The following is a 57,671-nucleotide window of genomic DNA, read 5'->3' as shown; positions in this document are numbered from 1 at the left end:
GGTCATGTCGATATTCTTCAAAAGAATATAAGATTTGTGGCCTCCCTGACTCAAACTGTTCCCCCACCGTGGGAAGCCTTCGTATGCGTCTGCAAATACCGTGCTCACCCTGGCATTTCGAAGCGTAATTAGTTCTGAGCCGGTCAGCGGACCCACGCCATTGGCGCCTTTGTCTGTGTAGGTAGCCAATAAATTATACACACCACGTCTATCGTCTTTCTTGTGTTTATTCAGGGCCACTTTGCCTTCCGCCGGCAGCGTAGTAGCCGTTGACGGGTTGGCCAGCGATAGGATATAATTGACAATCTCTTTGGCGTCGTCCATGGGAATCTGCGGGTGGGCTGCCATCACGTGCACGTCACCCCAGTTGCCGCCGCCGCCCTGGATAATCTTCGTGGCCAATGTATTGACTGCCGAAGGGTCTCCCTTGTATCTTTCTGCCACTTTCAGGTAGGCGGGCCCGACAGAAATGTCTTTTACAGTATGGCAAGCCTTACAATCGCTGGCCTCAATAAGCGATTTGCCAAGAGAGTTATCCCCCAGCACTGCCTGGTGACCAACTGCTTCCGCTGCTGCCATACTTGGCGTGGGATTGTAGTCAAACAATACAGTCACTGCTGAAGAGGGTATCGCCCCTTCTTCCCTATCGTTTACCCTCACCTTGTAAGAGAACGACGGATTATTGTCCCAGAAAAACGACTTGTTGCCAGCCGTTTCAACTGCTACCTGTGGCCGCTCATTGCCCACTCGCACCAGCACTGTATCCAAGCCTACCGCACCAGCTTTGTCGATTACCCGCAGCACTGCGTTATACAGTCCTGGTGTCTCGTAGGTATAGCTTGCGCTGCGTTCGGTAGCTCCTAAAGTCTTGCCATCAAACAACCACTGGAAGCTCATTTCATCATCATCATCATAATCGGTTGTGCCAGCGCTACTGAACTTCACGGACAGCGGTGCCACACCGGCTATTTCCGAAGGCCCCTTGTATCGTGACTCTGAGGTCACAAAAGCCCTGGATCTCATCTCCTCCATCGCTACAGAGTCGACAATGCTTGCATTGGCAATTGGTGCCCGGTTGCCGGTATTGTATTCTACCCTGACCAACCTCGCATCGTCATTGTCTGCGCCGTACACCGACCCGTACTCCAGCATATACATCACACCTTCGTTGCTGAACACCATATCGATAGGTCTTCGGAAGTCGCCATTGTTGGTCATAAAGGGCTCGTTGCGCACATAGTTCTCGTTTTCATCGAACCGCAGCACCATGACCCAGTTTCTCATCCAATCGAACACGAACAAGCTGCCGTCGAAATACTCGGGAAACCCATTTGGAGACTTCTGCGAAGCATTATATGTGTAAAAAGACCCCGCCATGGCACTTCTTCCTCCTTTGCCCAGCTCAGGAAAGTCGGGTGATGCAGCGTAAGGGTACCAAATCATTGCCGGAGTCGCAGGAGGCAGGTTAGTAAGGCCCGTATTGTTCGGCGAGTTGTTCACCGGTGCTGCCGGGTCATATTTCGGCCCAGCGGTGTTTGTGGCAAAGTCCCACTCAGCGTAGGCGTAGTTGTCGCCAACAAAGTAAGGCCAGCCGAAGTAGCCTGCCTTTTTTGCCTGGTTAAACTCATCGTATCCTCTTGGGCCTTGAATGCTGTCCTCACCAGCATCCGGCCCTATCTCACCCCAATAGATCGTTCCTGTTTTAGGATTGATGGCTATCCGGTACGGGTTGCGGCAGCCCATCGCATAAATTTCAGGCAAAGTCTTCTCTGTGCCTGGTGCAAACAAGTTTCCTTCAGGTATTGTGTAGGTTCCATCTTCCTGCGGACGAATTCGCAAAATCTTTCCTTTTAAATCGTTGGTGTTGGCAGCCGACCGTTGGGCATCCATTGGGAAGTACTCCGGCTCAGGCCTTTCGTCGATGGGTGCATAGCCATTCGAAGGAAATGGTGTGGTGCCATCCCCGGTCGATAGAATCAAGTTGCCATCCTTGTCGAAGGCCAGTGAGCCACCATGGTGTGCCCCGCTGTTGATCTGCACAGGCACTTTCAAGAGCACTTTTTCCGAATTCAGGTCTAGTGTGTTGTCGGCAGTTACCACAAATCGGGACAAATGGAAGAAAAATGGCTCTCCCTCCATCGGCGGTGAGTGATACAGATAAATATATCCGTTGCTGGCAAAGTCCGGGTCAAGCGTCACTCCTATCAGTCCAGTGCCTCCTTTGTTCATCACATCGAGCTGATGCACCAGCTTATTCTCCCCGCTCTTTGTGTCGAACATCCATAGCTTTCCGTTGAACATTTCGGTGTAAAAAAGCCGCCCGTCGTCAGCAATGGCCATTTCCATCGGCACGTCAAGGTCATTCACCAGGATCGTTTTCACGAAACGGTTTTCTTCAGGCGCTTCCACCGCATATGCCTTAGAGTAATCCAGGATCACATTTTCGCCCATGGCATATTGAATACCGCCATAAAGATGCTGTAGAAACAAAGGATCACTGAAGCTGTCTTCCACATGACCGCCGCCGGTGTAGAAGGCTCGACCACCGTCAAACTCATGGTACCACGCAATGGGGTGGTTGGCTCCATTGGTGCCGCCATTGTACGTGCTTTCATCCAGATAGGCTAGTACATTCAGCTCTGAGTAAAATCCTTTGTAGCTATACCACTCGTCTGTCCTTTCCCATTCGGTGGGAAGGCCCTTGGTAGAAACATGGGTAGTATCGGTGACCAAAACTGTTCCCTTCTGAATATTAGAATTACTGGGATGGCTGGAAAAGTGGGCCCCCATGAGTTTGTCGTACCACGGCCAGTCATACTCAGTGTCAGCAGCAGAATGAATGCCCACATAGCCACCACCTGCCTGGATATAGCGTTCGAAGGCAGCCTGCTGTTTGGCGTTCAACACATTGCCGGTCGTGCAATTGAATACTACTGCTTTATACTTCTTTAGGTTATCGTCGGTAAATACCTCGGAGTTACGGGTGGTGTCCACGGCAAACCCGTGCTCTTTGCCCATCTTTTGAATAGCAGCCATACCATATGGAATGGAGCCGTGCTTGTAGCCCCTGGTTTCAGAAAAAACCAGCACCCTTGGGCCGCCTGAGCCATTGTCGCACGATTCAAGGGTCAGCAATGAGAGTAAAAGAACACAGCCAGAAAAGACGTGCCTGGAGTAAAGAAGTAGTTTCATAGGTTGTAGCTTAAGCAATTAAATGTAAGGCTATTCTTGCTGCTTTCTGATTCGAGAGTTTATGAATGGAAAATTTGAAGGATGAAAGCTTTTGATGCCCTCCGTAAATTGTCACAAAAAAACACTTTTTCCCAGCCTATTTCTTTGTTCGAGCCACATTACTTCCTCATTTTTGCGCAACGGTTCTATCGATTTTTTATTCACCCTTTATGGCAAAGAAAATTTACTTTACCCCAGGCCCTTCCGACATCTATTTCACTGTGGAGGAGCATTTAAAAAACGCCCTCAAAGAGCAAATACCTGCTATTTCTCATAGAAGTAAGCGCTTTCAGGAAATTTATGCCGAGGCCGAAAGCAATCTCCGCACCTTGTTTGGCCTGCCCAACGATTTTCACCTGGCTTTTACCGCTTCCGCCACCGAGGTGTGGGAGCGCCTGATTCAAAACTGTGTAGAGAAAGAACCCTTCCACTTTGTCAATGGGTCGTTTTCTCAAAGGTTTTATGAAATAGCCGGAGAGCTTGGCCGGACAGCTAAAATGGCAAAGGCCGATTACGGCAGCTACACCCCCATCAGCGATGTCGCCATTCCAGGTTCTGCAGAGCTTATTTCGGTGACGCAAAATGAAACCAGTACCGGCGTTGCCTTCCCGCAAAATGAGATAGAACAGCTTAAAGCCGCCTATCCTAATGCGCTGATTGCTGTAGACTTTGTTAGCTCAGCGCCAGTTTCCAATATTGATTTTAGCAAAATCGACACTGCCTACCTTTCAGTGCAGAAATGCTTCGGCTTGCCGGCCGGGTTGGGTGTTTGGTTTTACAACGATCGCTGCCTCGAAAGAGCAAAAGCCTTGCAGGCAAAAGGTCAGGTCATTGGCTCCTACCACAGCCTGCTCAAGCTGCACGAAGGTGGCCTCAAAAAGCAGACGCCGGAAACCCCAAACGTTTTGTTCATCTACCTACTTGGCAAAGTCGCCGGTGATATGCTGTCCAAAGGCCTGGACAGAATCCGAATTGAAGCGGAATATAAAGCGACGGTGCTATACACCTATTTCGAAAATCACCCACTGTTTGCTCCTTTTGTAAAAAACGCAGACGCCAGATCCAAAACAGTGATCGTGGCAGAAACAGGGCAGCACACGGCGGCATTGATCGATTTTTTGAAAACTAAAGGCATTGTAGTGGGTAGTGGCTATGGCCCGTTCAAAGATTCGCATATCCGGATTGCCAACTTTCCAACACACTCAAAAGAAAGTATCGAGCTGCTGGTCGACACGATTGACACCTTCAAGCAATAATTTATGCCCATTTAACTGCTAATGGCTAAAAAAATACCGTACAAATACTTCTTAGGTGGAGTTGTTTCAAGAATAAATTAGTTTTAGTAGAGTAACTTTGTGTTGACAAAACCTTAATGAAGTAGATGCATAATTTTCATAAAATTCTGGTAGGACTCGACTTGACTGATATTGATGAGCAGTTGATCAAAGCAGCGTCATTCATCACCACTGCGTTTAAGTCCAAAGAGATTTACTTCTATAATGTGATCAGGGACTTCAGTGTGCCTGAAGAGCTTATCAAGGAATTCCCAACTGTTGTGGAACAACTCATTGTCGACAGAAAGCAAGAGATGGAAAACAAAGTCAATCAATACTACAGTTTTCCGGACGGAATAAAGGTCAACTTCCTTGTGAAGCAGGGACAGCCTACCAAAAAGATCATGAAGTTTGCCGATGAGAAAAAGATAGACTTGATCATGGTGGGGAGGAAACCAAAGCCCAAAAGCGGTGGCATTATTATCAACCGCCTTGCGAGGCGTGCAGGATGTTCCTTGCTCATCGTACCCAAAGAGTATGACCATGCGCTCGAGAAGCTGTTTGTACCTATCGACTTTTCTGACTACTCTCTTGACGCCATGCAACAGGCGGTGGCAATTGCCAGATCCAATGCTAAACCGGTAAAAATTATAGCGCAAAACGTCTACAACGTGCCTCAGGGCTACCATTACACGGGCAAATCCTTCAAGGAATTTGCTGCCATAATGAAAGCCAACGCAGAAAAAAATTATGAGAAGTTCATCAAGCAGATAGATACTGAGGGCATTGATATTGAGCCGATTTATTCGCTCGACAAGAGCGACGACGTAATGGGGACTATTTTTGCCGTCGCTAAAAAGAGCCTTGCCGATATCATCATCATTGGTGCCAAAGGGCGTTCGGCAACAGCCGCCCTGTTCATAGGTACAAATGCAGAGAAACTGGTTCAAATTGACTCAAAAATCCCCATCCTGGTAGTAAGACCTACGGGACGAACGGAAGGTTTGCTGGAGTACCTGAAAGAACTGTAACTATTTTAAAACATTCTTGCCGCAATGTGATTTTATAATAAGCCCTCTTATCATAACTTGCTGGCATGGAATTCCAATTTTCGGCGTCGTCTCATTTCAATCAATTCAAATCGCTCTCAACCCAGCGCTTTGATGTCATCGTTATTGGCGGTGGTATTACCGGAGCCGGCATTGCTGTCGATGCTGCGAAAAGAGGACTCAAAGTAGTGTTGTTTGAAAAGGGCGACTTTGCTTCCGGCACCAGCAGCCGGTCGACCAAACTCATACACGGCGGCCTGCGCTACCTGAAACAGCTAGAGATTGGTCTTGTGAGAGAAGTAGGCATGGAACGCTCCATTGTGCATAAAATGGCCCCGCACATGGTTATTCCCGAAAAAATGCTCCTCCCCCTCGTAGAAGACGGCACATTTGGAAAGTGGGCTACCTCACTTGGCTTATGGGTGTACGATGTGCTGGCCGGAGTAGATGGAGACGACCGCCGGGAAATGCTCAACCAGGAGGAAACATTGGCAAAAGAACCTCTGCTGAACCCGGAGAAGCTTATCGGTAGTGGCTACTATGCAGAGTACAGAACCGATGACGCCCGACTCACCATCGAGAACATGAAGAAGGCAGCCCAGCTCGGTGCCATGCCGTTCAACTATTGTCATGTAAAGGAATTCATCTACAAAAAGTCAAAGGCTGTTGGTGTAAAGGTGTTTAATGAAATTACAGGTGAGGAGATAGAAGTAAAATCCAACTATATCATCAATGCCGCCGGCCCGTGGGTAGACACGCTAAGGGATCAGGATCATTCTCTGGAAGGCAAGCGGCTTCATCTCACCAAGGGAGTACATATAGTTGTGCCTCACGCCAAGTTTCCACTTAAGCAAGCAGTGTATTTCGACGTACCCGATGGCAGAATGATATTTGCTATCCCTCGTGGTAAGATTACATATATCGGCACCACTGACACCGATTATAAGGACAACAAAGACCTTGTGCTTACCAAAAAGGAGGATGCAGACTACCTGCTCTCGGCGGTGATGAATACCTTCCCTTCGGTACATCTTACCATCAAAGATGTATGCTCTTCCTGGGCGGGCCTGCGTCCTCTGATTCATGAAGATGGCAAGTCGGCGTCTGAACTTTCAAGAAAGGACGAGATATTCGAGTCGGAAAGCGGGCTGCTTTCCATTGCTGGCGGCAAGCTGACTGGCTATAGAAAGATGGCTGAACGCATTGTGGATGTGGTGATGGAGCGCATGTATGAGAAGAATGAACACAAGTTTGTAAAATGCAGTACCGACAGCCTCACATTGCCCGGAGGCGATTTCAAAAACTACAAAGAGGTTGAAAAATACACTTCAGCAATTGGAAAAGCACTGAAAAAGCTTGGAGCAGCTCCTTATGAATCATGGTATCTGGTGTCTACGTATGGGAAGCAGACTGACACCATTCTAAGCATGCTGCCTGATTACCAGCAGGTGAATGACATCAGGGAGAGGCTGCTAATGGCCGAACTGGACTTCTCGTTTGAAAATGAAATGATTTGCAGGCCGGTCGATTATCTGGTGCAGCGTTCGGGGAGGCTTTACTTTGACATTGAGAGTATTCATGAATTCTCCGGTATCACCCTCAAGTTTTTCGCACAAAAGTTCGGATGGGATCAGGGCAGAATAGCTTTGGAAACACAAGCCATTGATGAAGCGCTGAAAAGGGTAACATCCTTTGTCTGAGGCAATCCGATCTTAGCTAAACAGAGCGGAATTTATCCAGCAAATCATTTAACTGAACAGCTTCTTCCTCTGTCAGGTTGCAGATTTTCTTTTCGTAAACTTCCATTTCGTTATCCATTTCACTCAAAAGCTTCAGTCCTTTGTCGGAAATCAATACGTCGACGGCACGACGGTCGTTAGGGCACTGTTTTCTTATCACCAGTTCCTTGCTTTCAAGTTTATCCACTATCCGGGAGGCATTCGACATCCGGTCAATCATGCGGTCAATGATCAGGTTCACAGTGGATGGCTGCGGATACTGCCCCCTTAGGATACGGAGTACATTGAATTGTGCTGCTGTGATGCCATAGCCTTTAAAAAAAGTATGGTGTTTTTCCCCAACCCAACTAGCCGTATAAAAAAGGTTAATCGTCGCCTTCTGAAACTCGTTTTTAAATTTCGGTTGTTTGATGTCTTCAGCTATTCCCATTTTACTAAATTATATTCCAGGTGCTCTAAATTACTATATAACTCCTTTGCCGACACCTATTTGTAAGAAAACAACGAAAAATATTACGGGATAGTTGTAGGTACATGTATTTTTTATGAAAATAAACCGCTCCCCTCTTTAAACCTTCCATTCGTATCTTTATCTAATAGTTAAAATCTGGTTTTGCAGGAGAAAGACATTCTTGAGAAAATAAGGGATCCATCGTCGAAGCAATTTGGCTTCTCTCTGCTTGTACGCCACTATCAGAAGCCAATGTACGCTGTTGTTAGACGGATGGTGATAGACCATGATGACGCAGACGACGTGCTTCAGGAGGTCTTTTTAAAGGTTTGGAAAGGAATTGATAACTTTAGGGAAGAAGCCAGGCTTTTCACCTGGGTTTATCGGATAGCCAGTAATGAGTGTTTGCAGTTTCTGGCAAAAAAGAAGAGAAGGTTTTTCCTCCCTATTCATGACATAAGCGGAGAATTGTTTGCAAAAGCAGAGCAGTCGCCAGGATTATCTGGTAACGAGATTGAGCTGAAACTGCAAAAGGCTATTTTGAAACTACCGGACAAGCAGCGTCTCGTTTTTAACATGAGGTACTACGACGAGTTGAAGTTTGAGGAGATAGCCAGCATAACCGGCACAAGCGTTGGTGCACTCAAGGCGAGTTATCACCTGGCAGCCAAAAAAATTGAGGAATATGTTACTGCTGATTAAACCTTTAGCTAAGAATAGAATCAAAGTATCAATCGACTTCAGATGAAAAAGTTTAATCTAGACGATATAGAAAAGAAAGAGCCGTTTGAGGCTCCCGAAAAGTACTTCGATGAGTTTCCATTGAAGATGCAGAAAAGGATAGAAGCAAAAACTGCTGGCTCACCAGTGTGGCAGCCCTTGCTTTCTCCCAAATGGTCTTTGTCGGCGCTTGCCATGGTGCTTACGCTGGGTGTTGGACTATTTGTTTGGAACAACAATAAGGCAACGGAGTTAGATTTAAACCCTCTCGATGCCGTAGCCACAGCCGACCTTATCTACTATCTGGAAATCGAATCGGTCAGTGCCGATGAGCTCGTGCAATTGATGGATCATGCTGAAGCAGAAGATTCAATTTGGAATGACGGTGAGCTAAATTTGTTGCCGGAAGGAGAAATGACCGATGAAGAGCTGCTGCAGCTCTATGATCAGTTAAGTACACAGGATGACATCCTTTAATTGAATGATTATGAAACGTTTTACATATATAACCCTAATGATCTTGCTATCGGCCACTTATTTACGGGCGCAGGATCCGGAGGCGATGAAAAAGGTAGAAGCTGCCAAAATTGGAGTGATAACTGAGCGGCTGGGCCTAACACCCGAACAGGCAGAGCAATTCTGGCCTATTTACCGGGAGTTTAGCGAAAAGAGAAGAAGTATTTTGGGAGAGATGAGAAATGCCCGGAGAGATTTCAACCCGCAAACTGCTACTGAAGAAGAAAACAGGGCTATGATGGACCTGAACTTTCAGGTGAAAGAAAGAGAGCTTAATCTGGAAAGAGAATATTCCGAAAAACTGCTCCGGGTGATTAGCACCCGACAGCTGGTTTCGCTGCGGCAGGCTGAAGACGATTTCCGACGCATGGTGCTGGAACAGCTCGAAAGAAGAGCCAGGCAACAAAACATGCGGGAGAATCTTAGGGAAAGAAACCAGGACAGGATTAACGGTAGAAGAGGGAACTGAATTTAGACAATACTGCGTATCATAAGGGGGAGAATACACATTGTCCGTTTGGCATGGGCAAAGCTTGCGTTGGTTGCAGGCTTTGCCTTTTTGAGTTTCAACTCAGCGGCCCAGGAGGACACCACTGCAGTTTATAACCTATCCTATGAAGATTCATTGTCCATTTTTGACGACATGGACTCGCTGTCAATCTTTAGGTTGATCGACAGCGTGCTTTCTGCTACTCAAAAGTCGTCAACATTGAATGTCAGGGTTTCCTACACCAGCAGGGTCACTTCAGCTGGCAGAGATTTTAGCGTGAAACAGTACGGGCTAACGCCGGGTGTTTCCTTTTATCATCACAGCGGTGCATTTGCTGATGTTTCAGGCTACTGGAACAGTCAGTTTGAGCCCAACTATAGCCTGACAGTATTAAGTGTGGGCTATCTTGGGCTTCCTACCAAATGGCTCTCCTATAATATCGCCTTCGAAAGGTCTTTTTATGCACAGACAGTCTCCGATTCTGTCATTACTGCCCCACCCAATGGGCTCAATGGCACCCTATTTTTCGACGCCGACTGGTTGTATGCCACCATCGACTACACGTACCTTTTTGGAAATAACGATGCACACCGCCTTTCCGGCGCTCTGTCTGGGAACATCGTGTTTCGAAAAGTATGGTTCCTCGATAAAATTACGTTGTTTCCCTCTGCCAACTTTCTATTTGGCAACGAGGAGCTAGTCTCCTACCGTTTCAATGTAGACCTTACAGACCCAAGAATCCAGCGTTTGATCAGGCGCTTTCCCAGGTTGCGAAGAAGAGTGCTGACACCCGACACCAGGGATGTGTTTGGCTTGATGAACGTAAGCTTTTCTACCCCCATCTCCCTCAGGTACAAACAGTTTAGCTTGCTTCTCTCCTACACCTACAACATACCCGTTGAGTTGCCCGGGGAGTCGCTGGCTGACACCAAACCCAATAGCTATTTCAGCACAAGCCTGGGTTATATGATTCCACTCCGCCAAAAGAAGTAAGATTCTTTATATTTGGGTTTTCTTGTTCACATGCAGACTGTAACCCTTTCAGAGTTGGCCTTTACTATCAAGGATGCTATTTCCGGCAACCTCGCTCCCTCCTATTGGGTAACAGCCGAAATTGGTGACATGAAGGTGAATGCCAAGGGGCATTGCTACCTTGAACTGCTTGAAAAAGAACAACAGCAGGTGAAAGCCAAACTTCGGGCGGCCATCTGGGCCTACGACTTCAGGAACATCAATCAATGGTTTGAAAAAATAACGGGGAATTCGCTCAGGCAGGGCATTAAGATCCTGGCCAATGCGCAGGTGAGTTTTCACGAAGTATATGGCCTTAACCTGACCATCAAAGATATAGACCCCAACTTCACCATTGGAGAAAGGGAGAGAAAAAAGCAGGAGGTCATATCACGGTTAACTGAAGAGCTCCTTATCGATCGCAACAAAGGTTTGGTGCTTCCGGTTGTTCCACAACGAATTGCCGTCATAAGCTCTTCCACCGCTGCCGGTTATGGCGACTTTTTGCACCAACTGGAAAATAACAAAAAGCACTATGCGGTGTCGACGAAGCTCTTTCCTGTGACTTTGCAGGGGGATGAAGCTGAGCGTGCCATCCTCGGTGCCATCGATGATATTTCCAAAGAAAAAGATGACTTCGATGCTATTGTTGTCATCCGTGGTGGGGGTGCACAGCTCGATTTGGACGTTTTCAACGAATACAATGTTTGTGCGGCCATAGCCAATGCTCCCCTGCCGGTGCTCACAGGCATAGGCCACGAACGGGACGAAACCATTGCCGATATGGTGGCTCACACCCGGCTCAAGACCCCCACCGCTGTGGCCGATTTTATCCTTGAGGGTTTCGAGGCGTTCACCGAGTCTATACAGTGGATGGCAAGCAGGCTTTTGCGGCAGGTTGATGAAGAAATGAGAGGTCAGAAGCACCTGCTGGGGCAACTTTCAAAAGACCTCAACTACCTGGCCAGGCAGCAAATGGCGCAGGGCCTCACCTATATCAACGGTGTTAAAAGAGATATAGCGCAGTCGGCAAAATGGAAGATAGAACGGGAACGAAGCCGCCTTCGAGAAGTTTCCGCTACTACTATTCACACAGTGAACGAGCAGTTGAAGGCCGCAAAAAATCAACTTGTTATGGCGGAGAAGTCGGTTGAAGCAAGCGACCCAAAGAAAGTGTTGGCACGGGGATACAGCATTACCACCCTGGAGGGGAAACTTTTGAAGAACAGTAACTTAAAGAATGGGGATTCCATCGTGACTCACTACAGCCATGGGGTCTTAACGTCTCAAATAAAAAGCCTTAATGACCATGAGTAATATAAAATTGTCTTATTCCGAAGCGTTAGAGGAGCTAAAGGGTATTGTGGAGAAGATAGAAAGTGCCGAATTGGATGTGGATGAAATAACAAAAATGGTTCAGCGGGCGACCGATTTGATCCTCTACTGCAAGGAAAGGCTTACTCACACAGAAGCTCAGCTGACCGAGGCTATGAAAAAATTGGAAGAATGATGCATTTGACGGCTTATTTGTAGAAATTTAGGTGCCTTAATTTGCCATCATGACCAAGGAAGAAGCCAGAGAAGAAATAGCAAGGCTTAGCCAGGAGCTAAACTACCACAACCGCCTTTACTACCAGGAGCACAGGACTGAAATCTCCGATTTTGATTTTGACACATTATTAAAAAAGCTCCAGGAGTTGGAAGCTGCATTTCCTGAGTTTGTGGACGAAAATTCTCCCACACTTCGGGTTGGTGGCACTGTCACCAAAGATTTTGAAACCGTTGAGCATAAGTATCCCATGCTTTCGCTGGGAAACACCTATTCTGAGCAGGAACTCCGTGATTTTGATCAGCGGGTATCCAAAGCATTGGAGGGTGCGCCTTACGAGTATTTCTGCGAAATGAAGTTTGATGGTGTTGCACTCAGCCTTACCTACGAAAACGGTCGTCTTTCCCGGGCCGTGACCAGGGGCGACGGAACAAAGGGCGATGATGTGACCAACAATGCCAGAACCATCCACAGTATCCCGCTGCGACTTGGCAAAGACGGAGACTATCCATCAGCGTTTGAAGTGCGGGGCGAAGTTTTCCTGCCCCGGAAAATGTTCGACAAGATCAATGCTGAAAAGGAAGACATAGGCGAGCCTCTTTTGGCTAATCCAAGAAATACTGCATCAGGCACGCTAAAACAGCAGGATTCAGCAGCAGTGGCCAAGCGCCGCCTCGACTGTTACGTTTACTCACTGCTTGGCGTAGAAAGCCTTATACAAACACACGAGGAAGCAGTGCATTTACTGGAAAAGTGGGGATTCAACGTGTCCCCTACCTACGGAAAATGCGCTACTATAGACGATGTGCTGAAGTACATTGCTGAGTGGGAAACAAAAAGACTTGACTTACCGCTCGATACCGACGGCGTTGTGATTAAAGTGAATGCAATCACTCAGCAGCGGCTGCTAGGCTTTACAGCCAAAAGTCCCCGCTGGGCCATTGCCTACAAATACAAAACACAAAGTGCTATCACCGAGTTGCTCGACATCACCTATCAGGTCGGGAGGACCGGCGCAGTAACTCCGGTGGCAGAATTAAAACCCGTGCTGCTGGCTGGCACCACTGTGAAGCGGGCCTCGTTACACAATGCCAATGAAATTGCCCGACTCGACCTGCGTGTTGGCGACATGGTGTTCGTTGAAAAGGGAGGCGAGATTATCCCCAAAGTAACGGGTGTTGACACGGCACAAAGGAAACCAGGCAGCCAGGCAGTAGTTTATCTTGATAAGTGCCCCGAGTGTGGAACGCCGCTGGTGAGAACCGAGGGTGAGGCAGTGCACTATTGCCCCAACACCGACGGTTGCCCACCGCAGATACAAGGCCGCATCGAGCATTTCATTCAGCGCAATGCCATGAATATCGAAAGCATGGGGCCTGAAACTATTGCTGGCCTGCTCAGTCACAGCCTGATCAAAGACCCAGCGGATATCTATTTCTTGACCTTTGAACAACTTAATGGCCTGGAGTTTTCCAGCTATTCGGAGAAAAAAGGCGATACTGTTACCAGAAGCCTGAGGGAGAAATCTGCCCGCAACATTATCGATGCTATTGAAAAGTCGAAGGAACAGCCTTTCGAAAATGTCCTTTTCGGCATGGGCATCAGGTATGTGGGAAGAACAGTAGCTGAAAAACTGGCGACGCATTTTGGAGGCATCGAGGAAATCAGCAAGGCCAGCTATGAACAGCTGCTGGAGGCACCGGAAATTGGCGAAAGAATTGCTCAGTCGGTGATTGACTTTTTTGGCTCAGGGAAAAATGCCGACTTCATTGACAAACTTTCTGCAGCCGGGTTGAAACTGAAAACGGAAGGTGGGGCATTCGTTGCTGCCAGCGACAAACTGGCCGGACAAACTTTTGTCATTAGCGGCGTGTTCAAAGGTTTTGAACGTGACGATTTGAAGAACATCATTAAACAAAATGGTGGCAAGGTCGTATCCTCAGTCTCGGCCAAGCTCAACTTTCTGGTGGCTGGTGACAATATGGGGCCTGCAAAGCTTGAGAAGGCCAACGAGCTTGGTGTGAAAATTATTTCAGAAGACGACTTCCTAAAAATGATCAACTAATGCTGGGCAAACTATTACTACCGGTTCATACGAAGAATGCAATTAGAAAAAGTACACTGCAAGTGTCACCTGGTTATTCTGATGCAGATCAAATAGGGATCATTTTCAAGTATTTGAACGACGAACACTATGAAAAGGTACTTAGCTTCATTCGCCAAATTCAAATAGATAAAAAAGAAGTGACCACATTGGCTTTCTTCCCAAAAAAGGAAGCCACCTCCCAGTATAGAATTCCACGCTACTCTACTGACAACTTATCTGTGTGGGGTAAGCTAACTTCTGAAGAAATAGACCTATTTTTGACTCGCAACTTTGACTTCCTTATCAATTTAGATACTGAATCTCATGAGTTCGTTGACAACATCTTATCCAGAGCGAATGCAAAGTGTAAGATTGGACACTTTATGGTAGAAAGGAAAGACTTCTACCAACTGATGATACACATTGACCCTTCTACTGACTTCGAGGTATTCCTCGACAAGATTTACTTCTATATCAAAAAACTAAGGGCAAATGCATGATTGGTTAAGTGGGACTGGGGTAGCCCTGATTACTCCTTTTAATGAACAGCTGGAGATAGATTTCGACGCTTTAAAAAAAGTGCTTGATCACGTAAGCGAAGGCGGGGTTGACTACCTGGTGGTGCTGGGCACAACAGGCGAGTCTGTTACTCTTTCTATAGAGGAAAAACACAAAATACTTTCATTCGTTTTCAAGAACAACAGCAAGAACCTGCCCGTTGTGTTTGGCCTTGGTGGCTACGATACCAAAGAGCTTGTAGACTTCATGCCCCAATTGGAGCAATATCCATTAAAGGCCCTGCTCTCCGTAACACCTTATTATAACAAACCCAACCAGGCAGGTTTACTACAGCATTTCACCTACCTGGCTGACCATAGCAAGCTGCCCATCATTCTATACAACGTACCAGGAAGGACTGGCTGCAACATTAAAGCGTCAACTACACTGGAGCTGGCAAAGCATCCCAATATCATCGCTATCAAAGAAGCCTCAGGCGATTTGGTGCAGTGCATAGAAGTTGCCCGGTCAATGCCTGAGGGCTTTCAGCTGATATCGGGAGATGACGTGTTAACTGTACCCATACTTTCGATTGGAGGTAGCGGTGTGATATCGGTCATAGCCAATGCATTCCCAGCTGAGTTCAGTGGGATGGTTCGTCATTCGCTGGCCGGAGAGGCGGCAAAGGCGAGCGCAGCTTTACACAAATTGTATGAAGTAATTCAGCTAACTACTGAAGAAGGAAACCCTACGGGCATCAAGGCCATCGTAAGCGCTCTTGGCATTGGCAACGATCGGGTGAGAATGCCTTTGGTTTCAGCGAGTAGCACACTGAAAGCCAGGATCAGGTCTGCTATCAGCAGTATCTGAAAACCCCACTTATTGTTGGCACAAAAAAAGGCCTTCGGAAAACTTCCGAAGGCCATAGATTCCTTTATAAGTAAGCAGGTTATATAACTAATTAACCGTTTTTCTTGTTCTGAACCTCAATTCTAATTTCTTGAGCTAAGTTCTTCAGCTCTTGCATGCCTTTACGTACTCTCGTACCGGCAGCTTGGTTTTCTTTGTCATAAAATTTCACGAAGTCTCCTTCAAGTGACATAACTAAATCTCTGATTTGGTCAAATCTTTTCATATGTAAGAATTTTAGGTTATTGATGAATTAAAAAGGTTGAGCAATATAAATAAATTGTTTAAAAATGCATATCCCGAGTGCTAATTTGTGGAAAACTATCCAACTGTAGCACCTTTTGACCCTGCTTTTGCATAGATTCCTTCATCTAATTTGCCTTTAACTTTTTCAAAGGCGGCAATGGTCACCTTAACGTCTTCCAGGGAATGCACAGCAGTTGGGATAATGCGGAGCATAATCACTCCTTTGGGAACCACTGGATAAACAATCATTGAGCAGAAAATTCCATGATTAGTTCGCAGGTCTCTTACAAGGTTTGCGGCCTCATAAAGATCACCCTTTAGCAATACCGGCGTTACCGGTGAAGTGGTAGTTCCAATGTTAAATCCTTTGGCCCGAAAGCCGTCTTGCACAGCATGAACAATCTTCCAAAGGTTATCCTTGTGTTGAGGTTGAGTCCTTAGTATTTCCAATCTCTTAAGGCCACCAATGATCAAAGGCATTGGGATAGACTTGGCATAAATTTGAGACCTGGTATTGTAACGAAGGAAGTCGATAATTTCTGCTTCACCAGCCACAAAAGCACCGATGCTCGCCATAGACTTGGCGAAGGTAGAAAAGTAAAGGTCGATTTGATCCTGAACTCCCTGCTCCTCTCCTGTGCCAGCACCCGTTTTGCCCATTGTACCAAAACCATGTGCATCATCCACAAGAAGCTTGAAGTTGTATTTGCTCTTGAGTGCTGCAATACCTTTCAGGTTACCCTGGTTGCCACTCATTCCGAATACACCTTCTGTAATGACAAGGATACCACCACCAGATTCTTCGGTAAGCTTCGTAGCTCTTTGCAGTTGCTTCTCAAGACTGACCATGTCGTTGTGTGGATACACAAAACGCTTACCAATATGCAAACGAAGGCCATCTATGATACAGGCATGCGATTCTGCATCGTATACGATAACATCTTTTCTATCAACAAGAGCATCTATTACAGACATGATTCCCTGATAACCGTAGTTCAGCAGCATCACATCATCCTTCTCTTCAAACTTGGCTAACTCTTTCTCAAGTTGCTCATGGTAGTTTGAATTACCAGTCATCATTCTCGCACCCATTGGATAACCAAGTCCCCAGTTGGCAGCTGCCTCGGCATCTACTTTTCTCACCTCCGGGTGGTTAGCCAAACCAAGGTAGTTGTTGAGACTCCAGGTAAGTACCTCCTGGCCTTTGAACATCATTCTTGGAGCGATTTCCCCTTCAAGTTTGGGGAACATGTAGTAATTATCATCGATGAACTTATGACGACCTAGTGGTCCCTTGTCCTGAAGAAGTTTCTCAAAAAGATCCATTTATTAGTTTAGCGTTATCTGTGCGAGTTTTTCAAAAAACACACAAATCTAATAGGAATAATTCGGCATATCAAACCAACTTTAAATAATACATGGGGAGTTTAGAATTTATAATTGAAATAAGTAGCATTGTGCTCACTGACTGTCAAAACAACATCAATGCCCAACATTAAGAAGATATTAATTGCCAACAGAGGCGAAATAGCCCTGCGAGTGATGCGGACAGCCCGGGAAATGGGGATAAAGACTGTTGCGATATACAGCGAAGCTGATCGGAAGGCCTTGCATGTTCGCTATGCCGATGAAGCATTCTGCGTTGGGCCACCTCCATCCAAAGAATCCTACCTTCGGATGGACGCCATCATTGACGTGGCAGAACAAGCTGGGGCTGACGCCATTCACCCCGGATATGGTTTTCTCTCCGAGAACGCTGCCTTTGCTGCGAAAGTAGCGAAGGCCGGACTTATCTTCATTGGCCCCTCTCCTGCTTCCATTGAGGTGATGGGCAGCAAGCTGGCGGCCAAGGAGGCTGTTTCTCATTACAACATACCCATGGTGCCGGGTATCCAGACTGCGATCACAGATATACCTAAAGCCAAAAAGCAGGCTGCCGAAGTGGGCTACCCAATACTCATCAAGGCAAGCGCCGGTGGTGGTGGCAAGGGAATGAGGATTGTGAACGAGGAGAGTGAATTTGAAGAACAAATGCAACGGGCCATCAGCGAAGCAGAATCAGCTTTTGGAGACGGTGCAGTTTTTATTGAAAAATACATCACCTCGCCACGACACATAGAGGTACAGGTGCTGGGCGACCAGCATGGCAATGCCATCCATCTTTTTGAAAGAGAATGCAGTATTCAGCGGCGACATCAAAAGGTCATTGAGGAAGCACCTTCTTCAGTTTATGGTGAAGAGAAAAGAAAGGCTATCGGCGAGGCAGCCGTGAGAGTGGCCAAAGCATGCGACTATTATGGCGCTGGAACCGTCGAATTCATAGTAGATGAAAATCTGGATTTCTTCTTTCTTGAAATGAACACCCGCTTGCAGGTAGAGCATCCGGTCACCGAGCAGATTACAGGAATAGACCTTGTTCGACAGCAAATATTGGTTGCGGAAGGCAAGCCGTTGGAAATTAAACAAGAGGACTTAAAAATACACGGCCACTCACTGGAAGTGAGGGTATACGCAGAAGACCCTGCCAATAGCTTCTTGCCCGACATCGGAAAGCTGGTTACCTATGTGCGCCCCCAGGGGCTTGGTGTACGGGTAGACGATGGCTTTGAAGAAGGCATGGACATACCTATTTACTATGACCCCATGATTGCCAAGCTGACCGTGCATGCCGAAACAAGAGAACTTGCCATCGGAAGAATGCTCAGGGCCATACACGAGTACAAAATATCAGGCATAAAAACGACGCTGCCATTCTGCAGTTTTGTTCTTCAACATGAGGCCTTTGCATCGGGAAATTTCGATACCCGGTTTGTTGAGAAATATTTCACTCCGGCGTCGCTGGATCTCGGCCTAACAGACGAGGAAGCGCAGATAGCAGCCCTCCTGGGGGTAAAGCAAATAGCTGTCTATCAAAACGATTCGATGAAAAATGCATCCAGTTCCCCGTCGGATGCAAAGGTGAGCCGGTGGAAACAAAGAGCAAAACTGTAGCAGAAAGGAATGGCAGAGATAAGACCCTTTAAAGCCTGGAGATACAATTACAAGCTGCGAAAACAAATTGACGAACTAACTTCCCCTCTTTTCGACGTTGTTTCTGAGAAGCAAAGGGCCAGGTTGTACCAAAACCCGCACAATAGCATCCATTTGTCGGTGCCCCAGGGAGAAAACGCCGCCTGGAAAGCAGGGCAAACGCTCCGGCAGTGGAAGGACGAAAAAGTAATTGTTCAGGACATGGTGCCGGGCATTTATAGCTACTACCAGTATTTTACCTTGCCAGGCGACACCAAAGAATACTGCCGCAAAGGTTTTATTGCGTTTATCAGGGCCTACGACTGGGTAGATAAAGTGCTGATGCGACACGAAAGCACGATGCCGCATTCTGTTGACGACAGGGTGGCCATTCTTGAAGAAACGAAACTCAACGTGAGCCCCACGCACGGTTTGTATACCGACCCCGACTTCCAGATAGAGGCTATGCTGGATGCCAGCATACAACGACCAATTTATGAAGCAGAGGACTATCAGGGAGTACGGGATGTCCTGGGTGTAGTGAACGATGCGGAATCGATTCGAAAAATCGTTTCCATCATGAAAGACAAGCAGATAATACTGGCGGACGGACACCACCGGTATGAAGGATCGTTGAGGTACAAAAAAATGCAATTGGCGAAAGAACCGACGGCTACCGGCAAAGAAGCCTTCAATTACCACATGATGTACTTCACCAACACGGAGGCGCACGATTTAAGAATTTTGCCTACCCATCGCCTGCTGAAAAACATCCCCGACTTTGCCCCGGCCCAACTTCTCGAAAAGTTGGCACCTTATTTTATTATTAAACCGGTGGAAAACGCTTCCGATGTCAATGAGATCATTCTCGGTAAGCAATGGGCTTTTGGTTTACTCATGGGTGACGAGGCTTACAAAATACGACTCAAGCCAGAGTGCATCGACCTCATTGACTGGAACTTTCCTGATAAAATCAAAGAGCTTGATTTGACGGTGATGCACTACTTTATTTTTGAAAAGATACTGGGCATTGCAGGCAAAGACCAAACGAGATCCGAAAAGATATCGTTCGAACGAAATTTTACGGAATGTCATTCGAGTGTATTGAGCGGAGAGGCGCAGTTTGCGGTCATCACCAAGGACATATCTATCGAAACAATCAAAGAAGTGTGTTTGAGTGGGTATACCCTCCCTCAAAAGTCTACTTATTTTTACCCCAAAGTCATTTGCGGTTTTCTGTTTGGATCCATTCAAGAAGATGAATTTACGTCACCCTTTGATTCTAGCTTCTAACTCCCCCAGGAGGCAACAGCTGCTGAGAGAAGCCGGCTTTGGTTTTGAAGTCTACACCGAGCAGGTGGATGAAAGCTATCCGGATAGCATCGAAAAAACCGGTGTGGGTGAATACCTGGCCAGGAAAAAAAGCGCCTTTTACGGCAAAAAAATTTCCAATGCCATCATTGTCACAGCCGATACGACAGTTGTACTGGATAACCAGCTTTTGGAAAAACCAGCCGACGAGAAAGAGGCTTTTGAAATGCTTACCAGGCTATCGGGCAGGTCGCATGATGTAATTACTGGCGTCTGTATTGCTGCACCGGACGGCCTTGATTCTTTCTCGGTATCGACCCGGGTAACCTTCAAAGAGTTGGCCAATGATGAGATTGATTATTACATCAGTAACTACAAACCGTTCGACAAGGCAGGTGCCTATGGTATACAGGAGTGGATTGGCATGATTGGCATCACCGGCATAGAAGGTTCTTATTTTAATGTGGTGGGCTTGCCCATTCAGGAAGTATACCAAAGGCTACTAAAGTACCGTTTGTGAGCGGCCCATTGGCACTTTAGTTGAACTCATCTTTCAGTCTGCCGTAGATTCTCTTCGATTTTTCCAGGCTATTCCTGTACACCTCTGCCTCCGACGGGTCGGGCAAAAACTCCTTTTCAAAATGCACCAGCTTCGACGCATCTTTCAAATCCTTCAGTTCACCAATGGCATGCATGCCAAGAATAGCCGCTCCAAATGCCGAACTTTCAGCAGAATTGCACAGCCAACAAGGCTTCTGAAGCACATTGGAAAGCGTTTGAATCAGGTAGTCCGACTTGGCAAAGCCGCCGCTAACTACCACTTTTTCTACCTCACCCGTTACCTGGTCAACAGTTTCCGCAATATGATGAGCAGCCTGGAAAACTCCTTCCCACACGGCCTTATAGAAATGATTTTTCGTGTGGTTCATCTGTACGCCGAAAAACACACCCTTTGATTCCGGATCCCATATCGGCGCTCTTTCACCAAGCAGGTAAGGGAGAAAAATCAAACCGTCACTGCCGGGCCTTACCGATCGCAGCGCCTGTTCGTCAAACTCCCCATCGCCAAATTCTTTTTCGAACCACTGGGCCACCACACCGCCATTGTTAGAAGGCCCGCCAACAACGTACAAGTCACTTGTGAGGATGTAGTTGAATACACTTTGCTTTTCGTCTCTGACAAATTTGTCTATAGTCTTGCGGTAGGCGCTGCTGGTGCCAATAGTGAGCGAGGCGGTGGTTGTATCAAGCACACCTGATCCCAGGTTGGCCAGGCAGCCATCACTGGCCCCGATAATCACCGGAGTATCCACTTCGACACCAAGCTGCTGAGCTATGCCAGCTTTGAGTTTCGGGAGAATTGTCGTTGTTGGTAATACGGCAGGCAATTGTGAACCTTTTATGCCCGCCACTTGCAATGCCAGGTCATTCCATTTTGTCTGCTCGTTATTGTATAAGCCGGTGGCTGAAGCCAGCGACTGATCCAACAGGTACTCCCCTGTCCATCTATGGATAATGTACTCCTTGATCGAAACAAATTTCTCTGCCCGCTGCATCAGGTCCGGACGGTTCTTTTGCAGCCATAGCATTTTGCACAGCGGCGACATGGGGTGAATGGGTGTACCTGACGCAAAATAGATGGCAGCCCCTTCTTTACTGGCTTTTAGTTGTCTGGCTTCTTTGTCGCTTCGATTGTCCGCCCAAATAATCAGGTTCGTTATAGGTTCTCCATTTTTGCCTATCAGCATCAGCCCGTGCATGGCCGACGAGATGCTTACAGCCATCGGCTTTTCACCTAACTGTTCAACAAGCGTTTTCAGCGCAGCTTCCGACGCATTGACAATTTGTCCAGGGTCTTGTTCAAACCAACCTTCCTGCGGAGAAATAAGAGGGTAATTATTATTGACTACTTTGAGCTGCCTGCCATCAACGCCAAATGCTACTGCCTTTGTGCTGGTAGTGCCAATGTCTAAACCTATGAGGTACTGCATCCAATTGTGTTCGAAAAACTATGATCTGTAAACTTATGGCGAATTAAATCGTTTCTTTTTACTAATATGAAAACCAAGACTAAAATTTGATCCAGATGAGCGAAAGTTCTTCCTTGTTTCCAGCCCAGAGAAGTCAACAGGTATTCGAATATTTGTTTTTGATCCATTTAAAAGAAATAGAAAAAGACATTGTGGTATTGAAAGATCGTGTCTTTAACGCAATCGGCAGCAGGTATGCAGGGCATCATTCCACGCCGCACATTTCTCTTTTTAACATTTCCAGCACTGATCAAATGGATCACATGCTGGAACTGATGAATATTAGTTGGATGCCCTCCTTTCAGGTAGATGTTAATGGTTTTGACTACTACTCTCACGGGCAAAAAAGTAGAACGCTTTACGTGAACATAGAGAGAAAGGACAGCATCGTTTACCTTCAAAAGTGGCTGGCTAACTTCTTCAGGCTGCGAAAGCATAGCTACGATCCGCACATTACCCTCGGGCGAACTATTCCCCTCGATTTGTTTGAGAAAGCCTGGGATGATATCAAAAACCTGCGCTTTCAGAAGTCTTTTACTTGCGACAGGCTGGTGGTGCTCAAGAGAAAACAGCAAAAAGAAGACCCTTTAAAGTGGGGCCCTTACAGGGAGATTATGCTGGCAAGCAATTAAAAAGACGGTTGATCGTCAACAAGGGCTAAGGTTTCAACCAGGTAGGCTGAGTACTTGATTGATGCTCTTTGCCGATAATATCTTTATAGAGTGAAGGTCTCCTGGCCTTTCTGTAACGATAGCCACCGGCAAGTGTAAGCTTTTCGGGTGTTATGGTCGCCAGGCTTATCTCATCTTCAAAGCTCTTGATTTCAGTTAAAATATCCCCATACGGGTCAAGGATAAGAGAATTGCCATTTTTCAGGTGCTCGCCGTCATAGCCAATAGGGTTTGTGAAAACGTAGTACACACCATTGTCATAAGCCCTTGCCGGCAGCCAGCGGAGCAGCCAGGCCCTTCCTTTCGGACCATCAAACTCCATACGAAGTGGCACAGGATCGGTGTCTCTTTTTTGCCAGAGAGCATCGTCGACATAACCTCTGCCTGGCATGGCAGACGGCGTACACATGGTTACGTGAGGCGCAAAAATGACCTCGGCACCCAATAGTGCGGTAGCCCTCACATTTTCTACTACATTGTTATCGTAGCAAATCAGGATGCCACATTGCCAACCCAGCAGGTCGAAAACAACATACTCGTTGCCGGGACTCAGGTATTCACTAATAAATGGATGAAGCTTACGAAACCTGGCTATCACACCATCTTTTGTTGCACACACATAGGTGTTATATACTTTATCCCCGTCAAGTTCCACAAGGCCAGCCAACACTGCTATATTGTGTTTTCTGGAAATGTTTATCAACTGCTGACAGCTTGGGCCACCTGGAACCGACTCAGCCAGGGCAAATACCTCATCCTTTGAAAGGTTCTTGAAAAACGTGTAGGCCGTCACCGACATTTCATGAAAGCTGATGACGTCGGCACCCCTGTCGCTGGCTGTTTTGGCGAGCTTGTCAATGACCGAGAGGTTGTAAGCCTTGTCGCCATCCTTAGGTTGAAATTGGGCGACTGCAATCTTAATTGGCTTCTTTTCCATAAAAAAGTAAAGGGGCTTAGCGCCCCCTTTTCGTTAAAAATAATACCTTCTGAATGCTTCAATGGCTTCGTACTCAGCCAGGCCAAGTAAATCGTAAATCCTGGCGGTGTCGTGGTTTCTGTCTTCGGCCCGTTGCCAGAACTCTCTGGCGTCGTTGCCCGGGAACACAGCAGCGTCCTTCTGCGACTGGTGTTTGAAGATGGCCTTTCGCTTCCTCATGAGTTCGTCAGGGCTAATAGGCACAGCCATGTCGATGTTCTCAATCTCCCATTCCTGCCACGCACCTCTGTAGAGCCAAACCCTGCAGTCATCCATCCATTTCTCACCCTTCATTCTGTCAACTGCCTGAATGATGGCATCAAGACATACCCTGTGTGTGCCGTGTGGATCCGACAAGTCACCCGCTGCGTAGATCTGGTGAGGCTTCACCTTGTCAAGTAAGTCCATGATGAGCTTAATGTCGTCTTCGCCAATAGGTTTCTTTCTCACCTTACCTGTTTCGTAGAACGGCATGTCCAGAAAGTGCATTTGCTCATCAGGAATGCCGACATACCTGGCACCCGCTTTGGCCTCTGAACGCCTTATCAAGGCTTTGATCTTCATCACTTCTGGTGTGTCTACCTCTCCTGGCTTTTTCTTTTTCAAAGCTTCCTTCACTCCTTTATAGAGATCTGTTTCCTGAGGATTGGAATAGTTGAACTCTTTTCTCAAGTCACGGAAAAAGTCAGCAAAACGAATCACATCATCGTCGAACACCGCAATATTACCAGATGTCTGGTAAGCTACATGAACCTCATGTCCCTGGTCGACCAACCTGATAAACGTACCTCCCATGCTGATTACATCGTCGTCGGGGTGTGGACTGAAGATGATCGCACGTTTTGTGGCAGGCATTGCCCTTTCCGGTCTGTGTGTATCGTCGGCATTGGGCTTGCCGCCCGGCCACCCTGTGATAGTGTGCTGCAGCTCGTTGAACAACCTGATGTTGATCTGGTAGGCGGGGCCATGCTCGGTCACCAAATCGCTCATGCCATGCTCTGCATAATCTCTGTCGGTGAGCTTGAGGACAGGCTTTTCCATCTTCTGGCAAAGCCAGATAATAGCCTTCTTCGATAAGTAATCATCCCAGGTAACCTCACCCACCAGCCATGGGGTTTTCACTCTTGTGAGCTCTGCTGAAGCAGAAATGTCGAGATAAAATTGGGTGTTTGAATGACGCTGGAGGTAAGTAGCAGGTACCTGCTCCGAAACTTCGCCCTCAATTGTTCTTGCTATAACTTTGGCTTTCCCTTCGCCCCAGGCCATCAGAATGATCTTCTTGGCTTTCATAATAGTGCCAACACCCATGGTAATGGCGTGGCGTGGCACGTTCTCCTGTGCAAAAAAGTCACTTGCAGCATCCACCCTTGTGATGTGGTCGAGGGTGATCATTCTTGTTGGAGAGGTTATTGAAGAACCTGGCTCGTTGAAACCGATGTGACCTGTGCGGCCAATGCCCAACAGCTGAAGGTCAATGCCCCCTACGCTGTCAATTTTCGCCTCATAATTCCTACAGTATTCGTAAACATTCTCTTTGGCTACGGTGCCGTCAGGTATATTTACGTTGGCCATGTCTATGTCCACATGGTCAAAAAGGTACTCCTTCATGAACCGCACGTAGCTCTGCAACTCATTTGGTTGCATAGGAAAGTACTCATCAAGGTTGAATGTGATCACATTTTTGAAGCTGAGCCCCTCTTCCTTATGCATTCTTACCAACTGGTTGTACACCTGCGTTGGTGTGGAACCGGTGGCAAGTCCCAGCACACACTTTTCTCCTTTGGCAGCTTTGGACTTGATCAGCTCAGCAATTTCCCTGGCCACGGTCAGCGATGCCAGCTGACTGGTAGGCAGAATCTCTGTGGGAATCCTCTCAAAACGTGTCAGTTCCTTTTTATCTACTGTTCTGATGTCAGGCACAGCGACGAAGTCGTATCCTTTGGCGGTTTTTGTTGTCATCTTGGTGTCGTTTGTTTCCAAATCTGTTGCAAGGTATAAAAAATGTGTGCGCACACAAAGCTATTTGAAAGCATTTTTTGTTTTTTTTTCAATCTTCTGGGCTTCTACTATCGCCGGCCCTTAGGGCAACCCTTCACTCCCGCTCCGGCACAGCCTTCTCTGCTGAGCGTTGCCCTTTATATTCAATTCTCCGGCGTGAGCCTTTCAAATTACTACTTCTGCGATTGAATTTTTGCTATTGTTGGAAATTTCATGAAATTTTAGACAAAAGCATACCACCAACCCAGTTCCCTTATGCATCTTCCTATTTTACTTACTATAGGTATAATTTTCGGTATAACTATCCTGGTTGTACTTATCTGTAATTATTTTAAAATCCCCTATCTCGTTGGTTTTCTGCTCACCGGAATCATTGTAAGCCCCACCACCTTCGGTATCTTAAATGGTGCTACCGAAGTGGAAGTATTTGCGGAAATTGGGGTCATTCTTCTTCTGTTTTCCGTTGGGCTTGAGTTTTCCATCAAGAACCTCCTGAAAATTAAGAAATATGTCCTGGTGGGAGGCACACTGCAAGTGATATTCACAATTCTGCTTTCAACGCTTCTTTCAAAGCTATTCGGTGTGTCATGGAACCAGGCGGTATTTCTGGGCTTTATTGTCACTTGCAGCAGCACTGCCATAGTGATCAAACAGCTTCAGGACAGAATAGAAATTCCAACCGACCACGGCAAGCTGATCCTTGCCATTCTGTTGTTTCAAGACATTGCCATCGTTCCCATGATGCTTTTGGTTCCTATCCTGTCGGGGCAGAGTAGCGATTGGGTCATGGACATAGCCATCCTGGTACTGAAGCTTGGGGCGCTTTTAGCAGGTGCTGTGCTGGCTGCCCGATACCTGATACCGCCGTTTCTGGCCACAGTAATGAAAACAAAAAGCCAGGAGGTTTTCCTGATCGCTACCATTTTTATTGTTTGCATGATAACCACGATCACTTCCTACCTTGGACTTTCGCTGGCGCTGGGTGCGTTTATAGCAGGATTGATCGTGGCTGAAACTGACTACAACAAACTGGCCATCAGCTGCTTTTTACCATTCAGGTACGTCTTTATCAGCTTCTTTTTTATATCACTTGGTATGCTCCTCGATTATCGGGTCTTTCTTGAAAACCCTTTGCTTGTGATGATGGGTGTATTTCTCATTCTCATCGTCAAGTTCTTCGGTGGCTTCCTTGCTGGAAAATCGCTACGTGTATCCACTAAAACGGCAATCATTTCTTCGCTCATGATCATGCAAATCGGAGAGTTTTCGTTCATCCTTGTGAAAGCCGGCTTCAATCAGGGGTTGATTTCAGAAACGAACTTTAAAGTTTTCATTCCGGTTGCTATCATAACAATGGCTATTACTCCGCTGGTCATTCAAAATGCAGACAGACTTTCTAATATTTTTGCCAAAACCTCTTCCGTATGAGCGAAAAGCCAAAACTTTATGGCGCCGACTGGTGCCCAAAAACATCAGGGTTTCGTAATTACCTGCAAAGTGAGTGGGTAGACTTCGAATTTCTGGACATCGAAAAAGATGACAAGGCAATGGAGGAAGTGAAGGCGATGAACGGAGGGCAGGTCAAATTCCCGATGGTAGTAGTGGGCGACGATAAAATGAAAAACCCTCCCATAGAAAAACTACGGGAGAGCTTGAAAAGAAACAAGTTGGTCTGACAGCTTGTCTGTCTGGCTCGCTATTCGTATTTCAGATTGTCGACCGGATTTGACCTGGCAGCCTTAAAGGATTGAAAGCTAACTGTGGCCAGCCCTACCAGCACGACGGTGAGACTGGAGAGCACAAAAATGTCGAGCCCGAGCGACGTTCGATAAGCAAAATCACTCAACCACACATCCATTGCGTACCATCCAAGAGGTACTGCTACCAAAATGGCGACCAGCAGCAGGATAGAAAACTCTGAAAACAAAAGCCTTACGAGCGTCAATACGCCTGCGCCAAGCACCTTTCGTATGCCCAGCTCCTTTTTTCTGCGTTCGGCAGTGTAGGCTGAGAGCCCAAAAAGCCCCAGGCAGCCAATGAAAATGGCCAGGCCTGAAAAAACCGCAAATATGGTCCCGAGCTGGTTTTCTGCCTGGTATTTTGCCTCGAACGACTGGTTGAGAAACTTGGCCTCAAAGGGCACTCCGCCTGCTGCCTGGTCCCATGTGTCCTCCAAATCGACCATCGCTTTGGGAAGGTCTTGCGTATTCAACCGCACCGACATAAAGCTGGCATTGTACTTCGTGATATAGAGCAGCACTGGTACGATGTTGTTCCGAAGAGATTCGAAATGAAAATCTTTGACCACACCCAGGATGGTCCATTCATTTTTACCTTCGTAGTCAAAGTCGCCCACAGTTTTGATTTTCTGACCTATGGGGTTCTCAAACCCAAACCGCTTCGCAGCTGTTTCGTTGATCACCACGCCTAAAGAGTCGCTTGGCATATTGATATCAAAATCACGCCCCTCTACAACCTCCATCTCAAATGTTTTGACATAGTCAAAATCGACCCGCCAAACCTGGCATGAAACAGATTGCTCAATTGAGTTGCTGCTCGATTCCTTTGGTAGAAACGGAGAATCGGACCGGTAATCGCCCAATGGGTAAAAGGAAGACAATGAAATATTTTTGACGGCGGCATTCTTTGCCAGCTCAGTTTTGAGCACCCGGGCCTTGTCTCCCAGGTTGTCGACATTGGCCAGCACCACCACTTGCTCCTTATCGAAACCCAAGTCTCTGCTTTGGGTATACTTAAGTTGCTTGTATACAGTGAGTGAACCGATGATGAGGAACAAGGAGGTGGCAAACTGAAATACCACCAGGATATTTCTAAACCAGCTTGCTTTCGTTCCTGATTGAAAGGTGCCTTTCAACACATCGGTTGGCTGAAAACGGGACAAGTAAAACGCCGGATAAAGCCCCGCCAACATGCCAATAGCGACCACAGCCAGCAGCAGGTAAAGCCAAACGATGGGTTGCTCATAAAGGATATAAGAGACGTCCTTCCCTGTGAATGAGTTGAAGGCTGGCAGCATCACCAGCACAATGCCAATAGCAATCAGGGACGCCAGCACCGAAAACAATACCGACTCGGTAAGGAACTGACTCACCAGCTGATTTTTTATCGATCCCAGCACCTTTTTTACACCCACTTCCTTCGCCCGAATCGTTGCTCTGGCGGTTGACAGGTTCATAAAATTGATACAAGCGATGATCAAAATAAATACAGCCACAGCACTGAAAATATATACATAATCCATGCTGCTGTTGGGTTCTATTTCGTTCGCCAGCTGAGAGGTAAGGTGGATATCAGCTACAGGCTGAAGGTAGTAGTTGATATGGTCACCGGCAGCCATCATGTCTTTAAAATCAACACCTACATACTGCTGCAGCTGCGGACCAAAATACTTCTCATATACAGATGCGAACTTGTCGTGCAGCCCATTCGCATCATTTTGTTCGTTCAGCAGAAAATAGGTGTAGTAGTTGTTGCCCAGCCACATATTGTCGTTACCCCGGTCATTTTCGATAGAAATAAGCACTTCAGGATGGAAATGGCTCTTGCGTGGCAGGTCGTCGTACACGGCAGCGACTTTTACCGTAAGCCTGTCCAGCACAAGGGCTTCACCGACTGGATCCACATCTCCGAATATTTTGGCTGCAGCGGAGCGGGAAAGAGCGATGTTGTTGGGTTGTGTGATGGCGTTTTCAAGTGATCCATAAACCACCGGAAACTTAAAGATGTCCAGTATGCCCTGCGAGGAATAGAAAACATTACTTTGCTTATAGAACACATCTCCCTTTTTTACAATGGCAGAGCCGTACCTTTTGAGCTTACCGGCTTGTTCAATTTCCGGAAAATCTTTCTTGAAGGATTCAGCCATCGGCGCAGGAGACAAAGGAAAATCGAATTGGTTGTTGCCAAACCTCAGGTCTGACGCCACCCTGTATATCCTTTTATAGTCGGGATGGAACTTGTCATAACTGAGCTCATCCATCACAAAAAGCATGATAAAAAGGCAGCTTGCCAGCCCTATGGCGAGGCCGGAGATGTTCAGGAAAGAATAGAACCGGTAGCGGTTCAGGTTCCTGAGGGCAATCATTAGATTGAAACGAATCATTGTTGTTGTATTTGAGTTTGACTTTAGCTTTTTTAATGCAAAAGGGCGCAGGAAGTTGATCACATGGTACCAATAGACGATACCCGCCTTCCTCTTTCCTTTCTGCTGATATATTCTGAAATAGTACTCGGCAAGATCACCCTGCACCTCTTCCAGCAACTCACCTTTACAGAAGAATTCCAGTAACCTGTCGGCCCAAATGGGTGGTCTTCCGATGTCTGGAGATGAATTGTTCATATTTTTCCAACATTCAAATCGGGTAGCTGGCTCCACAAATTGACCCGCACATCCTTTGACTCAATCAGTGCCTTTTTTCCCAAACCAGTCATTTGAAAAACCCTTTTTCGTCTTCCTCCCCTCTCCTGCGTTCCTTCTGTCATGCCAGACTCCACGTATCCCTTTTCCTGCAGCCGGTTGAGCGTGGCGTGCACTGCGCCTATGGCCGCACTGCGGCCTGTTTGCTTTTCAAGCTCGTCTCTGATACCCAATCCATAGGCATCCTGGCCAAGCACCCCTACTATCAACAAGATGATTTCTTCAAACTCACCCAATACGTCGCCTTTCATAGTCATTCTATTTTGTAGAACTAATACGAAGGTACAGTGTTATTTGTTCTACAAAAGAGAGTAAAAGAATAATTTTTATATAGAAAGAGATATTATAGCTTAGCGGAAACATCCTTTAAACAGAGTACAATGGTGGTTTTAGGCATTGATATTGGTGGCACTGGCATGAAAGCAGCTCCGGTGGATACAAGGACAGGCTCATTCATGGAAGATCGGTTCCGAATCCCTACACCCTCTCCAGCCACGCCAGACGCAATGATTGCCACAGTTAAAGCCATTGTTGAACACTTTGACTGGAAAGGCATCATTGGCATTGGTTTCCCGGCTGCCATCAAGAAAGAAATTGTGATGACCGCCTCCAATATCGACGAAAAGTGGATTGGTCTCAATGCGGGTAAGGCCTTCGAAATGGCCACTGGCTGCCCTACCCACCTTATCAACGATGTAGATGCTGCTGGCTTGGCCGAAGTTAAGTTTGGTGCCGGCAAAAAGGAAAAGGGTTCTGTGATCATGGTGGCTGCGGGAACAGGTATCGGCACCTCCATTTTCTACAAGAAAAGGCTTTTCCCTAATACTGAGCTGGGGTATATTATGGTGAACAACACTTTCGGGGAGCACTATGCATCTGCCAGTGTGAAGGAAAAGCAAGAGCTTGACTGGGAAGTTTGGGGCAAAAGATTCAATGAATACCTCAAGAGGCTCGAATTTCTGCTGTGGCCCGATCTGATTGTCGTGGGCGGCGGCATCTCCAAAAAACACAAGGAATTTTTCAGGTACCTGGATCTTGACACCAAGGTGGTGCCTGCGAAGCTCAGGAATAATGCCGGTATTATTGGAGCAGCCCTCGCTGCAAAAAAAGAATTGACCTGACACTTGTCAAAAAAACTGACAAAAGTCTTTTTCGCCTGTTGACCGATCTCATTTTCTGGTTGAGAGCCTCGTGGTAATTTTACCACGTAGACACCATAAACCAGATAAATAATGAGCGAGATAACTGCACCGAAATCACCCATTAGTGATGCCGCAAGGTTTTTTCACCAAAGAAAAGGCCTCATTAGGTTTGAGGAAAAACCTGTCAGGTATTCAGTCAACCATCAGACAGAGAAAAAGAAGGGCGAAAAAAGGTATACGGTCACCATTTCATAGCTCTGGAGGATAGTTTATTCCCGAAGCCAAGGGTTACGCACCTAAGCCAGTCGTTTGCATTAGAAAAGAACTTCATTTTTCATTTCAAGGATGCTTCCCTCAAAATTAGGTGCATACCTGCGGGCCCTCAAAAAACGATTGACATTGTATTCATCGTAAAGCTCGTTGCCGGGGTCAACGCTGCTGACCCGCACCTGGCCTGACGCATGGATGAACTTTTTGTCACCAATCCACATCCCCACGTGTACCACCCGTTCCTTCTTCTCCGGGGTGGCTGGTGTACCAAAAAACAACAAATCGCCTACTTCCAATTGATCAAATGGCTGCTCCGATTGAACCGGCTGCCCGGCATGCACCTGCTGCGAAGCGTCACGTGGAATCACCAGGCCATTCATGAAGTATACCGTCTTGGTAAAGCCACTGCAATCCATTCCTTTCGTGGATGTGCCGCCCCATAGGTAGGGAGCGCCCATTAGCTGAAAAGCAATGTCTGTTAAATTATCGCCTGTGGGGTTTGCCTGTGCCAGCCAGGTGTCTACTGGCTTCGCTTCCTTTTTATTGACAAATGCCTTTCGTCCGTCAGGATATTTCACCTGATAGAAATCTTTCTCTTCGCCAGCCAGCTCCAGCACGCAACCCATTACAAGGTCCGAAACCGGCTGAGCAGTTTCGTTGCCAGCCATGTATGAGAATCCGGCAACCCGGGTGTAAATGATTTTCTCGGTGCCTTTCCAGGTTTCGAAACCAGCTTTATCCAGCACAACAAGCCCACCGTGGTCTACCCACGAAATGTACTGATCCGGAGTTTGAACCAGGTACCACTCACCATTTTGTTTCAACACGTTGAGCGGAGTGCCCAAAAGTGCCTGAGTGGCCAATTCGCCCGAGTGGCGGGGATCCGAACGGATATTAGCGACAGAGTTGTTGACCAACCCAAAAATTTTTCCTCCCAATGCCGCCGATGGCAACAACTCTATGCTGTCGGTGACAGTCAGCCCACGGTCTTTTAGCGAATCGAGCAGTGCTGCTTTTGCCTCGGGTATATTCGTTTCACCAGTTAATACGATCTTTGATCCTTCATTTCGTGATGCTACCTGAAACAAGGCCACCCGTTTATCAGGAGCAAATTGCAGCCTGAGCTCGGCGATTTTTTTGTCTGCAATGGGTTCTTTCTGTTCTTCGCTGGCTTGTTCGCAACCTGTCAGGCACGCAGACAGTGCTACTATTATGAAGAATGGTTTGATATACTTTGTCATAGTTTTCGACGGTCTTTCAATGGCTAGACTGGCTCTTCCAGTTGAATTCAAAAACGATTTTAAGCATTAATCATTTCAGCCACAATTTTTATAAAATCATTTAGTAGTTTTAGCTGACTACGATTAATTCAATACATGGATCACTACGGCTTTCTTTCGCTCCTCCCTCCTGTTATCGCCATTTTTCTCGCTATCCGCACCAAGCAGGTGTTTGTTGCACTTATCATAGGCATCTGGCTGGGCTACGTCATTCTGGCGGGGTGGAATCCTTTCATAGGGTCGTTAAATACTGTGCAGGCGATGGTGGACGTGTTCAAAGACGACGGAAACACCAGAACGGTGATATTCACCTTGTTTATCGGTGCCCTGATTGCCTTCATTCAGCGGTCTGGCGGTGTGGAGGGCTTCATTGTATATGTGAACAAAAAAATGGAGAGCGCCCACAAGGACAATGCAGAAAAAAAGGGCCTCTATGTAAGGCTACTGGCGGGTATTACGGGGATGCTCATTTTTGTTGAGTCCAATATTTCAGTGCTTACTACAGGCACATTGTACAGACCACTCTTTGATCAGCTGAAAATTTCCAGAGAAAAACTGGCCTATATATGTGACTCCAGCTCAGCGCCTTCATGCATTTTGATCCCGTTCAATGCCTGGGGAGCCTATATCATGGGCTTGCTGCTTATGCAAGGCTTTGAGCGGCCTTTTTCTACACTTTTTGCCTCGCTACCGTTTAACTTTTATCCATTGCTGGCCGTTGCTTTTCTCTTTTGGATCATCATTACCAACAAAGATTTCGGGCCGATGAAAAAGGCCGAAACCAGGGCTCGTGTAGAAGGTAAAGTAATTGCGGATGGTGCCACACCAATGATATCAGAGGAGATTACCATCATAGCACCCATTGAAGGCAAGCCCCAGCGGGCCATCAATATGCTCGTCCCCATCGTGACCATGGTTGTGATGATGCCCATTTTTCTGGTTTATACTGGCTGGAGTAGTATCAACTGGTCGCAGCAGCCCGGCATGTTTGACGCCGTCTTCGAGGCCATAGGCGGTGGATCAGGCTCTGCCTCTGTTACCTATGCCGTGATCACTTCGCTGGCTGTGGCGGCTACCATGTATGGCCTGCAGGGCATCATGACCGGCAAAGAAATGATTAACCTGACGCTAAAAGGCATGAGCGGGATGATTTCCATGGCACTGCTCATGGTGCTGGCCTTTGCCATTGGAAGCCTTTGTAAGACATTAGGCACAGGTTTTTACGTTGCGGAAGTGACAAAAAGCTGGTTGTCGCCTGCGCTGGTGCCGGCCATCGTGTTTGCAGTGAGCTGTTTCATTGCTTTTTCTACAGGCACCTCCTGGGGCACTTTTGCGATTATGATCTCCATTGCTGTGCCCATGGCGCAGTCGTTCGGCACCGATCCTCACGTGGCCATTGCCGCTGCACTGGGTGGCGGCGTGTTCGGCGACCACTGCTCTCCCATTTCCGACACTACGATGATTTCGTCGATGGCGTCGGCCTCCGACCATATCGACCATGTGCGAACCCAGATGCCCTATGCGCTTGTGGCTGGTGGCATCACAGTGGTGCTGTACGTCATTGTAGGTTTTGTGACACTTTAAAGCCTGGGAGGCAGGTCAACTTTTTTTCCTCATTTCTCGTATTGGGTCATTTGTAACGCTAACCGGCTGTTCAAATGAGCTTTCATATACTTGAGATCAAATTCAACTTCAATGGCACCGAAGAGGCCATTTACCCTACAGTCATTCAATCGGGCAATGAAACCTTGCTCATCGACTGCGGCTACGAAGGCTTCCTACCGAAGCTGGAAGAGGCCTTGTCTGAGGTCAACCTTTCCTTCAATGAGCTAACCGGCATTCTCATTACCCATCATGATATTGACCATATGGGAGGCCTGTTTGAAATAAAGGAGAAGTACCCACACTTGAAGGTTTGGTCTTCAGATCTGGAAGCGGGGTATATCGACGGCAGCAAAAAGTCGCTTAGACTGATCCAGGCTGAACACACCTATGATCAGCTCCCGGCGGCTTACAAAGAAGGAGCACGCTATTTTATTGACCAACTCAAGCGAATGAAAGCTGTTCCGGTCGATAAAGTATTTAGGCTGAATAATGAAGGAGAGTTGCTGGAAGGAGTTGAAGTAATTCATACGCCAGGCCACATGCCAGGCCATATTTCCATCTACTTGAAGCATAGCCAAACCCTGATAGCCGCAGATGCTGTAGTGGTGGAAAATGGAGCGTTGGAAATAGCCAACCCTCAATTCACCCTGGACATGCCAAAGGCCCTTGCATCGGTTAACAAGCTTGAGCGATTGGCCATAGGCAGACTCGTCTGCTACCACGGCGGCTTGTTCGGCAGGGATGCCCGTGCTGCGCTTTTAAACCTTACAAAAAGGTATCAGGCAACGCAGGTGAAGGCGAATACAGTCTAATCGGCGTTATCAGGCTGTTACACTCATAGTCGATACTTTCCTAAGCAACACAACGAGTTCTTCTACCCTTATTGGCTTGCTGATATAGTCATCCATACCTGCAGCAATACAAATGTCGCTATCGCCCTGCATGGCATTGGCAGTCATGGCCACAATAACCGGCTGGTCGCCAGGTAGAGCCCGTATTTGTTTGGTGGCCTCAAGGCCATCGAGTACAGGCATTTGTACGTCCATAAACACAAGGTCAAAGCCGCCGCTGCGAACAGCATCCACGGCATCCTGTCCATTCTGAACGATTACCGGACTATACCCGAGCTTGCTCAGCACTCTCTCGGCTAGTTTTTGATTGACCAGATTGTCCTCGGCAATTAGCACTTTGAGTCCGTGCTTTTTCGAAAACTCTGCGTTCAACTGGTTAGATGTTGCTGGCTCCTCTTTTGGTTTATGCGTTTTACCCTTTAGTTGGTCGATAATCGCCTTATAAAGCTCACTTTGGCGAACTGGCTTCGTGAGCACTTCGGCAAACAGATCGGTGTATGTCTTGTGATGATCGTTGCCCAAAGAACTCAAGAGGATAATGGGCGTATCCTTATGTAGCTTTTTCAAGCTTTTTGCCAGCGTCACTCCGTCCATTTCCGGCATGTGCATGTCTGTGATGATGAGGTCGAAGGCACCTCGTCGTTTCACCAGTTCGATGGCTTCGCTGCCCGACGTGGCGACTGAGGCCGCCAACTTCCACAGCTCAAGCTGGTTGCTCAAAATCTTCAAGTTGGTAGAATTATCGTCAATCACGAGCACCTTCTTTCCCTCCAAGCCTGCAACATTGAAATGCACGTAGGTGCGCAGCGCCTGCTGGCTGGTTCCAACAACCATGTTAAAGGAAAATACTGTGCCAACACCAGGAGTACTTTGCACCTCAATTTTTCCACCCATCAGACCTACAAGTCGCTCGCAGATTACCAGGCCTAGACCGGTTCCCCCATACTCACGGGTAGTTGAGCTATCGACCTGTGAAAACGGCTTAAAAAGGCGTTCAATCTTGTCTTCCTGAATTCCTATGCCAGTATCGCTCACATCAATTTGCAACCCCAACGTGCCATTTGAGCCTTGTCCCAGTTTTACATTGACGAAAATCTCTCCATCTTTGGTGAATTTGATAGCATTGCTAACAAGGTTTACCAATACCTGTTTCAAGCGGTGACTATCCCCCACTACTTGCGTCGGCACATTATAGTCGATCTGATAGATGAGGTCAAGTCCGGCCACGGTGGCCCTGCTGGCGAACATGTCCAGCACTTCTTCGATACAGTTTCTCAGGTCAAAGTCTTTCTCTTCGAGCTCGATATTGCCTGATTCAATTTTTGAGAAGTCAAGTATGTCGTTGATAACGTTCAACAGACCTTCACCACAAATCTTGATCGTTTCGGAATATTCCTTTTGCTCGTCATCGAGGGGGGTTTCAGCCAGAAGAGAGGCCATTCCCAATACTCCATTCAATGGCGTTCGTATTTCGTGACTCATAGTTGCCAGGAAAACGCTTTTGGCTTTGTTGGCTTTTTCCGCCTCCAACCGGGCCTCACGCTCCTGATTAGTAGAAGTTTCCAACTGCCTGGTGCGTTCTTCCACCTGCTTTTCAAGCCGCAGCTTTTGGCTCTTCACTCTGCCCATTTTAATTCTGTAGTAGCTAACCAAAAGAATAACAACTCCAATAACGGTAGATATTTTGAACCACCAGGTAAGCCAAAAAGGTGGGAGAATCTCAATTTCCAGTCTGGCTACATTTTCTGACCAATTGCCTTCGTTGTCCAACCCTTTGACCAAAAAAGTATAGTTGCCCGGATCCAGGTTGGTGTACGTGGCGGAATTTTTATTGCCAACTTTGTTCCACTCTTCATCAAACCCTTCCAGCATATACTGATAGTTCTTCCTTTCGGAGGTGGTGTAGTTAAGCGACGCAAACTCAATGGTTAACACGGTTTGCTCAAAAGAAAGCGTCACCTTGTTGGCTTCGGCAATATGTCGCTTCAGTTGGTACTTACTTTTGTCAGCCGCAGAAATGGGTAGTTCTTCATTGAAAACTTTAAAGCTCGTCAACACGATGGGTGGATCGAATGAAACGCTTTCTATGCTATCCGGGTCAAAGACATTGAAACCATCATTTCCTCCGAAGTAGAACATCCCGTTGCTGGACTTGAGATAGGCATGGTCCTTAAACTCGGCCTTCTGGAGTCCATCAGAAGCTGTGTAGTTTTTTATTTCCTTTTTGTCTGGGTTATATTTCGAAATGCCGCCATTGGTACCTATCCAAAGGTTGCCTTCCGGGTCTTCTATCACGCCGCCTATCGTATTGTTAAGTAAGCCATTTGCCGTCTGAATAACTTCTACAGACTGCCCGGTCTTGTCTACTATATTTAGTCCGTTGTCGGTACTGACAAGTATGTTGCCTTTAGAGTCTTTGGTAAGGTTCGATATCATATTGCTTGATAGCTTACCATTTTCAAACAACGAGAACTCCTTTGTCTGTCTATTAAGAATGTTAACTCCTCCACCATGGGTGCCAATCAAAAGATTGCCACGCTCATCTTCCAGAAACGACGTTACATTGATATTAGAAAGGCTTTTTGAATTACCTTCTTCGACGACAAATCGCTCAAAACTGTTAGATTCCTTGTCGAATCGATTTAGCCCTCCGTGGTAGGTACCCACCCAAATATTGCCGTCGACATCCTGATACAGGCTCCAAACATTATTGCTACTGAGGCTGCCCGGGTCGGCAGGGTCGTTTTTATAATGCCTGAATGTGTTTTTCTTCCTATTGAATACTGTTAGCCCATTGCCCCAAGTTCCTATCCAAAGATTATCCTCATCGTCTTTGATCACCGTGAGCACATAGTTTCCGCAGATAGTATTGGGATCGCCTTCGACATGCTCATAATGAACAAAGGACTTATCTGCTTCATTGAACAAATTCAGCCCGCCGCCATCGGTACCAATCCATACGTTTCCCTTGTCCTCCTCAAGAAAACAAAGTACCATGTTATTGCTGAGGCTATTGGTTGAATGATTGTGCTGATAGTGTCCAAACTTATTAACGTCCTTGTCGACAAAATTTACGCCACCATTGAATGTCCCAATCCACATGGTTCCTTTGGCATCCATCAGAAACGACCAAATCGAATTACTCTTCAAGCCGAACTCGCCTTCACTCTTGGCGTAGTCAACAAAAGTGCCCAATGCTGGGTTGTAAATCACAAGCGATCCGTTCTCATGGCCGATCCAAATGTTCCCTTCATCGTCCTCGCCAAGGGCATGAATCATTTCGTTGCCTATTCTTCTCTGGGTCTGAACCTTGCTTACGCTGCCGCTTTCATAGTCATATAAATGTAATCCTCCACCACCGGTACCAATCCACAGTCTTCCCTTTTTATCCTGATAAATTGCCCTTACATAATTACTGGCCAGAGGTGAAGTTGGATCCGCCGGATCGTTGATAAAGCGTGTAAATGTTGAATTTTTTCTATTCAAAAGATTAAGCCCACCTTTGTTTGTGCCAACCCATACGTTATCGTCTTTGTCGACATATACGGCCTCCACATTCTTGTCACTTAACGTCAGGCGGTCGGCAGGGTCGTGGCTATAATGCGTGAACTTTTGCGTCTTTTTGTCAAAAAAGTCGAGCCCGGAACTCTCCGTTCCGATCCAAAGGTTGCCCTGCCTATCTTGCGCCAGACTGACAGCAATATCGCTGGCGATGCTTTCAGGATCGCTATTGTTGTGTTGGAACCTTTGAAAACGATCACTAAACCTGTCGTATCTGTTAAGCCCCCCACCTTCCGTGGTTATCCACAAATAATGATTCTCATCTTCGACAATACCCGTTATAAGGTTTGAGCCCAGCGTCGTGCTGTCTTCAGCGTCATGGCTATAAACCGTAAAGCTATAACCATCATACTTGTTGAGCCCGTCACGAGTACCAAACCATAGGAAACCACGGCTGTCCTGTAGAATGCAGATGACATTAGTATTGGAGAGGCCATCGTCAATGCTAAGCTGGCCAAATTTGAAGTTTTTGTTTTGGGCCTGCAGAAGGTGCGATGAATGCAGAAGTATGGCCAAAACAAATGCCAAAAGCCGCAGTGAGAGTGCAAGTGAATATTTCATAAGAGAGTGTTGGGTAAAATTTCTGGTCAATGGTCTCGCAATAGATTGTGGCTATCTCATGTCGATTTCAGCCTCTATGTCTAATACCAATTGAAGAAGGGCAGCGCTCAGCCTGGAGGTATACTGGGCGATCAGCAGTGGATGCTGGGCGTAAAATGCGTCCTTGACCTTCTCAATTAGCGTATTGACATGATGATCGTCAATCATATCGATGCTTACCGTCACCTTATGGCAAACGGATGAGAATACCGACAAATCTCCAGTTTGAGATGATTCCTGTAAGGCAATATGAAGCTCTTTAACATTGTCAATAAGGAGCAGACATAGTTCTTTTTTAAACTCCTGATCATCGTCGGTATAAATGGAGAAATCGATATTCAGTGGCTTTGGCTGTTCGAGAGTTACTGCTGTATTCATATCATTTAATTTAAGAGCGTCATGCTAATTGAAGCTGGCACACTGAGACGAAAAAGCTTTAGCATCTGATTCATCTGATTATGTCCAACCTATATAAATGTAAATTTACAGGCAGCTCAACGGGCAATTCTGGGTTTACCATGTAGTTTCTTACATCCGTAGTTAAATCGCCGTTATAGGAAAAATTGCAGAGTATCAGTTAAATACAGGTGATTTGGGCACGATTAGCGTAGTCAGGCGCTCCTGGGTAATCCTACCCTGCCGTTATAAACCTTCAAATGGGGATAGAAAGGTTACATGGTTTTGGGATTCCATAATTCCACGCAAATTACCTAAAGACTAAAAAAGCTGCCCCTTTCGAGGCAGCTCCACTCTATAAACTCACTGGGTAATTAATATTTTGCAGGCTTGTTGGGGCCTGGCAGCGATTTCTGAATAAAGTCTCTGATGTGGTCATTGGAAGTCACCAGGTCTTCGGCTCTGAGATACATCATGTGGCCGCTTCGGTAACCCTCCCACCGCAATCTGTCTTTTAGCTTACCGCTGGGATCCAGCTGCCACATGGAGTACTTGGCGTTGAAGTAGTCGGTGCCACCATCGTAATAGCCTGACTGAATCATTACATGCATGTATGGGTTCTGAGCCATGGCCTGGCGCAGGTTCTCTCCGGTCTGGTCGCCGCTTCTGTCCCAAGGGTGCACTGGCCCGAAAAGGTTGTATTGCAAATCAGTTTTGAATTTGAGCACGTCTCTCAGGTAATAGTTGATTGCCGGAGCAAACTCGTGGTTCCACATGGTCAACGCCGGGTCGTAGTCACGGCGGTCGCCTGCATCCTGCCTGTCAATGCCCTTGTAGCGGCTGTCGAGCCTCCCTACCGTCATTCCCTGTTCTCTTAGCAACTCTTTCCAGTAAAAACTGGTAGGTATTGCCAAATTGTGCTGAAGCAAAACAGACTCTTTTATGCCCGAGTACCTCGACATTTTGGCAGCCACCTCTTTTCTTTTGGCTTCGCTGATAAACCCGCCTCTCGTCATGGCTGGAATCACTTCGTCGATGGTGTACTCCTCTACTTCAGGCAAAATCTCATCAAGGTCTTTGGCCTGCAAGTCAGCGGGAAGCATTTTATGGTACCAGGCTGTAGCAGCATAGTAAGGCAGGTACAGTGCATCATGCACAGGGCCGTCACGGTCGATGCCAAGGCCCGTAGGTGATACAAGGATCACTCCGTTAAAGTACATCCAATGTGCATTTTGCAGCTCCAATGCCAAACCAGAGACCCTGGTGGTGCCGTAGCTTTCCCCAATGATGTATTTGGGCGATGACCACCTGCTTACTCTGGATACAAACACATCCAGCCAGTCCGCCAGGTATTTGATGTCGGCATTTACTCCAAAAAAGACAGATTTCTTTGCTTCCGGGTCAAGTATACGGGAAAAGCCGGTGTTTACCGGATCGATGTAAACAATGTCGGCAACGTCCAGAATCGAATTCGGGTTTTCCTTTACACCATAAGGCTGTAAAGGATAGCCTTCGCTGTCGATATTTAATACTCTTGGTCCGGTGTAGGCAATGTGCATCCATACCGACGCTGAGCCGGGTCCACCGTTGAACGAAATCACAAGCGGTCTGTTGGCCTTGTTTGTAATGTCAGTTCGCTCATAGTATGTATAAAACATGGAGGCTATGACTTTGCCGTCCTCGCTCCATACCGGCTGCGTACCTGCTGTAGCTTTGTAAGGGATTTTCTTGCCTTTGATCGTCACCTCATGCGTGGTAGTGATTGCTGACTCAGCTGGCAAGGTTCTTTCCGGCATGGCAGTCGCTTTCTCCTGTGCTCTGACCACGGAAGTGGCGCAGAAGACCAGCAGCAAACCTCTTAAAAGTATCTTTTTCATCATGATTGGTATATGTCAGTTGATTTGAACCCAAGAAAAGTAGGGAAATATGAAATTCGTTCGTTGAGAATCTTGATAGAAATCTCTTTGAGATGTTGAATGGTAGCCACTGGTGGAAGAAAGTACACCAAGTGGCGAAAAAATGAAGCTGTCTCAAAAGCTCAGACATTTACCCTGAGCCTATGAGACAGCCTTTCTTCCTTCACGGTACTCTCTACCTTTTACTGTTTATGTCTACCATTCCACTATAATCAGCCTTGATTTTACTCAGTAGATCCGACAACTCCTCATACCTGTCGTAAGCATCTTTTCCGGGCATCTGGTCGGCCCTGTTCAACATGAAAGAAAGGTACCGGATTTGATCCACCAGCATCGGCTTCATGTAGATTCCTTCCGGCGTGGTTACCTGATCCTGAAGCGCCTGAAGCGCCATCAATTTCTTCCGGGCATTCCCTGACTTGTTTCCGTCCAGGGCCTTCACAGCCTGCTTAATATCATCCTCCAAATGGCTAGCCTCTGACAATAAATCTCTTACCTGAAGCGCCAGCTTTTCCTGAGCCAGTAGCTCTTCCTGCGTAACACCGGCATCAGCAGCCTTTGGATCGATCAGCACATCGAAGCTTTCGCTATAGGTGTTGCCTGCAATGGTAAAATTAGCCGTATAAGTTCCGGGAGATACCATGGGGCCGTTGCTGAACGCCCTGCGAGTATCGGCACTCCAGGCTCCCATGTGAGTCAGGTCCCAGTTGAAACGGTTGCTGCCAGCCTTGTTAGGCAGTCCAGGCTTCCCTCCTTTGGTGAAAAATCCAGTGGCCATATCGGTACTTCCCTTGTCACTTTTAGGCCTGGCGGCACTGGTAAAGGAGCTGATTGTATTACCGTCCTTGTCAGTAATTTCTAAAATAATGTCCGACTCGGATTTGTCCTTAAGATAATAATCGATGGTAACAGCAGCGTCGGGATACTCTGGGTATTTCCCTTCTCCGTTATATCTGTAGCGGAACCGATGAGCTGTTTCGGGTTTGAACAAATGAGCGCCCTTCGATGAAACGGTCTTGATCGAATGCAGTGCACTTATATTGTCCATTATGTAGAACCCTCTTCCCATTGTGGAAAGTATCAGGTCGTTGCGAAACACCTTGATGTCGGTAATGGGAGTAACAGGCAGGTTTTGCTGAAACGATTCCCAATTGGCGCCATCATCGAAGGAGATGTACAACCCGAACTCTGTGCCGGCATAAAGTACTCCTTCTTTTTCGGGGTCTTCCCGGATTGTTCTTGTTGGTTGATCGTCGGGAATGCCATTGGTGATGGCTGTCCAGTTAGCACCGTAGTCAGTGGTTTTGAAGAGGTAAGGCTTCCAGTCACCCAGCTGATAGCGAAGCACTGCCACGTACGCCTTTCCTTCCTGGTGCGGTGATGGCTCCACACAGTCAACCCTGCCGCCCTTTGGCATATTTGGCGTCACGTTGGCCCAGGTTTTGCCTCCGTCTTTGGTTACGTGCACAGGACCATCGTTGGCACCCACCCAAATCAAACCTTCCTTCAGCCGTGATTCATTGATATCGTAAATAGTGCTATAGTACTCCTCACCGGTCACATCACGAGTGATTGGGCTTCCTGAAATCACCTGTTTGTCTGTTTCAAAAGCTGTGAGGTCGGGTGAAATGATTTCCCATGTTTTGCCGTCATCCACCGTCTTGTGTAAATACTGCGAACCATGATACACCACCCCGGGTGTGTGGAATGAAGCGTGAACCGGCGCTACCCGCTGAAACCTGAATTTGAGGTCTTTCGGGTTGTGGCCGTAGATATTTGAAGCACCAACATAATACTGTTTTTCCTGGCCCGTCCGCTTGTCATATACTCCGAAGCGGCCTTTACAATTCGAATAGATAATGTTTGGGTCGCCTGGCTTTGGCACTGCCGGGCCCGTTTCGCAACCGCCAACTGCCATCCAGTAACCCACAGCCCCTGACGGGTGATCATAAGGCGGAGCGCTGGGCACTGCTATTGTTGAGTTGTCCTGCTGGCCGGCATATAGCCAATAAGGGTACTGATCATCGACTTCTACCTGATAGAGCTCCGCCGTTGGCTGATTGTTCTGGGGTGACCAGGAGACGCCTCCATTGAGGGTTACGTTGGCGCCGCCGTCATTGGACTGGATCCAAATCATCGAATCATTGGGGTTGATCCACAAATCGTGGTTGTCTCCATGTGGCGGATTCAGCCTTGTCCAGGTTTTACCTCCATCCCTGGACCTGATACCCGGGTTGGCCTGAGAGAATACGTCGGATGCATTGAGCGGATTCACATCCACATTGGTGTAATAAAACGGTCTGTTGACCAGGTCTTCGTTGTCGCTTACATGGACGAAAGATTCTCCCTGGTCGTCGGAGCGATAAAGCCCCTGCTCCTTTACCGGTGCTTCTACGATGGCATAGAGCCGAAGAGGGTCAGCTGCACTCACTCCAAGGTCTATTTTTCCAATAAGCCCCTGTGGAAGCCCTTTCGTCTTCTTTTCCCAGGTTTTTCCGCCGTCTTTCGACTTGTATATTCCACCCTCCTGGTATCCCCCGCTGATGATTGTCCAGGGCGTTCTTTTGAACCTGTACATTGCTGCATATACGATATTAGGGTTATTGGGCGCAAACTCAAGGTCTACTGCACCTACTGAATCGGAATCATAAAGCACCTTATCCCAGGTGGTTCCCCCGTCAGTCGATTTGTAAACGCCCCGCTCTTCGTTGTTCTGAAAAGCCTGCCCCATGGCTGCCACAAAGACTGTTTTCGGATCAGTTGGGTGAATCTCCACGGCACCAATTTGCCCGGCCTTCTCCAGGCCCATGTGGGTCCATGTTTTCCCTGCATCGGTCGACTTGTAAACACCTTTCCCCGTGATCACGTTTGAGCGAATCCCGTCTGTGCCTGTACCCACGTAAATGATATTTGGATCGGTGGCCGCTACCCTGATGGCACCAATCGAGCCAGTGGCAAAATACCCGTCCGATATGTTTTTCCAATTGATGCCATAGTCGGTAGTTTTCCAAACGCCACCACCGGTCGCTCCCATATAAAATGTGCCTGGCTCGCTTGGAACACCCGTCACCGTAGTTACACGGCCGCCCCGGGTTGGGCCAACACTTCGAAACTGAAAGGCTTGAAATATTACCTTTTCGGACGGCTGAGCCTGTAATGGAAAATTAGCCAAAAGAGCCAACAGAACGGCTCCGAAGGCATTTAGGAGGGCACTTTTTTTCATGAGTAAGGTTGCTTGTTCTTATGCCCCGAAGTTAGAAAAGTTGGTTCACAGGGTTAAGCCGTTTGTATAAAACTGGCTTAATACGAAACTTATGAACAGGTTATGACTGCTAACTCTGCTCCTCGGCAGTCTTCTTTCTCGACGATTGTTTACCAATGCTTCTGGTAAGCTTTGACACATGACCCTGAACCATTCGATCGACTTTTTCTCCTTTCCCTGACAGCTTACTTCTCATAAAGCTTTCAAGCGGCATTAAACAGAAAGCCACTGCTACCTGTAAAAAGAAGGACAAAACTGGTGAAGAATCTGTCTCAAAATTTGCCTCGACAATTGTCTGGATAAACTCAATGATCATGATGATGGTAAGGAACGTAAGCAAGCGATTAAGCACCAGCACAACCATTCGGTCGCTTTTCGTAAGTCTTGAGCTCAAAAACAGCAGCATAGCGAAAAACAGAAACTCCGCTGCATAAAACCACGGCCGTTGCCAATAAGGTGGCACAACGGTAAAGAAAATGGACTCAAGTGGCTTCACGACCCCAAAGCTATTGCGGGTTTCTACTTGTAGTTCATACTTATCGGACGGTAAATACGAGAACTGAATCGTATTGTTATTAGGCGACCACTCCGACCATTGCTCATTCAAACCAAGCAGTCGGTACCTGTACTCAATCTTAAGGATACCGGAATATTCCGTTTGATGGTAGAAAAAACTCAGCGAGCTGTTCTCCTGTTCCACTCGCAATTTTGTGCCAATCGGAAGTAATTGATTATTGACCGACCTGATATGCTTCAGGAATGGATTATAGTTGGCCTCAAATGCCTTGGTGTGGTCGATGCGATAGAAATTGTTATCAGCGGTCACCACCCACAAATCTCCGTCCTTTTCAAAGTCAAGCGAAACAATATGGTCAAAAAGGTTCAGAAAAGTGAAGGCGTCATTAGCCTCGGTCTTGGGGCCCATTTTATGCCAAAACCTTCCGTCAGAGACAAGCAGATGCCCGGCGGAACTTATGTAACGGCTGGGCTCCGACATCCCGAGCCAGTCAAATTTCTCAAGCCCGTCACCCGCTAGTTTGAAAAAGCCTTTTGCGTGCATAAATACCACACCAAGGTTGGCATCATCGATGCCTATTACGGGGTCAAGGTAGTCGTTCTTAATGGGGACTTCTCCAGCTTCTACAAGTGTGTTATTCTCAATCTTAGCCCAATAGAGTTTCTGCGATGTACAAAGCCAGATTTTGCCAGTTCTGTCTTTGAAAATGAACTGGATAAAATCATCTACATTCTCAAGTAAGGTGGTTTCCTTCCACTTTCCAGCTTCGTTCACAACCGTTAGCAACCCGCCCCGGTAGGTTGAGATAAGAATAAGGTTCTGGGCAGGGTCATAAAACACCCTTCTCACCGCTTCCGAATATATTTGAACTGCTTCGTCTTCTTTGACAATAAACACCCCTGCAAGTCCAGCGGCTATCATTTCATCATCATTAATGGGCACCAGTTGGTTGATCCGGCCTTCTACTCCCTTTATTTTCTTGTAAACATAGGTGATGCTTTGCAACTCCTTCTTCACCCTCCTCACCATGACCGGCTCTGCGGTAGCAGTCTTCTTTTTTCCTCCAATTTGACTTCTGGCTTTGCTGATGGCGGTAGCGACAACGGCTTTCTTAGGTGCCTCCGGTTCTTTTATCTCCTCTTCCTTGTCTTCTTCCCCCTTGTTCTTTTTTAAAAAGGAAAACAAGCCACCCTTTTTCTTTTTATCGTCCTCTGGTGTTTCCTCCGCAACAGGCTCCTTTGTCGCCTCCTCTACTTTGTCATCTTTTTTATTGAAACGCAAAAATGAAAAAAGGCCGTCGCCATCCTTTTTGTCTTCTTTTCTGTCATCTGCAACGGTTAGCTGCGTGTCGGGATTCTTTTTTATATAGTAGACTATCTCATCGAAGTTCTTAACCTGATCCAGATAAAAGAGTCCCAGGTTGGTGCCGGCAAATACCCTTCCGTCGAAATGCTGGGAGGTGTATAGCGTGCCATCAAGCCCCGGATAGTAGTTGTAAGACTTGAAGGGAATATTTGGAGACACCCTGGTGTATCCATAGGGATGCGCTACCCATAGCCCGGTGTCTTTGTCCCTGAACAGTGTCTGGGTTTCGTTGTCGGGCAGCCCGGTGTGAAAGTTGACGATCTGATCCAGCTTTCTCTCTCTCGCATCAACAAACACAACCCCTCCTCTTAAGGTGCCCACAGCCACAAGGTCATCACTCATCCAGGTCACTGAAAGAATCCTTGCTTCATCCAAATATCCCTCATCGTCGAGTTTCAGCGGCACTAGCTGACCGCCAACAATCTGGAAAAGTTCGTTTTTTCTATTGGCACCAATCCATTGGTTGCCCGCCGACTTACTCCACTGCAACCAGGGACCATTCTCTACAAATCTCGGAGGTAGCACTCCTTGTCCTTTGATCAAAAAGGTGGTGTCTGTATTGAAAGCAACAAGCTTTGCGTCAAAAACACCAATTTGTGTAACAGTTAGTGCCGTAGCTATTTTTTCCAGTTTTTTTGACGATGGACTATAAGAAAAAGCACTTTTTCCGTCGGTCATCACGAGCTCTTCACCATAACTAATGAGCTGAGTCATTGAGGGCAATTTGCTTAAAGAGTCGCCCAAATTTTTGAACGCAAGATTTCCAAAACCGTCAGTAGTGAGCATGCCAAAGCCATACGTACCTGCCAGGTAAATTATGGAGTCGTTAAGAGATATGGAGAAGGTTGGCCCAGGGGTTTCTATCAAGTCCCAGCTGGTGCCGTCAAACTGCAGAAGCCCCTGCCTGTTCGCAAAGTAAAGCCTCCCAAAATCATCTTGCTGGATGCTATAATTGATTTGATCCCTTTTGTTTTCTATGGGAGTAAAATGGGTTTGATAGTAGTAGCCTGATTGGGCGACCACCGTAGTTGCAATTGACAGAAATAGAAGCAGGCCAACAAGTAAACGTCTCATATGGGATCAAGGTCAAACCGTTAAATTACAGAATTTCGGAATGCCATGTAGCCCGAAAGATGAAGAAGTTATGAATACGCTTTGAGGGGCGATTTTTGAGCTCCTGGCTCACTTGAACACCAGCTGAAGCCAGCCGTAGAACTCCATTAGCCAGGCTACCCCGACATGAAGCACCACGCCTCCCCATATGTTCCGGCTGTTAAGGGAAATAATGCCTAAAACATAGCCGCCAATAGCAGAACTGATAGCTTCGGTCATTGGCTTGCCAAAGTGCAGAAAAACGTAAGACGGCACCATTACAAGTACGGCATAATTCCCAAAATACCGATAGAATGCCAGCACCAGCACTCCCCTGTAGAATAGCTCAACCGACACAAAATCACTCCCGTATGCTATTTCATAAATAAGCAAAGGCCACCATTGACTAATCCCAAGCTCAGTAGCCAGCTCTGGCCCTTTGGTGCGCATGTAGCGGGGATAGTAAGCCTGCAAGTCCTGAAAAAAAGACGCAAGACCGATTATCACCACCATACCCAGAAACATCAGTGCGTAAGGCTTCCAGTCCCAGTGAGTAGAGCGCAACCCGTAAAACGACTTGTACTTGTCCCTTTCAAATAACAAATAGAGGATCACCACGGGCAGTAAAACATTAACAAGGCTGTCTGCCTTTCTGAATGTGTAGCTGGCAAAATAGTATTCGTTGCCATTCAGCCCGGCGACCAATCCATCAAATGGTTTCCAGTATTGCGACAAGCCCGACACGGCAAACACCAGCACGGTCCGCAACCAAAAGCCAGTGTCTTTTACCCAGGCCTTTTCTCCCTTGAAGTGATAAACAAGCAGGGCTGCAACCACAAAAGGAAACATATTAAAGGCAGCAACTAACGCCCAGCGCAACGCCGGACTATGACCTTTAATGACGTACTCATCGTAAAAGTCGAGGGAAAAATTGAAGCCTACACTTACACCAATAAACAGCAAAAGGCTCAGGTAAAGACCGGGGTGGAAATTAGCCTTTTGAAAATCGATCAGCTGACGAATGAGTGCTTTCATACTAGAATCTATAGCTAATTTTAGCCCGCATATATCGGTGGTTTTCAGCTCCTTTCACTTCTCTGGACGTAGTTTTAAATGACAACTCGAAGTCAGCCTTTTTGTAAGCCAGCACAGCGCCGTAGGTTTGACGCAAAATCGCTTTTTCCGAGCTTTCACGGTACATGCTCTCCGGCCCGATAAAGTTGCCGTCGATGGTGGCATTATAAAGCACGTAACTTCCCTGCCAGCTTGCCACCAGGTACCACTCAATGAGCTTGCCACTCCCCTTTGCTGCATTCAAAAGACTGTTAGTTAAGTGGCTTTGGTTCAAACTCCCTGGTAAGCCATACCTTACTGACACCTCCTGCGACACCTGGTTGATCACTGTGCCTGCCGACATCGATGTGGAACTCACCACATCAAACTTTTCACTAATCGCCCATTGCTTTAAATATGAAGGTGTCAAAGTCAACACCGGCGAATTGTTAATCTGGTAATCCCAACCCCTGGGAAGCCGGATGCCCAGGCTGCCGTGCCACCAACGCATCAGCTCAGCTGTTTTAATCGCCGGTCCAAGCCAACCCACATCCGCTTTCATGGTAAAAGCACTCGATAGTCTAAGATAATTCAGTTGAACTCCCAGAGTAGCCATCCCGGCATAAGGTCGATCAAGCTGCTCTAACTTATCCCACAGGATGTTTTTTGGCGTGTAGATGTAATGAGAGAAAACAATATCGGTAGAGAATATGCTTCCTTCTTTAGACTGGCTGAAAGGTAGTCGGCTTCTCAAACTAGTGTAGGATCCAAATATGCCACTTGAGTAGTACCGGTCATAACTAGTGAAGAAATAAGCGTCGTTGTCAACGGTGAGTTGAACCTGCCTCACAAACGTGCTATCCGGATCACTCCCGGCAATGACAGTGGCCACCCATGGCCACCCCTGAAACCCAAACACTAAACATAAAAGGAAATTGATCTTTCGGGCCATCAAAAAGCGACTTTCAGGGCATTCTTTTTTTGAAGGGCTGAAGTTAAACTATTTTTCAGATACGGTCATCCCATGCTTGAGCAACTTCCTAAGCCGTGAGCACAAAAAATGGGTAGAAAAGCAAAGCCCCGATAATTATCGGGGCATGCTTAGTATATGAGTATTAGCACAGTAATGCCTAAATATCGAATAAAATTTGAATAAATCTTAATATTACCGTATTAAGGATTATGTCTCATCACATATATTTAACTAAAATAGTTCGGTGATCTATCAACAGCCTACCTGTTCAAATACCCCTACTTCTTCAAAAACCCTATCCTCAAACTTAGTCCAACTGCTTTACCAAACTTTGAGGCACACTTACTCATATACTAAATTTTCCTATCAAGCTTCACCTCCTGAAGATCGGACTTGCTCACCTTCCTATTAAATGAAGCAATGTCCTTCTCAAGAATTGTGTTGTAAGTAGCCATGTGCCCATCGAGCTCTCCTTTCAAGAGGTCAAATACCTCATAAGAGCCCTTGGTTGGCTTTCCGTCGCCACTTTCTACGCTCTTTCGCAGGTAGGCCAGCCTGTTGTTCAACCTTATCGGGAAGTTCAATGGATCTTGCGAACTCTGATTTTTCACCTGATAAAGCGCTTCCTCAACGGTAGAAAGCTTCGACAAAAGTACCTCGGCATCCTTTTTTAAACCCTTGTTCTGCATCACTAGTGTGTCGATTTGGGCTTTCAACAAACGAATGTCTTTTACGGTCTGATTGGCCATGGAGGTAGCATTTTTTATCTTCATTGCCAGTTCAAACTGCTCTTTCACATCTGCTTCCGTTACTCCTGTAATCCTGGGATCAAGCGCTACCTCAATTTCTCTCGTCTGCACCTCGCCATTCACTGCTACACTCACTGTATACTTGCCGGGAGGCGCATAAGGGCCTAGCTGTGGCCTGGCGGACCAGATAATCATGCCCTCAAAGTCTACAGCGCCTGGATATCTTAAGTTCCACTCGTACTTATTGAGTCCCTGAGCGGTGGTCGGGGCTGTAGGCAGGCTTCCATACCAACGAGCCGACTCATCTTCGTCCTTCTTTGGTTCGGGCAGGGTACCTTTTTCTTCAAGAATTATTGTGCCAGTGGCGTCCTTTATGGTGATAACGACTTCATCGGCCTGTTTCGGCAGGAAGTAGCTGATTGTAGCACTTTCCACTCTTCTGACAGCCCTGTCAGGCTCAAAAAGCGTATAGTTGGGATTACCAGCGAGCTTCGCATACTCTCTCAGGGGGCCAATATCATCCAAAATGTAGACCGACCTGCCATGTGTGCCCGCCACCAAATCTCTGTCGGTCACCATCAAATCGGCAATTTGCGTGTCTGGCATGTTTAGCTGCAGGGCATTCCAATTGGCGCCATCATCAAACGACACCCAAACGGTGTGCTCTCCACCTGCATACAGCAAGCCTGGCACTTTGATATCCTCCCTGATAGTATGCAGGTAATCATCTGATCTGATGCCACTGATTATTTTTGTCCATGTCTTTCCGTAATCGTGCGTTTTCCACAAATACGGAGCCCTGTCGTCCATTTGATAGCGTTTTGCAGCTACATACGCAGTGCCTGGGTGATGACGTGATGCGTCGATGATACTTACCCTTGTGTCCTTTGGCATATCAGGTGGCGTAATATTGCTCCAGGTCTTCCCAAAGTCTCTCGTAATATGCACCAGGCCATCATCTGAGCCAGCCCAAATTGTGTTGACATCGTGGTAACTTGGCGCCAATGCAAACACAGTCGCATAAATCTCAGGCCCATTCATATCCATGGTGAGTGCTCCACCTGACATGCCTAGCGTGGCTGGGTCGGCGTAGGTCAAATCAGGGCTTATTTTCTGCCACGACTGCCCCTCATCGGCAGATACCCACACATGCTGCGAGCATGTAAAAAGGAGTTTGTTGTCCACCGGAGAGAATACAATAGGAAATGTCCACTGCCAGCGCTCAGGCAATGATGACGAAGGCTCACCTGAAAAGAAGCGTGGATAAACCTGCACGTCTCTTTCATGACCTGTTGCCCTGTTATAGCGTGTCAATAGTGCTCCCTGGCTTCCTGCGTAGAAAATATCAGGGTTCTTAGGATCCTGAGCGATGTAGCCGCTCTCTCCGCCACCTGGCGAATAGTAGTACTCCGTTTTTGGCCCTCTGGCGGTCATAAAATCCCAGCCGTCGCTTGGAATACACATCGTGGAATTGTCCTGCTGAGCTCCACAAATGTGATATGGAAAGTCGTTGGTGACCATGATGTGATAGAACTGAGCCGTTGGGAAGTCCAGGTCGGTCCAGGTTTTGCCACCGTTCACCGATACAGTGCCACCACCATCATTGGAAGCGATCATGCGCATGGGGTCGTTGGGATCAATCCAGAGATCGTGGTTGTCGCCATGTGGCGGCCTGATTGTGACATCAAACTTTTCACCACCATCGGTAGACTTATAAAAGCCCACGTTTAACCCGTATACCGTGTTCTCGTCTTTTGGATCAGCGTAAATACGGCTGTAGTAAAACGCTCTTTGCCTGAGCTTGCGTTCGTCGTTCACCTGCTTCCAGGTTTTGCCAGCGTCGTCAGAGCGAAACACCCCGCCGTCGTTGGCTTCAACTACAGCCCACAGCCTGTTTGGGTTAGCCGGCGAAACTGTCACTCCAATTTTACCGACAGGCCCTTTCGGCAACCCGGGGTTCCTGGTGACTTCAGTCCATGTATCGCCTCCATCAATTGACTTATACAGGCCGCAGTCGGGGCCACCACCCCACATTTTGTAGGGCGTGCGGTATACTTGCCAGATAGTGGCATAAACTACCTTTGGGTTTGTTCTGTCAATGATGATGTCAACACCACCTGCCTTATCGCTTTTGTAAAGCACTTTTTTCCAGTTCTTACCGCCGTCGGTTGTTCTGAAAATGCCCCTTTCTTCATTATTTCCGTAAGGATGCCCAAGTGCAGCCACAAACACAATATCAGGATTCGTTGGGTCAACCCGCACTCTGGCAATCGCCTGAGTTTCTTTCAAACCAATGTTTTCCCATGTCTTGCCAGCGTCTACCGACTTGTAAACACCGTCTCCCTGCATGATATTGCCCCTGAACTGGGTTTCGCCGGTTCCTATATACACAATGTCGGGATTGGTTTCCGACACGGCCACGGCCCCCACCGATGAGCTGGTCAGCTGCCCGTCGGTTACTGGTTTCCAGGTAGTGCCACCATCAACGGTTTTCCAGAGGCCACCACCCACTGCCCCAAAGTAGTATTCGTTGGGCCGGGAAGGACTTCCAGACGCTCCCAGCGACCTTCCTCCCCTGTTAGGTCCCACATTTCTCCATTCAAAGGCCTTGGTTAGCAAAGTATCAAGGGTAGTAATGGGCTTCGTGGGATAGCCTTCCGGCAGTTGCCTCGCTTTCATTGTCAACGAGAGCAAAATGCCCGTAACAAGTAAATAATATCTGTTTAACTTCATATAATAATTGATAAATTGAACGATAGGGTAATATAGGGAGCGAACCAGTTCACATGAAGCCGCTAATGGAAAAGCCTTTAATGCATTGAAAAATCAGCTATTGTTTGCTATTTCAAAGCAGGATTGACCCAAAGGTGGCTGAACCAATGCCAATGACCATCGGTGTCTTTTATGGTAAGGGTATACAGGGTTCTCCTGCTTGTCAGAGCACTGCCTGGTTTTACGGTGACCTCTATTTTGTCGCCACTCTTTTTCTTCTCAAGTACACATGATCCTCCTTGCACAAAACATTGAAGTTGCGATTCCATCAGGTTTGACTGAGCGAAGGTGACTTGAAGGGTGGGTGATGGATCGTTAGCTGTCATCAGAAAACTCTCAGGCTTCTCGGTAGTCACCTTCAAGGCTCGCATATTGGCCTTAGAAATAAATTTTTCCAGGGGTGAAAAGCCCGAAGCCATCGGAAACCTGGGCAGGCTAAACAAATTGCTTCCGCCATGCATCACACCGGAATTTTGCGCCAGCCCAGCCGAAAAATCCATTTCTTGCAGCAATGCAGCTATTTTTGGATCGAACTCTCCATAGGGATAAGCAAATGCTTTGGCTGTAATTCCTAGTCGTTCCTTAATCAGCGCTTGTGCCTTTTCCACATCGCTGCGAAATGTCTCATACCTTGCCTGTGGTGCCTCATTCAAAAAATAGGAGTGAGAATGACTATGGTTTCCTATTTCTATTTTGTTGGCCAGGCAGTCTGCGAGCTGATTCCAGTCCATATAAGAGCTGCCGCCCACTGTTTCAGTATTGATGAACACGGTGGCAGGGAACCCATATTTTTTTAACAAGGGAAGGCCATTTTTGTAAAAGCTTTCGTACCCGTCGTCTATGGTAATAACAGCCACCCGTTCCCGCTCGCCTGGTTTTTTCAGGTAATCAACCGCCTCAGAAATGGTCAATACCTTAAAATCATTCTGTTTGAGATAGTTGAGATGAGCGTCAAAGCTTTCTGTAGAGATGTTGGTAGAAGGATACCGGCTATCTCCCACCCTATGGTAGACAAAGCCGACCACTTCCCTGTTCATCTGCCCAAGGAGGGTACTATTGGTGGTCGTCAACAATAACACCACCCACCACAACAACCGTATCGATAACATAGCCGAAAAGTTTAACGGTTCTTTCTTCAACAAAATACGCCGGATCGAGGCGATAATCATCGTACTGCATCATTCGATTCTGCCGGATGATAGTCGCCAGTTGTTCCACATACTCCTCACGCCTTTCCGAATAATACTTGAGATAAGGAAGCAAAACATTCACGTTGTCAGTGGTATCTCTCGCCTCTCTGAATCTCCGGTAAGCCCTGCTCCTGGCCACCAATCCAAAATAACCATAAATAGAAGCCGACACATCGTCGTACTTTCTAAGGTAGATAGCCTGGCCGTTCCGAGAGTAGATGGACTTGATTCTAGGTTCGCCCGACCGGTACGACCAGATGCCAAAGAGGTTATTGGCTTGTTGGAATATGCGTGAAGTACCCCAGCCAGACTCCACCGCCGCCTGTGCAAGAATAATACTGTTAGGATGGGTTTTCATGCGGCGAAGCAACAATTCGCCTGAAGCAGTTTTATAAAACTCACTTTGTGCGAAATAAAAGGCACTGTCCTCTTTTAGCCAAATGGGCTTGTTCAGTATTTCTCTGATTTTATTTCTTTCGTCCTCTATTCTGTGCTTTGCCAAAAGAATGGAGGGCAACAAAGCGGAAATGAACTTTAGCTTGGCCTGCTCAGGTGGCAGTTGGTCAATTCCTTCAATTTCGTGATAGAGAATAGGCGCCACCAATGAGTCGTCGAGTAGCTTTATGCTATCCGGGTGGTTGGCCAATACTTCCCTGGTTTTGATATAATGCGTCTTATCAATCGAAAAATTGACAAGTACAGCAGCAAAACCCACCAGGATTAGCAGAATGACAAAAATGATCGTCTTTCTCAAAAAGGGTGTTTAGTTGATCAATCTATCTTTTAAGATAAGCTATTAAATCGGACATTTGCTCAACGGAGATAGAATTTTCAAATCCCGCAGGCATCGCCGACACGTCTGAAGCTTTCAACGACGCAATTTCATTTCTGTTCACGGTAGTTACATTGCCGACTGCATCTTTGATGCTTAGCGATGAGGCTGTTTCTGACGCAATCACCCCTGTTATTTGCTCACCGTTCTTAGTTTCTAATTCCCAGGTTTCAAATCCGTCGGCGATGGATCGATTGGGGTTAATGATATCGGCCAGAATAAACGACGCATCCCTGTTTCTAATGGTTCCAAGGTCAGGACCAAAACTACTGCCTCCTTCTCCGCCTTTTTGATGGCATATAGCGCAATTAGTCTTAAATACGGCCGCACCGGCCACCTGATCACCCCTCATATCGAGTGCCTGCTGGTACTTTTTTACTAACTCCTCAGGAGCTGTATTGTTCGACGCAAGCAGTCGCCTGGCCTTTTCCCGAACACTGTCGGTATAGCTGTTCATCAGCCTCACCTTGCGTGGCCAGGCAATAGTGGCCTGGTCAATATTACCCACTTCCACTGCATTAAGCAATGCATGAGAGCCGTACTCACTGTTGAGAAGATGCCCCATAGCATGATCTCTTACACCTGGAGTAAGGCTGCTCCAGCTTTTTACAATGAGCTGCGAGGCCCTCTGGCTATTGATAGCCACAATAGCGTTGATAGCGCCTTCTTGTACATCATCGGGCTCCTGAGCAGATACTAAGGTTGACAGTTTGTCGATATAGGCCCCATTGTCTGATTTGGCTAGTAAAAGCAACGCATCAATTCTCACAGCCGAACTAGCTCCACCATTCAGCGCCAGCTGCAACGCCTTCTCCTGAACATCAGCCAAATGAGATGCCTCAATTCCAGGGAAATGAGTGACAAGTCTCATGCTGGCTGCCCTCACCTCAGCTGGCGTCTTTTCGTTTAATTGGGCCTTCAGGAGCTTTATCTCAGCCACGGCGTTCCCGGCCCGAAGTCGGCTGTTTTTAACGGCCCCGTCAATTCCCCTGAGTACTGCAGATTTCCACCAGGCGTCCCTTGGCACCTGGGTACCTGAAAGTACTTTCTTTAACATTTCCGATGTGGCCTTCTGGTTGCCAGAAGTAGCCATCGCCGCAGCACAATTAGCAAAAAACATAGCCTTTCCTTCAGAGGGTGAATTGGCCAATGTGCTGATGGCCTCCGATAGCAATTCACTTTCTTTGCCGTAGCTGGCGCTTAACGCCGCCACCTGCACCCACCTGTCGTTGATGTCTTGCCGAAGCAGTTTATTGCGAGCCTCAGTGGCCTCTTTTGTATCGACAAAACCCAGCGTGCACAAAAGCTGAAACCTCACCCTGGCGTCGCCATCTGCCGACATCTCAATCAGCGTCGCAGCCAACGTTGGCCATGCTGCCAGGTGTATTTCAGCCACCCTGATGGCATTTTCCCTTACACCAGCCGTCTGGTGTTTCAAACCCCTCTCTACGAGTTCAGCAGTTAATTGACCTCTGCCTTCCAGGGCCCAAAGCCCATGCAAAAACCCAACTGCACTCCCAGTGCTGGCCACATAGTCAATCAGCACATCGTTTGGTACCAAAGCTTCGTTGGCTACTATCAGGCGCTGTGCATTTCTCCGCCACCAAATATTGTCACTACCCAGCAAGGTAACGATTTCATCTGAAGTCATAGCTGGAATATCTATGCTTCCTGCCCAGTTCATGGGGGGCGTTCCTTTGGGTGATATTCTGTAAATTCTACCTTGATTCGATCCATTGTACAGCGCTCCCGAATTGTTTACCTCTTCCGACATCCACTCAGGGTGCTCCACAATCTGCCGATAATAGTCGATCATATACAAAGCACCGTCGGGGCCCACATAAAACTGAACAGGACGAAACCAGGCATCTGTAGACGCCAGAAACTCTTTGTTTTCAACCAGCCGACTTGCATTGAATGAGGCACCTTTAGCAGTTACTCTATCCGCATGTACAAGATTATGCACGGGCTCCGCCACAAAAGTCACATTCTCAAAGCCCTTGATCAAACCGCCCTGGTACCACGTAACACCACAAGAGGAAG

Annotated in this window: 43 protein-coding genes (2 of these 43 cut by a window edge); 22 read left to right on the top strand and 21 right to left on the bottom strand. The window is 47.1% G+C overall.

Going from position 1 to position 57,671, the window contains the following annotated elements:
• Positions 1-3,192 carry the 5' portion of a ThuA domain-containing protein gene (locus ACMVP2_RS25385; protein ID WP_416865648.1) on the bottom strand. It extends 258 nt beyond the left edge of the window, so 3,192 of the gene's 3,450 nt are visible here — the first part of the coding sequence; it begins with the start codon at positions 3,190-3,192; the stop codon falls past the left edge of the window.
• A 209-nt stretch (positions 3,193-3,401) separates the two neighbouring features.
• Between ACMVP2_RS25385 and ACMVP2_RS25380 the strand changes: the two genes are divergently transcribed.
• From ACMVP2_RS25380 to ACMVP2_RS25370, 3 genes are all read left to right on the top strand, one after another.
• Positions 3,402-4,487 carry an aminotransferase class V-fold PLP-dependent enzyme gene (locus ACMVP2_RS25380; RefSeq protein ID WP_416865647.1) on the top strand — a complete coding sequence of 362 codons (1,086 nt, stop codon included), beginning with the start codon at positions 3,402-3,404 and terminating at the stop codon, positions 4,485-4,487.
• Between the two features lie 125 nt (positions 4,488-4,612).
• A complete protein-coding gene (locus ACMVP2_RS25375; RefSeq protein ID WP_416865646.1) occupies positions 4,613-5,536 on the top strand; it encodes a universal stress protein in 924 nt (307 codons plus the stop codon).
• Positions 5,537-5,601: 65 nt separating this feature from the next.
• Positions 5,602-7,254, top strand: a complete 1,653-nt coding sequence (locus ACMVP2_RS25370; protein ID WP_416865645.1) for a glycerol-3-phosphate dehydrogenase/oxidase — start codon at positions 5,602-5,604, stop codon at positions 7,252-7,254.
• Between the two features lie 16 nt (positions 7,255-7,270).
• Here the strand turns inward: ACMVP2_RS25370 and ACMVP2_RS25365 are convergent, their stop codons facing one another.
• Positions 7,271-7,723, bottom strand: coding sequence for a MarR family winged helix-turn-helix transcriptional regulator (locus tag ACMVP2_RS25365; RefSeq protein ID WP_416865644.1), 453 nt, complete (start codon positions 7,721-7,723; stop codon positions 7,271-7,273).
• A gap of 183 nt (positions 7,724-7,906) precedes the next feature.
• On the opposite strand from ACMVP2_RS25365, the gene ACMVP2_RS25360 reads away from it, so the two are divergent.
• The 9 genes from ACMVP2_RS25360 to dapA are packed head-to-tail and all read left to right on the top strand — an operon-like array spanning position 7,907 to position 15,484.
• Positions 7,907-8,446 (top strand): RNA polymerase sigma factor, encoded by a 540-nt coding sequence (locus ACMVP2_RS25360; RefSeq protein WP_416865643.1) that lies wholly within the window; start codon positions 7,907-7,909, stop codon positions 8,444-8,446.
• Positions 8,447-8,488: 42 nt separating this feature from the next.
• On the top strand, positions 8,489-8,941 hold the full coding sequence (locus ACMVP2_RS25355) for a hypothetical protein (protein WP_416865642.1): 453 nt from the start codon (positions 8,489-8,491) through the stop codon (positions 8,939-8,941).
• Positions 8,942-8,951: 10 nt separating this feature from the next.
• Positions 8,952-9,449 (top strand): hypothetical protein, encoded by a 498-nt coding sequence (locus ACMVP2_RS25350; protein WP_416865641.1) that lies wholly within the window; start codon positions 8,952-8,954, stop codon positions 9,447-9,449.
• Between the two features lie 48 nt (positions 9,450-9,497).
• Positions 9,498-10,463, top strand: coding sequence for a hypothetical protein (locus tag ACMVP2_RS25345; RefSeq protein WP_416865640.1), 966 nt, complete (start codon positions 9,498-9,500; stop codon positions 10,461-10,463).
• Positions 10,464-10,493: 30 nt separating this feature from the next.
• Positions 10,494-11,798: an exodeoxyribonuclease VII large subunit gene (gene xseA, locus ACMVP2_RS25340; protein WP_416865639.1), complete on the top strand. Its 1,305-nt coding sequence runs from the start codon at positions 10,494-10,496 to the stop codon at positions 11,796-11,798.
• The gene (xseB, locus tag ACMVP2_RS25335) at positions 11,791-11,991 is read left to right on the top strand and encodes an exodeoxyribonuclease VII small subunit (RefSeq protein WP_151996680.1); all 201 of its coding nucleotides are present in this window, start codon (positions 11,791-11,793) and stop codon (positions 11,989-11,991) included. Before xseA ends, xseB begins: the two co-directional genes overlap by 8 nt.
• A 49-nt stretch (positions 11,992-12,040) precedes the next feature.
• Complete coding sequence (ligA, locus tag ACMVP2_RS25330) at positions 12,041-14,095, top strand: NAD-dependent DNA ligase LigA (protein ID WP_416865638.1); 2,055 nt, start codon at positions 12,041-12,043, stop codon at positions 14,093-14,095.
• A complete protein-coding gene (locus ACMVP2_RS25325; RefSeq protein ID WP_416865637.1) occupies positions 14,095-14,616 on the top strand; it encodes a DUF6913 domain-containing protein in 522 nt (173 codons plus the stop codon). The genes ligA and ACMVP2_RS25325 overlap by 1 nt, the downstream gene beginning before the upstream one ends.
• On the top strand, positions 14,609-15,484 hold the full coding sequence (gene dapA / locus ACMVP2_RS25320) for a 4-hydroxy-tetrahydrodipicolinate synthase (protein WP_416865636.1): 876 nt from the start codon (positions 14,609-14,611) through the stop codon (positions 15,482-15,484). Before ACMVP2_RS25325 ends, dapA begins: the two co-directional genes overlap by 8 nt.
• A 91-nt stretch (positions 15,485-15,575) precedes the next feature.
• On the opposite strand, the gene ACMVP2_RS25315 is transcribed toward dapA, so the two are convergent.
• Together ACMVP2_RS25315 and ACMVP2_RS25310 are read right to left on the bottom strand one after the other, a co-directional pair.
• The gene (locus ACMVP2_RS25315; protein ID WP_151996684.1) at positions 15,576-15,749 is read right to left on the bottom strand and encodes a histone H1; all 174 of its coding nucleotides are present in this window, start codon (positions 15,747-15,749) and stop codon (positions 15,576-15,578) included.
• A 95-nt stretch (positions 15,750-15,844) separates the two neighbouring features.
• The gene (locus tag ACMVP2_RS25310; protein WP_416865635.1) at positions 15,845-17,095 is read right to left on the bottom strand and encodes an aminotransferase class I/II-fold pyridoxal phosphate-dependent enzyme; all 1,251 of its coding nucleotides are present in this window, start codon (positions 17,093-17,095) and stop codon (positions 15,845-15,847) included.
• Between the two features lie 159 nt (positions 17,096-17,254).
• Here ACMVP2_RS25310 and ACMVP2_RS25305 point away from each other — a divergent pair, with 159 nt between their 5' ends.
• The 3 genes from ACMVP2_RS25305 to ACMVP2_RS25295 are packed head-to-tail and all read left to right on the top strand — an operon-like array spanning position 17,255 to position 20,609.
• Positions 17,255-18,760, top strand: coding sequence for an acetyl-CoA carboxylase biotin carboxylase subunit (locus ACMVP2_RS25305; protein ID WP_416865634.1), 1,506 nt, complete (start codon positions 17,255-17,257; stop codon positions 18,758-18,760).
• Positions 18,761-18,769: 9 nt separating this feature from the next.
• On the top strand, positions 18,770-20,071 hold the full coding sequence (locus ACMVP2_RS25300) for a DUF1015 domain-containing protein (protein ID WP_416865633.1): 1,302 nt from the start codon (positions 18,770-18,772) through the stop codon (positions 20,069-20,071).
• Entirely contained in the window at positions 20,037-20,609 is a 573-nt protein-coding gene (locus ACMVP2_RS25295) for a Maf family nucleotide pyrophosphatase (RefSeq protein ID WP_416865632.1), read from the top strand. Before ACMVP2_RS25300 ends, ACMVP2_RS25295 begins: the two co-directional genes overlap by 35 nt.
• A gap of 16 nt (positions 20,610-20,625) precedes the next feature.
• Here the strand turns inward: ACMVP2_RS25295 and ACMVP2_RS25290 are convergent, their stop codons facing one another.
• Positions 20,626-22,080 carry a gluconokinase gene (locus ACMVP2_RS25290; protein WP_416865631.1) on the bottom strand — a complete coding sequence of 485 codons (1,455 nt, stop codon included), beginning with the start codon at positions 22,078-22,080 and terminating at the stop codon, positions 20,626-20,628.
• Between the two features lie 95 nt (positions 22,081-22,175).
• Here ACMVP2_RS25290 and ACMVP2_RS25285 point away from each other — a divergent pair, with 95 nt between their 5' ends.
• Entirely contained in the window at positions 22,176-22,751 is a 576-nt protein-coding gene (locus ACMVP2_RS25285) for a 2'-5' RNA ligase family protein (RefSeq protein WP_339787702.1), read from the top strand.
• A 25-nt stretch (positions 22,752-22,776) separates the two neighbouring features.
• Here the strand turns inward: ACMVP2_RS25285 and ACMVP2_RS25280 are convergent, their stop codons facing one another.
• The gene (locus tag ACMVP2_RS25280; RefSeq protein ID WP_416865630.1) at positions 22,777-23,727 is read right to left on the bottom strand and encodes a nitrilase family protein; all 951 of its coding nucleotides are present in this window, start codon (positions 23,725-23,727) and stop codon (positions 22,777-22,779) included.
• A gap of 33 nt (positions 23,728-23,760) precedes the next feature.
• Positions 23,761-25,725, bottom strand: coding sequence for a glucosamine-6-phosphate deaminase (nagB, locus tag ACMVP2_RS25275; RefSeq protein ID WP_416865629.1), 1,965 nt, complete (start codon positions 25,723-25,725; stop codon positions 23,761-23,763).
• Positions 25,726-26,019: 294 nt separating this feature from the next.
• Between nagB and ACMVP2_RS25270 the strand changes: the two genes are divergently transcribed.
• Together ACMVP2_RS25270 and ACMVP2_RS25265 are read left to right on the top strand one after the other, a co-directional pair.
• Entirely contained in the window at positions 26,020-27,192 is a 1,173-nt protein-coding gene (locus tag ACMVP2_RS25270; RefSeq protein ID WP_416865628.1) for a cation:proton antiporter, read from the top strand.
• Complete coding sequence (locus ACMVP2_RS25265) at positions 27,189-27,440, top strand: glutaredoxin family protein (protein WP_317491690.1); 252 nt, start codon at positions 27,189-27,191, stop codon at positions 27,438-27,440. The genes ACMVP2_RS25270 and ACMVP2_RS25265 overlap by 4 nt, the downstream gene beginning before the upstream one ends.
• Positions 27,441-27,460: 20 nt before the next feature.
• On the opposite strand, the gene ACMVP2_RS25260 is transcribed toward ACMVP2_RS25265, so the two are convergent.
• Both ACMVP2_RS25260 and ACMVP2_RS25255 read right to left on the bottom strand, forming a co-directional pair.
• Positions 27,461-30,124: an ABC transporter permease gene (locus ACMVP2_RS25260; protein ID WP_416865627.1), complete on the bottom strand. Its 2,664-nt coding sequence runs from the start codon at positions 30,122-30,124 to the stop codon at positions 27,461-27,463.
• Positions 30,121-30,453 (bottom strand): PadR family transcriptional regulator, encoded by a 333-nt coding sequence (locus tag ACMVP2_RS25255; RefSeq protein ID WP_317491688.1) that lies wholly within the window; start codon positions 30,451-30,453, stop codon positions 30,121-30,123. The genes ACMVP2_RS25260 and ACMVP2_RS25255 overlap by 4 nt, the downstream gene beginning before the upstream one ends.
• Before the next feature lie 129 nt (positions 30,454-30,582).
• Between ACMVP2_RS25255 and ppgK the strand changes: the two genes are divergently transcribed.
• Positions 30,583-31,323 carry a polyphosphate--glucose phosphotransferase gene (ppgK, locus tag ACMVP2_RS25250; protein ID WP_151996697.1) on the top strand — a complete coding sequence of 247 codons (741 nt, stop codon included), beginning with the start codon at positions 30,583-30,585 and terminating at the stop codon, positions 31,321-31,323.
• Between the two features lie 111 nt (positions 31,324-31,434).
• The gene (locus ACMVP2_RS25245) at positions 31,435-31,599 is read left to right on the top strand and encodes a hypothetical protein (RefSeq protein ID WP_339787681.1); all 165 of its coding nucleotides are present in this window, start codon (positions 31,435-31,437) and stop codon (positions 31,597-31,599) included.
• 59 nt (positions 31,600-31,658) lie between these two features.
• On the opposite strand, the gene ACMVP2_RS25240 is transcribed toward ACMVP2_RS25245, so the two are convergent.
• The gene (locus ACMVP2_RS25240; protein ID WP_416865626.1) at positions 31,659-32,855 is read right to left on the bottom strand and encodes an NlpC/P60 family protein; all 1,197 of its coding nucleotides are present in this window, start codon (positions 32,853-32,855) and stop codon (positions 31,659-31,661) included.
• Positions 32,856-32,990: 135 nt separating this feature from the next.
• Here ACMVP2_RS25240 and ACMVP2_RS25235 point away from each other — a divergent pair, with 135 nt between their 5' ends.
• Positions 32,991-34,478: a Na+/H+ antiporter NhaC family protein gene (locus tag ACMVP2_RS25235; RefSeq protein ID WP_416865625.1), complete on the top strand. Its 1,488-nt coding sequence runs from the start codon at positions 32,991-32,993 to the stop codon at positions 34,476-34,478.
• Positions 34,479-34,552: 74 nt separating this feature from the next.
• Positions 34,553-35,311, top strand: coding sequence for an MBL fold metallo-hydrolase (locus ACMVP2_RS25230; protein WP_416865624.1), 759 nt, complete (start codon positions 34,553-34,555; stop codon positions 35,309-35,311).
• A gap of 9 nt (positions 35,312-35,320) precedes the next feature.
• Here the strand turns inward: ACMVP2_RS25230 and ACMVP2_RS25225 are convergent, their stop codons facing one another.
• The 11 genes from ACMVP2_RS25225 to ACMVP2_RS25175 form a co-directional block, all read right to left on the bottom strand.
• Positions 35,321-39,472 carry a two-component regulator propeller domain-containing protein gene (locus ACMVP2_RS25225; RefSeq protein WP_416865623.1) on the bottom strand — a complete coding sequence of 1,384 codons (4,152 nt, stop codon included), beginning with the start codon at positions 39,470-39,472 and terminating at the stop codon, positions 35,321-35,323.
• A 51-nt stretch (positions 39,473-39,523) separates the two neighbouring features.
• Positions 39,524-39,889, bottom strand: a complete 366-nt coding sequence (locus tag ACMVP2_RS25220) for a hypothetical protein (protein ID WP_416865622.1) — start codon at positions 39,887-39,889, stop codon at positions 39,524-39,526.
• A 392-nt stretch (positions 39,890-40,281) separates the two neighbouring features.
• Positions 40,282-41,784, bottom strand: a complete 1,503-nt coding sequence (locus ACMVP2_RS25215; RefSeq protein WP_416868226.1) for a S10 family peptidase — start codon at positions 41,782-41,784, stop codon at positions 40,282-40,284.
• 214 nt (positions 41,785-41,998) lie between these two features.
• Positions 41,999-45,046 carry a WD40/YVTN/BNR-like repeat-containing protein gene (locus ACMVP2_RS25210; RefSeq protein ID WP_416865621.1) on the bottom strand — a complete coding sequence of 1,016 codons (3,048 nt, stop codon included), beginning with the start codon at positions 45,044-45,046 and terminating at the stop codon, positions 41,999-42,001.
• A 109-nt stretch (positions 45,047-45,155) separates the two neighbouring features.
• Positions 45,156-48,041 (bottom strand): triple tyrosine motif-containing protein, encoded by a 2,886-nt coding sequence (locus tag ACMVP2_RS25205; protein WP_416865620.1) that lies wholly within the window; start codon positions 48,039-48,041, stop codon positions 45,156-45,158.
• A 108-nt stretch (positions 48,042-48,149) separates the two neighbouring features.
• Positions 48,150-49,094, bottom strand: a complete 945-nt coding sequence (locus tag ACMVP2_RS25200) for a type II CAAX prenyl endopeptidase Rce1 family protein (protein WP_416865619.1) — start codon at positions 49,092-49,094, stop codon at positions 48,150-48,152.
• 1 nt (position 49,095) lies between these two features.
• On the bottom strand, positions 49,096-50,064 hold the full coding sequence (locus ACMVP2_RS25195) for a lipid A-modifier LpxR family protein (RefSeq protein WP_416865618.1): 969 nt from the start codon (positions 50,062-50,064) through the stop codon (positions 49,096-49,098).
• A 374-nt stretch (positions 50,065-50,438) separates the two neighbouring features.
• A complete protein-coding gene (locus ACMVP2_RS25190; protein ID WP_416865617.1) occupies positions 50,439-53,567 on the bottom strand; it encodes a VPS10 domain-containing protein in 3,129 nt (1,042 codons plus the stop codon).
• Between the two features lie 107 nt (positions 53,568-53,674).
• The gene (locus ACMVP2_RS25185) at positions 53,675-54,715 is read right to left on the bottom strand and encodes a polysaccharide deacetylase family protein (RefSeq protein WP_416865616.1); all 1,041 of its coding nucleotides are present in this window, start codon (positions 54,713-54,715) and stop codon (positions 53,675-53,677) included.
• On the bottom strand, positions 54,660-55,550 hold the full coding sequence (locus ACMVP2_RS25180) for a glucosaminidase domain-containing protein (RefSeq protein ID WP_416865615.1): 891 nt from the start codon (positions 55,548-55,550) through the stop codon (positions 54,660-54,662). The genes ACMVP2_RS25185 and ACMVP2_RS25180 overlap by 56 nt, the downstream gene beginning before the upstream one ends.
• 22 nt (positions 55,551-55,572) lie before the next feature.
• On the bottom strand, positions 55,573-57,671 hold the 3' portion of the coding sequence (locus ACMVP2_RS25175) for a PVC-type heme-binding CxxCH protein (protein WP_416865614.1). The gene runs 916 nt beyond the window's last position; only the last 2,099 of its 3,015 coding nucleotides appear in the window; the start codon falls outside the window, past its right edge — the gene reads right to left on this strand; the stop codon is at positions 55,573-55,575.

Source organism: Imperialibacter sp., assembly GCF_048007035.1.
GTDB lineage: Bacteria > Bacteroidota > Bacteroidia > Cytophagales > Cyclobacteriaceae > Imperialibacter.
The sequence above is the reverse complement of the archived record's forward strand: the minus strand, read 5'-3'. Positions and strand labels throughout refer to the sequence as shown.

Coding starts and splice junctions, on each gene's coding strand:
- ACMVP2_RS25380 (WP_416865647.1), top strand. CDS start 3,402: ATGGCAAAGAAAATTTACTTTACCCCAGGCCCTTCCGACATCTATTTC.
- ACMVP2_RS25375 (WP_416865646.1), top strand. CDS start 4,613: ATGCATAATTTTCATAAAATTCTGGTAGGACTCGACTTGACTGATATT.
- ACMVP2_RS25370 (WP_416865645.1), top strand. CDS start 5,602: ATGGAATTCCAATTTTCGGCGTCGTCTCATTTCAATCAATTCAAATCG.
- ACMVP2_RS25365 (WP_416865644.1), bottom strand. CDS start 7,723: ATGGGAATAGCTGAAGACATCAAACAACCGAAATTTAAAAACGAGTTT.
- ACMVP2_RS25355 (WP_416865642.1), top strand. CDS start 8,489: ATGAAAAAGTTTAATCTAGACGATATAGAAAAGAAAGAGCCGTTTGAG.
- ACMVP2_RS25350 (WP_416865641.1), top strand. CDS start 8,952: ATGAAACGTTTTACATATATAACCCTAATGATCTTGCTATCGGCCACT.
- xseA (WP_416865639.1), top strand. CDS start 10,494: ATGCAGACTGTAACCCTTTCAGAGTTGGCCTTTACTATCAAGGATGCT.
- xseB (WP_151996680.1), top strand. CDS start 11,791: ATGAGTAATATAAAATTGTCTTATTCCGAAGCGTTAGAGGAGCTAAAG.
- ligA (WP_416865638.1), top strand. CDS start 12,041: ATGACCAAGGAAGAAGCCAGAGAAGAAATAGCAAGGCTTAGCCAGGAG.
- ACMVP2_RS25325 (WP_416865637.1), top strand. CDS start 14,095: ATGCTGGGCAAACTATTACTACCGGTTCATACGAAGAATGCAATTAGA.
- dapA (WP_416865636.1), top strand. CDS start 14,609: ATGCATGATTGGTTAAGTGGGACTGGGGTAGCCCTGATTACTCCTTTT.
- ACMVP2_RS25315 (WP_151996684.1), bottom strand. CDS start 15,749: ATGAAAAGATTTGACCAAATCAGAGATTTAGTTATGTCACTTGAAGGA.
- ACMVP2_RS25310 (WP_416865635.1), bottom strand. CDS start 17,095: ATGGATCTTTTTGAGAAACTTCTTCAGGACAAGGGACCACTAGGTCGT.
- ACMVP2_RS25305 (WP_416865634.1), top strand. CDS start 17,255: ATGCCCAACATTAAGAAGATATTAATTGCCAACAGAGGCGAAATAGCC.
- ACMVP2_RS25300 (WP_416865633.1), top strand. CDS start 18,770: ATGGCAGAGATAAGACCCTTTAAAGCCTGGAGATACAATTACAAGCTG.
- ACMVP2_RS25295 (WP_416865632.1), top strand. CDS start 20,037: ATGAATTTACGTCACCCTTTGATTCTAGCTTCTAACTCCCCCAGGAGG.
- ACMVP2_RS25290 (WP_416865631.1), bottom strand. CDS start 22,080: ATGCAGTACCTCATAGGTTTAGACATTGGCACTACCAGCACAAAGGCA.
- ACMVP2_RS25285 (WP_339787702.1), top strand. CDS start 22,176: ATGAGCGAAAGTTCTTCCTTGTTTCCAGCCCAGAGAAGTCAACAGGTA.
- ACMVP2_RS25280 (WP_416865630.1), bottom strand. CDS start 23,727: ATGGAAAAGAAGCCAATTAAGATTGCAGTCGCCCAATTTCAACCTAAG.
- nagB (WP_416865629.1), bottom strand. CDS start 25,725: ATGACAACAAAAACCGCCAAAGGATACGACTTCGTCGCTGTGCCTGAC.
- ACMVP2_RS25270 (WP_416865628.1), top strand. CDS start 26,020: ATGCATCTTCCTATTTTACTTACTATAGGTATAATTTTCGGTATAACT.
- ACMVP2_RS25265 (WP_317491690.1), top strand. CDS start 27,189: ATGAGCGAAAAGCCAAAACTTTATGGCGCCGACTGGTGCCCAAAAACA.
- ACMVP2_RS25260 (WP_416865627.1), bottom strand. CDS start 30,124: ATGAACAATTCATCTCCAGACATCGGAAGACCACCCATTTGGGCCGAC.
- ACMVP2_RS25255 (WP_317491688.1), bottom strand. CDS start 30,453: ATGAAAGGCGACGTATTGGGTGAGTTTGAAGAAATCATCTTGTTGATA.
- ppgK (WP_151996697.1), top strand. CDS start 30,583: ATGGTGGTTTTAGGCATTGATATTGGTGGCACTGGCATGAAAGCAGCT.
- ACMVP2_RS25245 (WP_339787681.1), top strand. CDS start 31,435: ATGAGCGAGATAACTGCACCGAAATCACCCATTAGTGATGCCGCAAGG.
- ACMVP2_RS25240 (WP_416865626.1), bottom strand. CDS start 32,855: ATGACAAAGTATATCAAACCATTCTTCATAATAGTAGCACTGTCTGCG.
- ACMVP2_RS25235 (WP_416865625.1), top strand. CDS start 32,991: ATGGATCACTACGGCTTTCTTTCGCTCCTCCCTCCTGTTATCGCCATT.
- ACMVP2_RS25230 (WP_416865624.1), top strand. CDS start 34,553: ATGAGCTTTCATATACTTGAGATCAAATTCAACTTCAATGGCACCGAA.
- ACMVP2_RS25225 (WP_416865623.1), bottom strand. CDS start 39,472: ATGAAATATTCACTTGCACTCTCACTGCGGCTTTTGGCATTTGTTTTG.
- ACMVP2_RS25220 (WP_416865622.1), bottom strand. CDS start 39,889: ATGAATACAGCAGTAACTCTCGAACAGCCAAAGCCACTGAATATCGAT.
- ACMVP2_RS25215 (WP_416868226.1), bottom strand. CDS start 41,784: ATGAAAAAGATACTTTTAAGAGGTTTGCTGCTGGTCTTCTGCGCCACT.
- ACMVP2_RS25210 (WP_416865621.1), bottom strand. CDS start 45,046: ATGAAAAAAAGTGCCCTCCTAAATGCCTTCGGAGCCGTTCTGTTGGCT.
- ACMVP2_RS25205 (WP_416865620.1), bottom strand. CDS start 48,041: ATGAGACGTTTACTTGTTGGCCTGCTTCTATTTCTGTCAATTGCAACT.
- ACMVP2_RS25200 (WP_416865619.1), bottom strand. CDS start 49,094: ATGAAAGCACTCATTCGTCAGCTGATCGATTTTCAAAAGGCTAATTTC.
- ACMVP2_RS25195 (WP_416865618.1), bottom strand. CDS start 50,064: ATGGCCCGAAAGATCAATTTCCTTTTATGTTTAGTGTTTGGGTTTCAG.
- ACMVP2_RS25190 (WP_416865617.1), bottom strand. CDS start 53,567: ATGAAGTTAAACAGATATTATTTACTTGTTACGGGCATTTTGCTCTCG.
- ACMVP2_RS25185 (WP_416865616.1), bottom strand. CDS start 54,715: ATGTTATCGATACGGTTGTTGTGGTGGGTGGTGTTATTGTTGACGACC.